Source organism: Streptomyces sp. NPDC055287 (assembly GCF_053646035.1).
Genome location: NZ_JBSHNE010000007.1, coordinates 1 through 57,671, shown reverse-complemented (window position 1 = coordinate 57,671; position 57,671 = coordinate 1). Strand labels below are relative to the sequence as shown.

Sequence of the window (57,671 nt, the reverse complement as noted above, 5' to 3'; positions counted from 1 at the left end):
GGCCGGGGGCGGCGGCCGGCTCGCAGGGCCGCCCCTCGCACCGGCTGGCCGTCAACGACTCCGGCCCCGTGGTCCTCGCCGCCCAGATCCACGCCGACGGCTACCGCGCGGCGCTCGTGGGCCTCGGCGGCCGGACCGTCGCGACAGCACCGGGGCGCAAGACGGTGTCCGCCGACCCGGCGCAGGTGCTCGGGGCAGTGGTCGAGGCGGGCGCGGCGCTGCTGCGCGAGAGCGGTCGCCGCTGCGTGGGCGCGGGCCTCGCCGTGCCGTCCGCCGTGGCGGAGCCGGAAGGCACCGCCCTCAACCCACTGCACCTCGCCTGGCCCGCCGGCTCCCCGGTCCGCGACATCTTCGCCGAGCAGGTAAGCGCCGCAGGGATCGCCGGACCCGCCTTCGCGGGCAACGATGTCAACCTCGCCGCACTCGCCGAGCACCGCCACGGTGCGGGCCGCGGCGCCCAGCACCTCCTCTGTGTCGCCACGGGCCACCGCGGCGTCGGCGGGGCGCTGGTCGTCGACGGCCGCCTGCACACCGGCAGTTCGGGGCTCGCCCTCGAAGTCGGACACCTCACGGTCAACCCCGACGGCCGCCCCTGCTACTGCGGCGGCCGCGGCTGCCTCGACGTCGAGACCGACCCGCTGGCCTTCCTCACCGCGGCCGGGCGCGCCCCGGGCCCCGAGGTCTCCCTGCTCCAGCAGTCCCGCGAGCTGCTGCGGGCCGAGTACGACGATCCGGCGATCAGGGGTGCGGGGGCGGAGCTGATCGACCGCCTGGGCCTCGGCCTCGCCGGACTCGTGAACATCCTCAACCCCGACCGCATCATCCTCGGCGGCCTCCACCGCGAACTGCTCGACGCCGACCCGGAACGGCTGCGCGCCGTAGTGGCCGACCGCAGCCTGTGGGGGCGAAGCGGCGGCGTGCCCATCCTGCCGTGCACGCTGGACCACAACAGCCTCGTCGGAGCGGCCGAGTTGGCATGGCAGCCGGTTCTCGACGACCCGCTCGCCGCCCTCGCCGCGTCGCACGGGACCGCATGACCGAGGCGTACCGCTCCATCGAGCCGTACGACGAGGGAAGGAGCACCCACGGCTGAGCGCCCGGCGACAAGGCTCACCCGGCCGCTGCTCCGGAATCGGGGCCCCCGCCGGAAGCAGCCGAAAGGGCTCTGCCTACTCCCCGCGTGGTACGCACACTGCCGCTGGCTGTACGACGACCAGCACCCCCTCCCGGAGCGACGCTCGTAGCACCTGACCACGAGAGCGCACCGAGGAGCTGACCGAGATGAACACCCTGGCGCACGAAGGACCGGGCCCATGGATTCTCTTCTTCCCGCTGATCTGGGCGGCCGTCGTCGTCGGCGTCGTCACCGTGCTGCGCCGCACGGTGTGGCGCGGTGGACGCGGGCGCCGTGGGCCCTGGCACGAGCGGGCGTCGTACGGCGAGAGCTCACCGATCGCCATGCTCGGCCGCCGCTTCGCCTCCGGTGAGATCGACGAGGAGGAGTACTGGCGCCGTCTGTCCGTACTGGACGAGCAGTTCGGCCGTACCGCGTCGAAGGACGGTGGCGCGTGACCAGCACCCGTACCGGCTACGGCAGCTTGAAGAGCGCCGGCGCCGACACCGTGACCAGCACCGCCGTCACGGCGACCGGCACCGAGACCGCCGCCCGCGTTGTCGACGCCGGGAAGGTCTACGGCCGGGGTGGCACCGACGGCGCCAGGCCGTCGGATCGACCCACGCCGAAGCGAGCGTCGTAGCAGTCGTCGCCTCCGCGGCCGGACTGCTCGTCGGCATCGGCGTCGCGGCCGGCCCCTGCTGGCGGTCGTCGCCTTCGTGGTGCTCGGTCCCGTTGCCTCGGCTTACGCCGTCCGGGTGCTCGGCGGCGGCCCGCTCGGCCGGATGCGTGGTCACCAGCGGTCCGGCCGGGCGCAACGCGCTGCACAGCAGACGGCGGGAAGCGGACCTTCACCGACCGGGCCGTCCTCGCACAGTCGGAACTCGCGGGCGACTGCGTCATTACGCGCGAAGCCTGGGCGCCGCACCGAGGACAGGACTCAGCCCCCCTCGTCGCCGTCAGTTGCAAGGATGGCGTGGGGGACGCCGAAGGCGCGGCAGCCGTCGAGAGGGCCGGGGCGGCGTACGGCGACCCCGAGGTGCGGACCCGCGCGGAGTACGCCCGGTCCGCGGCAGGCGCCATGGACATGATGCTGACGCCGGTCTACGCCCTGCTGGCCCTCGCGGTCGTGATCGCGCTGCTCGGCATCGCCAACACCCTGCCCCTGGCCGTCCACGAACGGACCAGGGAGCTCGGCCTCGCATTCGGTGCCTTCCCCAGCTGGTGCTCGTGAAGGCGTCCGAGGGCGCATGGCCTTCGCCGGCGCGCCTGGACGTACTGCGCGCCATCGCCACGGAGTAGGGCCCCGCGGCCTGCGGCTCGCGCCGCAGGGCGGGCCCTGGTGGCCGGAACCGCCGTCCCGTCAGCCGACTACGGCGGACCGGACGGCGGTGGGCGCGTGCGTCGCCTGGATGGCCTCGTGACCGGCCCCGGTGTCGGAGAACGGTCCGTCGGTCGTCGCTCCGTACACGGGGTACGGCGGCAAAGTCACGGCGGGAGCCGGTGTGGGGAGTGTGAACCACACGACCTTCCCGGCGTCGCCCTGCGGGCGCACGCCCCAGCTCTCGCTGACCGCCTCGATGAGAGCGAGACCGCGCCCGCTCGTCTCGGACGCGCCGGCCGCACGGACGGTGGGCAGACGCGGATCGTGGTCGTGGACGGACACCGTCAGGCGGTCGAGCAGCAGCTCGATCTCCACGGTGCACATCTTGTCCGGCTCTGCGTGCCGGTGGACGTTGGTCAGCAGTTCGGTGACGCCGAGCGCCGCCGGGTCTATCAAGGGATCCATGTGCCAGTAGCGCAATTGCGCCGAGATGATTCTGCGGACCTGACCGATCCGCGACGGCAGGGCCTGGAGCTCCACCGTGCAGTGCCTGCTTGGCTCGCTGATCACGGCTGCGACTCCCCGAATAGGTCCGGAAGAAGACGAAGAACGGATCCAGCAGTGGCTGTCTGCTGTTTGGTCCGGCGGGGCTGGTTCTCAGCGTCACCGCCGTTGCACCCTGAGTGATGTGAGACCAGGGTCACCCAGGTGTTACGGCCGCGCAACTCGCATCTCATCAGTCCCGCGAATCCTGTACGCCCGGAAGGCCGTACGCGTCCTGCGCGGCGCGGACCGCCTCCAGGAACCGGCAGGCCAGCTCCTCGCCGTCCTTGGCCTGCCCTCGCTGCCCCATGGTGAGCCGGTACCGGGTCCCGTTGACCGTCGCCACGGTGCTGTCGTCCCCGGCGAACCAGGGCCTGGCCGCGGTCACGGAGCCCAGCGGCGCGCTGTCGATCTCCCGCCCGTTGCTCGTCAGCAGGATCAGCCTGCCGTCCTTGACCAGCACCTGGCCGGCCTTGGTCAGTGAGCGGGGCCAGCGCCCTATTCGTACGCCCGTGGCGCTGAACTCGGGCTCCGCCATTCCACTTCGCCCCCTTCGCGCAGGTGTCCTCTTCGCGCAGGTTTCTCGTGCGCAGTCTGCACAAGCCGGGGCTTTTGCACCAGAGCCCCTCACGGATCGGCCGGCCCGGCCCGGGACCGCGCCCACGTGCGTACCACCCCGCCCCACAAGCGATCCCTATGGCTCCCCAAAGTCAACGTTTGTGCAGGTGAGAGGCTTAAAGTGGCAGCTGGGGACCGGAGTTTCCGGGGCGAACCAGCCGCCCCGGGAGCGCTACGACGAGGAGTGGCCCGCATGAGCACCACTGACCAGGCACGCACCGGCGGCAACGCCGTGGCGACGATCGACGTGGACCGCAGCGATCCGGAATACCGGGCCTGGCTGAAAGAGGCCGTGCGCAAGGTCCAGGCGGACGCCAACCGCTCCGCGGACACGCACCTGCTGCGCTTCCCGCTGCCCGAGGAGTGGGGGATCGACCTGTATCTCAAGGACGAGTCGACCCACCCGACCGGCAGCCTCAAGCACCGGCTCGCCCGCTCGCTGTTCCTCTACGGCCTGTGCAACGGCTGGATCAGACCCGGCAAGCCCGTCATCGAGGCGTCCAGCGGCTCGACCGCCGTCTCCGAGGCGTACTTCGCGAAGCTGATCGGCGTCCCCTTCATCGCGGTGATGCCCCGCACCACCAGCCCCGAGAAGATCCGGCTGATCCAATTCCACGGCGGGCAGTGCCACTTCGTCGACGACTCCCGGAAGATGTACGAGGAGTCGGCCGCCCTCGCGGCCCGGACCGGCGGCCACTACATGGACCAGTTCACCTATGCGGAACGCGCCACCGACTGGCGCGGCAACAACAACATCGCCGAATCCGTCTACCAGCAGCTCAGGCTGGAGCGGTACCCGGAACCGGCCTGGATCGTCGCCACCGCCGGGACGGGCGGCACGTCCGCGACCATCGCGCGCTACGTCCATTACATGCAGCACGACACGCGCATCTGCGTACCCGACCCGGAGAACTCCTGTTTCTTCGACGGCTGGACCCGGGGTGACGCGGGCGCCACGAGCGACTGCGGCTCACGCATCGAGGGCATCGGCCGGCCCCGCATGGAGCCGAGCTTCGTGCCCGGTGCGGTCGACCGGATGATGAAGGTCCCGGACGCGGCGAGCGTGGCGGCCGTACGGGCGCTGGACCGGGCCATCGGCCGCAAGGCCGGCGGCTCCACGGGGACCGGGCTGTGGAGCGCTCTGAAGATCATCGCGGGGATGGTCGCGGAGGGGGAGAGGGGCAGCGTCGTCACGCTGATCTGCGATCCCGGCGACCGCTACCTCGACAAGTACTACTCGGACGTCTGGCTCGCCGAACAGGGCCTGGACATCACCCCGTACAGCGCCGCGATCGACCAGTTCCTGGAAACCGGGGAATGGTCCTGCTGAGCGCCGGCGGCCGGTGGCCGACCGGTGGCCGACCGGTACGGGCGACCGGCGCCTAGGAAGGCGTCGAAGCCAGTCGCCGGTCGAGACTGCGCACCGCGCCGCGGAAGGCCCGTCCCAGCCCCGGCCGGCCCAGGCGCAGCGCCAGCCCGAGCGGCGCCGGTCCCGCCGCCGCGAACGTCCACCGCACCCGTGTCCCCGGACCGGCGGCCGGAGCGAGCCGCCACTCCTCCAGCAGGGCGCGTATCCCGGGTGCGTTGGTCACATCGACGCGGTACGCGTACCGCTCGCCGGGCTCCCTGGCCAGGATCGTCTCCTGGAACCGGGTGCCGCCCCTCAGGCGTACCTCGCGCCCGGCGCCGTCCGCCGTGGGTCGGCACATCGTCACCGCGCCGAACCAGGCGGGCCAGCCGGTGACGTCCTCGGCGAGCGCCCGGTACACGGCTTCCGGGGGCGCGGCCACCTCGGCCGCGAAGACCAGGCGCGTCGGCGCGGTCTCGGCGAAGTCGAGTTCCACAGGGCGGAGTCGGCGTGCCATGGGACCTGTACCCCCAGCGGGTTCGGTGGTGGACCGGGCCGTCGGACCCGGCCGCTGACCTAGCCCGCACAGATTACCTGACGGGCTGTCAGGCGTCTGCGGGGTCGCTGCTGCCGACGTACCCGGTGCCGTCCGTGCCGACAGTGCTGTCCGTGCCGGCGGTGCCGTGTGTGCCGGCGGCGCCGTCTGCGCCCCCGGCCGAAACCTCGCCGGCGACGACCAGCCCCGGCAGATGCTCGGCCATCTCCTCACGGGCCGCGTCGGACAGCCCGCCGTCCGTCACCAGGGTGTCGACCTCCTCGAGAGTCGCGAACGAACTCAGGCCCACTGTGCCCCACTTGGTGTGATCCGCGACCACGACGACCCGCCGCGCCGACCGCACCAGGCGCCGGTTCGTCTCGGCCTCCGCCAGGTTCGGCGTCGAGAGACCCGCCTCGACCGAGATCCCGTGCACCCCGAGGAACAGCACGTCGAAGTGGAGCGAGCGGATCGCCTGGTCGGCGACCGGCCCCACCAACGAGTCCGAAGGCGTCCGTACGCCGCCGGTCAGCACCACCGTGGCCGCTCCGGGCCGCGGCCCCTTCCCGCCGCCCGCGCGCTGCGCCGTGTGGAACACGTCCGCGACCCGCACCGAGTTGGTCACCACCGTCAGGTCCGGCACCTCCAGCAGGTGCTGGGCGAGCGCGTACGTCGTCGTACCGCCGGACAGAGCGATCGCGCTGCCGGGCACCGCCATCGCCGCGGCCGCCCGCGCGATGTCCTCCTTGGCGCTCAGCTCGAGGCCCGACTTCGCCTCGAAGCCCGGCTCGTGCGTACTCGCCTCGACCACCGGCACGGCGCCGCCGTGCACCTTCTCCACGACACCCTGTCGCGCCAGCGCGTCCAGGTCCCGGCGCACCGTCATGTCGGAGACGTTGAGCTTCCTGGTCAGCTCTTGGACCCGGACACCGCCGCGGCGCCTGACCTCGTCGAGGATCAAGGCACGACGCTGCTCCGCGAGCAGGTTCTGACTGTCGGTCACGGGCGGTCCGGTCCCTTCGTTCCGTGGTACAGGGCGTACAGGCATGGGGGTGGCTCATCCTCGCACGGGTGCTCGGCGGCCGGACCTCGGGGAGATTCCGTGAGATTCGGCCAGAGCCGTGTCACGACCGTCCACGATCCGGGATCCTTGAGCGGCCGCGCCGTGCGCGGAAGACGATCCTCCCACCACGAGAGCGAGCCACAGAAGTGCCCCGTGTCACACCGCCTCGCGACGACGACGCCGGAGCCGCGCTCGAACTCCTGGTCCACGGGGTCGGCGGCACCACCCCCCAGGACATGCTCGGTGATCCGCGTACGGTCCGGATCACCGGCGACGAGACCGCCGCCGTGTACCGCCGCACCGAGGACGCCGAGGAGACCGGAGCGGAACCCCCCGCAGAGCCGGGCGGTGCGCCCCGGGACCGGCGGCCGGTCCCCGAGGCCTACGTCTGGTGCAACCTCACCTCCGGCAACGGCGCCCGCGCCCTGTGGCTGCTCATGCTGCCCTTCATGGTCGCCAACCTCGCCCACTGGATGCAGCCCACCACCCGCGGACTCACCAAGACCGTGCGGATGTACGGCGTGCTGGTGCGGCTCCTCGCCCTCAGCCTCACCGTGCTGCTGATCGCCGCCGCCTGCGAGGTCGCGCTCGACCTCACCGCCTGGCAGTGCGCGGGCTCCGCCCGCTGCTCCGGCGACAAGTCGTGGCTCGGCTTCCTGTCCGCCGCGCGGGACGGCTGGTGGGCCCAGCCGGGCCGGCGCCTCGCCCTGGCCGCCCTCGTACCCGCCGCGCTGACCGGCCTGCTCTGGTACTTGTCCAACCGCACCTGGAGCGCGTACGAGTCCCAGCGTCCGCTGCCCGCCGGCGCCGAGCCCGACCCCGACGAGGCGACCGCCCGCCCCGCCCTCGGCATGCCCGGCTTCTGGTACGGCCGCCGCCTCGTCGCCCGCCTGCGCGCCGCCCACACCGCCGCCGGGTTCCTCACGGTCGCCGCCGCCCTCGCCGTAGCGGGCGCCCGCTACGACCGCCACGCCTCCGGACCGTTCCTCGAAGCGACCGGCCGGCTGCTCGAACTGGCCCTGGTCGCCGGGGCCGCCCTCGTGGTGTGGGTGGTCTGCCGCAGAGGCCGCAGCGAAAGCCGCCTCGACGTGAAGCTCGACAGGGCGGTCACCACCCTGTTGCCCGGCTCCGCGCTCGCCCTGCTGGCCGTGACGATGCTGTACGCCGCCTGGTCCCGCCCCGGCTGGGTCTCCGAAGGCCGCCTCCCCGGCGACCGTACCTTCGGCATCATCGCCCTCACCCAGGGCGGCCTGGTCGTCGCGCTCGCCGTCGTCGCGCTCGCCATGTACCGGCGCGTGCCCGACGCCCGTACGGCGATGCGCGGACTCGGCGGGCCCGCCACCGCCATGCTCGCCTGCGCGCTGGGCGGCGTCATGACCGGCGGCGTCGCCCAGCGCGTCGCCGACTGGCTCGACGGGCCGGGCACGCCGGGGGAGCCCGGCGCCACCATCGACGGGCCCCCGGTCCTGCTCACCTGGCAGGCGTCCGTCATCCCGCCGCTGCTCGTCGTCCTCCTGGCGCTGGGCGCCTTCTTCGCCGTACGCACGTGGCGCGCCCGGCGGGCCATGGCCGACGAGATCGAGGAGGAGTACCCGGACGCCGAGCCCGACCTGGTACGCACCCGCCGTATCGCCCGCATCCGTGCCATGGCAGCGCTCACCGACCGTGCCCCGGCGATCCTCGGGGTCACCTCGTCCGCCACGCTCCTCCTGGGCGCCTCCGCGCTCCTGGGTGCCTGGGTGACCGGGAAGGTGCCGGGCAGGGCCGCCTCGGGCGCCCCCGACTTCGTCGCGTCGGCGGCGCAGGCCGCGCAGGCACTCGGCTCCTGGTTGATCGGCTTCGGCTTCATACTGTTCGTCACGTGGGGACGCCGGGCCTACCGCGATGCCGCGGCCCGCCGCACCATCGGCATCCTCTGGGACGTCGGCACGTTCTGGCCGCGCGCCGCCCACCCCTTCGCGCCGCCCTGTTACGCCGAGCGCGCCGTACCCGACCTGACCTGGCGGATGGCCAGCTGGACCGACCGCACCGGCGGACGGCTCGTCATCTCCGGCCACTCCCAGGGCAGTGTGCTCGCGGCGGCCGCGGTCTGGCAACTGCCGCCGCGCACCCGGCGCCGGGTCGCCCTGCTGACGTACGGATCGCCCCTCGAGCGGCTGTACGGGCGCTGGTTCCCGGCGTTCTTCGGTACGGCCTGTCTCGCCGCGCTGAGTGAGGAAGTGCACTGCTGGCGCAACCTCTGGCGTCGTACCGATCCCATTGGCGGGCCCGTACGCGTCAAGGGCGGGCAGGGGCCCGATGTGGACCTGGAGGCGCTCAAGGACCCGCTCGCTTACGGGCGTACCAGGGAACAGCCGTTGCCCGCTCCCGTGCTCGGCCATTCCGACTACCAGGCGGATCCCGCGTTCGACCGGGAGAGGACCGCGCTGCTCGACCGGCTGCCGCCGTGCGGGGTGCCCCGGCAGCGGCCCGACGCCTCTCTCGGTCAGGGAAGTTCGGGCAGGTCCTCGGGGTAGAGGAGGGTCAGGTCGTCCGTGTTCATCTCGGTGAGCTGGGCGACCCGGCCGGCGTGCCGCTCCACCATCGACTCGAACGTCTGCCGCGCGGTTCGGCCGTTGCCGAACGCGGGTCCCTTGGGAAGCGCCGTGAAGTACTTGAGAAGCGCTTCGGCCGTTCCCGTACCGAGCCGGTACTCGTGGTCCTCGGCCTGCTGCTCCACGATCCGCAACAGCTCTTCGGGGGCGTAGTCGGAGAAGGTGATCGTGCGCGAGAAGCGCGAGGCCACGCCGGGGTTGACGTTCAGGAAGCGCTCCATCTCCGCCGTGTATCCGGCGACGATGACGACGACCGCCTCCCGGTGGTCCTCCATCAGCTTCACCAGCGTGTCGATGGCTTCCTTGCCGAAGTCGCGCCCCGAGTCCTCAGGGGACAGGGCGTACGCCTCGTCGATGAACAGCACACCGCCGCGCGCCCGGTCGAACGCCTCCTGGGTGCGGATGGCCGTCGAGCCGATGTGCTCACCCACGAGGTCCACCCGGGACACCTCGACGAGATGGCCGCGCTCCAGCACCGCGAGCGAGGCCAGGATCTCGCCGTACAGCCGCGCGACGGTCGTCTTGCCCGTGCCGGGGGAGCCGGTGAAAACCAGATGCCGCCGGACGGAGGCGGCCTTGAGGCCGGCCTCCTGGCGGCGGCGGCCGATCTCGATCATGTCGGTGAGAGCCCGCACCTCACGCTTGACGCTCTCCAGGCCCACCAGAGCGTCCAGTTCACCCAGCACGGCCTTCGACGTACGGGCCGGCTCCGCGTCCGGCAGAGGGGCGGTCACGGACTCTGTGGCACGCTGCCCGGGAACCGCGCCGAGCAGCCCGGTGGTCTGCGTCGCGGTCAGCACGGCGGGGATTTCGGGGGCCGGCGTACGTACGCCGCTCTCGTCGCTGGTGCAGTCCTCGACGAGCGGTCCGTCCTCGGCGAACTCGTAACCACCGCGCGCGCAGCGCTCCGTACGGCAGCGGGTCAGTGTCGTACGGCAGCCGTCGATCACGTGGAAGCCGTAACCGCTGCTCCCCGTCACCCGGCAGCCGTGGAAAGTGCCGCGGCCCTCGGCGGACACGTAGAAGCCCGCCTCGGCGGGCGAGGTGACCGTGCAGCGTTCTATGCGCGGGTCGGCCCCCTTGGTGACGATGACGCCGGTCTGCGCCCCGTCGATCGTGCAGCCGGAAAGGGTGCCCCCGCTGCCGTGGTCGCGGAACCACGCACCGGTCGACGCCTCGCGGATCCGGCAGTCGTCGAGCTGAGCGGTCGCGCCGTCGCTCACGGACACCGCCGTGTTGCGGACCTGGGACAGGTCGCTGTCGACGACATCGGCGCGCGAGCCGCGGTCTAGTACGAACAGCGCGTCCGGGACGTCGTGCACCCGGCAGCCCTCGAGAACGGCGGTCGCGCCGTCGCTGATCCAGACGGCCGGATAGTCGCCCGTACTGTCGTGGATCTCGCACTGGTTGGCGTCCACGCGCGTACCGGGGTCCCAGACGGACAGCCCGTTGCGGCCGAAGCGGCGCACCGTGGAACGGGTGAGCGTGAGGACCGCGCGCGAGCGCAGATCGATCGCGTTCTCCGGGATGTCGTGGATGTCGCAGTCGGAGAGTGTCAGCACGGCGTCGGTGTCGAGGGTGACACCGTCGGCCGAAGTGCGGTGCACCGTGCAGTCGGTGAGGTGGGCCGAGGCGCGGGCGGCGACCTGGACGCCCGTGCCCTTGACCTCGTACACCTCGCACCCGAAGGCCTCCAGGCCAGTGCCCTCACCGGTCACGGACAGGCCGGCTCCCGACGTGTGGTGGACGCGGCACCGTTCCAGGCGGGGGTGGGCGCCGCCGCGCACCGAGACGCCCGACTGGCCGGCCGCGACCACCTCGCACTCCTCGAACACCCCGCCCGCCCCCTCCAGTACACCGATGCCGACGCCCGCCGGGTTGTCGACGGTGCAGCGGCGCACCGTCGGCCGGGCCGCGCCGCGCACCTCGATGCCGACGGCGGAACGCGTCACGATGCGCAGGTCGAGCAGTTCGGGAGTGCCGTCCTCGACGAGCAGGGCGGGGGAGGCCGTGTCCTGCCCTTCGACGTAGAGGTCCTGGACCACGGCGGAGGCGCGCACGGTCAGCGCCACACCGTCCACGGGGGCGATCCGGACCGAGCCGACCGTCCCCTCGGGGCCGCGCAGGGTCACGGCGCGCTCGACGACGAGGTTCTCCCGGTAGGTGCCAGGGGCGACGGTGAGCACGTCGCCGTCCCCCGCGGCCTCCAGGGCTGCGGCGAGGGAGGCGTATTCGCCTGTGCGGCGCCGCCACCGCGACGTGCCGGTGTGCGTCACCTGGACCGTGCCCTGTGCCATGGCGTTGCTGTGCCCCCACCTTGTGCTGACGTGCTGACGAACTGGCCGCTCCACCGTAGCGCGCGCCGGGGAGGGGAGTTGACCGGTCAGCCCTGCCGGGGGAGGCTCTGTGAGGACGCCCGGCGGACTCTCAGCTGCCCGCGCCCGTACGTCCCCAGTCCGGACCGGCCTTGGCCCATGCCTGGTCCAGCCGGTCGTACCGACGCAGCATGAGCCGCCATACGATCAGGCGCCTGCCGCTCTCGAAGAGCGCCGCCGTGGCCGCCGCCGCGCCGATGCCCGCGATGGCGGCGTGGGTGGAGGCCGTGGCGTCGTCCATGGGGCGGGTGACGACCTGGCCCTGTTCGTTCGTCCACACCTCGAAGCGGTCGCCGGGACGTGCGATCCGCTGCCCGGTCGTCACCGTCCCGGTGTGCCGGGTGCCGTCGTGCGCGGTCCAGCGGGCCACGACCCGGGCGCGCCCCGCTCGCTCCGACGAGACCTCGGGGTCGGACACCATGGCCGGCTCCGGTGCGGTCCGGACGACGAGGGCCGTCGTCCGGTGGCGCTGCTCGTGCTGGACGCGCGCCGACTCCCGCAGTGCCTCATGGGTGAGCGTGCCGCAGAGCCATCCGGCCGCCGGGGCCACGAGGGCGATCAGCAGTACGACGGCGAAGGCCACATATGCCTCGACGAGGTCGGTCCTACGGCACAAGGGGCTGTGCCTGCGGCGCCACACTCCCACTGCAGTCCGCACGGTCCCGCACCCCCTTCCGCGGCGTCCGCCTCTTCAACGCGTCGGCCGCCCCGGCGGGTTCCCACGGTCAGGGGGCCTATTCGAGGATTCTCACCGGATCGCCGACACGGATGGTCCCGGTTCCCTCCGGTACGAGATTCTGCCCGAAGAGCAGCTTGTCGCCGGAGCGCCGGTGCCTGGCGAGCGTACGCAACGGCTCCTTGCCCCGCTCGGCCGTCCGCTGGTCGGTGGTGGTGACGACACAGCGGGCGCACGGCTCGGTGACACGGAAGGTGACGTCCCCTATCGCGATCCGCTTCCAGTCGTCCTCCGCCCAGGGGGCGGTGCCGTCCAGGACCACGTTCGGCCGGAATCGGCTCATCGGAAGCGGGCCCTCGTCCGCGTGGTCACCCTGCGCGATGAGGGAGTTGAGGGCGTCGAGCGAGGAGAGGGTGGTGACCAGCAGGGGATAGGCGTCGGCGAAACTCACGGTCTCGCCGGGCCTCCCGTACGCCGGAGCGACCGGACGGCGCCGCGCCGGGTCGTCGAGATGGACGAGACGCACCTCGGTGCCCAGGTAGTCGCTGAACCAGGCGTGCGCCCCCGCGTCCGCCTCGACCACGTCCACCTTGTCCTTCCAGAGCTGCACACCCGCTGTGCCCGCCGGCTCGGGCACGGCAACGCTCAGCGGCTCGCGCCCGGGCGCGGACAGCCATATCCCTCCGTCCGGCAGGAGCTCGGCACCTGCCAGCGCGAGACGCGGCTGAGGGCGCTGCGTGACCACCTTGCCCGCAGGGTCGACCAGCATCCATCTGCGGTCCCCGGCAGGACCCCACGGCTCGACCCGCACCTCGTCCGGCGCGTACCCCGCCGCCGACTTGACCGGATAGACATGGACCGCATGGAGCAGGGAATTCGGCATGCGGCCAATCCTGCCAGCCAGGTCCGACAGTCGTACGTCCGGTCAGTACCCCCGGCCCTGGTACTGGTGGTTGTACGGGTCGTCGTAGGGCGAGGCCGCGGGCACCGGACGGGGTGCCGCGGGGCGCATGGACTCGTACCCCGTGGCGGCGGCCTGGCGCGGCTGCTGCTGTTGGTACTGCTGCGGACCCGGGTAACCCCGCGGACCCGATGCCTGCTGCGGGATGTACGGCGCGGGCGCGTGCTGGAGCGGCGCCGGCTGGGGCGCTGCCTGCTGCGGGTAACCGTACGAAGGGTTGGGGGCGTAGTAGGAAGGCGCCGCGGGAAGTGCGGGAAGCGCCGCCGGGAGGGCCGGCAGATAGCTGTTTCCGGTGTCGTACGCGGAGGGCACCCGGATAGGAGCGATCTGGGGCGTGCCCCGTTCTGCGACGAGGGAGTCGTAGATCGGAGTGTCCGGGAAGGACGGGGCGGAGTAGTAACCGCCGCCGTAGGTGGCGCGGGGGGAGGTCATGGCACCTAAGTTAAGCCGAAGATGTTCTGGTTGGGGAGCCCGATAAGAGGGTTGTTTTACGAGTTGGGAGTGACGGTGGATCCCTAATCCGAGCGAACTTGGGAAAAACGGTCGCCGCACCGCGTTGAGATCGTGTAAAGAGTGCGCTGGCCATGGGTTACCCAGGGTCTCCGGGCGATCTTGAGACCGTCTTCGAGGGCTCGGGGAGCGTCGGGGAATAGGTTGGCCGTACAGAAATCCTCAGACACCCGCAGTCGCGATGGGGGCGATCATGTCCATGCTTAAAGGAACCAATGTGCCGGTGCCGGCACAGGCGGTGCGCGTCGAATTGGGATGGCGTTCAGGTGCCGGTGTACCGGACGTCGACGCATCCGGCCTCCTGCTGGTGTCGGGAAAGGTCCGTTCGGACGCGGACTTCGTCTTTTACAACCAGCCGGCGCACGCGTCGGGCGCGGTACGCCACGAGGGCAAGACGCCCGTCGGCGACGGCGTGACGGACACGCTCTCCGTCGACCTCGCTCGAGTGGAGGCCGCCGTCGAGACCGTGGTGGTCGCGGCCTCGGCGGACGGCGGCAACTTCGGGCAGGTGCCGGGACTTTTCGTCCGGGTGCTGGACGCCGCGAACGGCACGGAGATCGCCCGCTTCGACAGCCAGGACGCGAGCGCCGAAACGGCCTTCGTCCTCGGTGAGCTCTACCGGCGGCAGGGTGCGTGGAAGTTCCGCGCCGTGGGCCAGGGGTACGACAGTGGACTCGAAGGGCTGGCCAGGGACTTCGGCATCAGCGTCGACGAGCCCCAGCAGCAGTCGCCCGCCCCGGCCCCGGTCTCGCCTCCGGTCTCGGTTCCGGCCCCCGCGCCGGTCGCGGCCGCCGCCCCGGCCGCGCCCTCCTCCGCTCCCGTACGCCTCACCAAGATCACACTCACCAAGGAAGCCCCCGCCGTATCCCTCGCCAAACAGGGCGGCACCACGGGCATGATGCGCGTGAACCTGAACTGGGAGGTGCGCAAGCAGTTCAAGGGCTGGGCCGCCAAGCTGGGCAGGGCCGTCGCCATGCACGGCGACCTCGACCTCGACCTGTGCGCCCTCTACGAACTCACCGACGGCCGCAAGGGGGTCGTGCAGGCACTCGGCAACGCCTTCGGGTCGCTGCAGCAGCCGCCGTACATCCATCTCGACGGCGACGACCGCACCGGGGCCGTGAGCACCGGCGAGAACCTGACCATCAACCTCGACCACAAGGACAAGCTCCGCCGCCTCCTCATCTTCGTCGCCGTCTATGAAGGGGCCCGGTCCTTCGCCGACCTGCACGCCACGGTCACCCTCACGCCGCAGAACGGCGCCCCCATCGACTTCTCGCTCGACGAGTGCACCGTGCCCTCCACCGTCGCGGCGCTGGCCCTCATCACCAACGAGGGCGGCGATCTGACCGTGCGCCGCGAAGCGCGCTATCTCGTACCGGAGCGCGGTGTCAGCCCGCAGCGCACCATCGACCACGCGTACGGGTGGGGCATGAACTGGTCACCCGGCAGGAAGTGACCGCCGGGCGACCGCTTCAGCTCTCGGGCGCGGCTTCAGGGCGGCTGTACGTACGCCCCTTCCAGGCCGCGCCCCGCCCCCGGTGGTGCTGTACCGCGGAGTCCACTGTCATCAGTAGATAGAGGACAGCGGTGAAGGACAGCAGCGGCGCGAGCCACAGGGGCTGGCCGTAGTAACGCAGAACGGGAAGGTACGTACCGGTCATTACTGCCCACGCCAGGCCGCCCGCCCAAGCCGCCACCGCGTCAACCGACAGCACACCGGCGCAGAGCGTGAGCGGGGGCGCGAGATACACCAGCGCGAGCCCCACGACCGTTCCCGCGAGCAGCAGCGGGCTGTGCCGCAGTTGCGCGTACGCGCTGCGCGAGACCATCCGCCACAGATCGCCGAGCCGCGGATACGGGCGCACACTGTTCACCCGCTCGGCGAGCCCCAGCCAGAGGGTGCCCTCACTGCGCTGTACCGCCCCGGCGAGCGACACATCGTCGATCACCGCCTGGTGGATCGAGTCGGGCACGCGCGCGCGTGCCGCGGCCTCCGTCCGCAGCAGCACACAGCCGCCGGCGGCCGCCGCGGTCCTGGCCCCCGCCCTGTTGACCCACCGGAACGGATAGAGCTGTGCGAAGAAGTACACGAACGCGGGAACGACCAAGCGCTCCCACCCGCTGACGACGCGCAACCGCGCCATCTGGGAGACCATGTCGAGGTGGTTCGTACGGGCCGCGGCCACCAGCTCGCGCAGGCTCCCCGGAGCGTGCGCGATGTCGGCGTCCGTGAGGAGCAGATACTCCGGTTCGCGCTCGCACTCCCGTCCCCGCGCGCGGGCCAGGGCGATGCCGTGCCGCAGGGCCCAGAGCTTGCCGGTCCAGCCCGGCTCCGGTTCGCCGGGCGAGACCACGGTCAGTGGCAGCCCGCCCTGCCGTCCGGCCAGCTCCCGCGCCAGGTCGCCCGTACCGTCCGCGCTGCCGTCGTCGACCAGGATGATCTCCGCCCGCCCCGGGTAGTCCTGCGCGAGGAGCGTCGGCAGGCTCAGGGGAAGCATCTCTGCCTCGTCGCGGGCCGGAACGACCACGGCGACATCGGGCCACGCGTCGGGGTCCTCGCGGCGCGGCAGCCGCTGGTCCGTACGCCAGAAGAATCCCTGGCCCAGCAACAGCCACACCCAGGCGGCCAGCGATACGAGGGCGATCCACGCAACAGCGCTCATCCGCCGCAGTCTGCCCCACCCCGAGGGCCGAGCGAGGGCGGTCGACTATGGTGACCGGGTGAAGATCGCGCTCATGGACTCGGGAATCGGCCTTCTGGCGGCGGCCGCTGCGGTGCACCGGATACGGCCCGACGCCGATCTGGTCCTCTCCTCCGCCCCCGACAGCATGCCCTGGGGCCCGCGTACGCCGGCCGACGTGACCGAGCGCGCACTCGCGGTGGCGCGCGCCGCGGCCGAGCACCGGCCCGACGCGCTGATCGTCGCCTGCAACACCGCGTCGGTGCACGCCCTCGCCGCACTCCGCGCGGAGCTGGAGCCTGGAATCCCGGTCATCGGCACCGTGCCCGCGATCAAGCCGGCCGCCGTCGGCGGAGGGCCCGTCGCCATCTGGGCCACTCCCGCGACCACGGGCAGTCCGTACCAGCGCGGCCTCATTCGTGACTTCGCCGAAGGCGTCGCCGTCACCGAAGTGCCGTGCCCGGGTCTCGCCGACGCCGTGGAGCACGCCGACGAGGACGCCATCGGCCGGGCGATCGCGGCGGCCGCCGTCCTCACCCCGCGGGATGTAAGGGCCGTCGTCCTGGGCTGCACCCATTACGAACTGGTCGCCGAGCGCATCCGCGCCGCCGTACAGCCGCACGGCCTGCCGCCCGTGGTGCTCCACGGATCCGCCGAAGCCGTGGCCGCCCAGGCCCTGCGCCGCATCGGCGCGCAGCCGGCCCCCGCGGCCACACCGGGCACGATCACCGTGCTGCTCGGCGGACGAGGTTCAGCGCTGCCCGCCGCCGCGCTCGCGTACGCCGAAGGCCGCCTGCTGGACACGGTCGACGCCGCGCGCTGAGCACCGTCCGGCCGACAGGGTCCCGGCTCGGCGCTGCCCTTGACGCGGAACGTGAGTACGCTGCTACGCATGAAGGACCACCCCCACAGCGAGGGGCGGGTCACGGAGCCCCTTCCCGTGATCTGGACCGGACGCGCGACCAACCGTGCGCAGTGGCTGCTCGCTGCCGTCGGCGTCGGCTGTCTCGCACTCGGTGTCAAGCTGGCCGTCGATTCGAACTGGACTTCCGGCGTCGCCCCGCTCGTGATGTCGGTCGTGGGCTGCCTCGCGGCCGGGTTGCTCATCCTCTTCGGGACGCTCGCCTTCGTTCATGTGGCCGTCAAGGTCGACAGCGACGCGCTCGAGGTCCGCTGCGGCCACATCGGTCTGCCGCGTCGGCGCATCCTGCTCGCCCATGTGGTGCGGGCGGAGTTCGTGCCGAGAGTCACGCCACGGCATTGGGGCGGCTGGGGCTACCGCTGGCGCCCCGGCAAGGGGATGGGCGTGATCGTCCGCAGAGGCGAAGGGGTCGTCCTGCGGCTGGGTGACGGCCGCATCTTCACGGTGACCGTGGACGACGCGGAAACGGCGGTACGTGTCATCCGCGCCCGCCTGCACGCGGCCGCGACCGGCAAGCTTCGCTAACGGCCGTTGGCCCGCGCGGCCTCCGTCCCGGAGGCGGCCGCGTCGCCGCCCCCGTCGTCCGACAGCCGCCGCGCCGTGGCGAGCCCCGCCAGCACCCCCGCTCCCGCGGTCACCGCCGTGAAGCTGAGCGCGTTGCCGATGCCCGCCAGCGCCGCGACAGCGGTGAGTGCCGTCGCCGCCGTCAGGACCACCGGCGTGTCGCGGGGGGAGCGCCACAGCCCGTACAGCATCCAGCCGAACGCGGCGCCCAGCAGAACGGCCCCCGCGACGCCCTGCTCGGCGGCCAGCTGCAACGGCGCCGAGTGGGGCTTGCCGTCGGAGCGAGGCGTCTGCTGCGCGGTGGGGCTCAGCCTGCCGAACCGTTCGGGGCCCGCGCCGCGCGCCGGGTACTCCTTGGCGAGGCCGAGCGCGTCACGCCACAGCAGCACCCGGTTCGTGGTCAGCTGCCCCTCGAGCGAGACCGTGAGACCACCCGGCAGCGCGTCCTCGGCCACCGCCCACGAACCACCCACCACGAGCCCGGTCGCCAGGGCCAGGCCCGCCAGGCCCACAGCCCTGCGGCGCATCCGTGCCGCGGCGAGCGAACACAGCAGTACACCGAGCGCCCCCATGAAGCCGGCCACAGAACCGAGCATCAGTCCCGTCACGGCGATCCCGAGCGCCAGCACCCGGAGCGCGCAGCGCAGCGGATACGCACGGGCGGCCCATGCCGCACAGCAGGCCGCGCCCGAGGCCAGCGCCAGCAGCGCGGCGGTGGCGCCCGTGCTCCCGAAGCTGTGGCCGCCGGCTACCGCGCCCGGCAGATCACCCGGTAGGCCGTGGTCCGGACGCAGCGAGACGGCCAGGGCGAGTGCGGCGAGCGCGGCGGCCGAGGCGGTGGCGACCGGCAGCAGCGAGCCACAGATCCGGCCGCACGCGTACCCGCCGGCGACCGCGAGCACCGCCAGCAGGACACCTTCGGGCCTGGCCTCCCGCCCCGCGGCGGCGACCAGCGACCAGACGGCGCAGCCGCCCAGGATCACGACGCCGGCGGCATCGGTGAGCTCTCCGCGTTCGCGCGCGCCGGAACCCACGGCCGGTGCAGCCATCCCGTCGACCCCCCGACCTGAGACGGGCCCCGCCCACCACGGCCGGACGGGCCGGGTGCCGGGGACTGGCGCACACGGTAACGGCAGGGGCGGTGATGTGTGTACAAGTTGCGCAGGAACGTTGCTTCGGCCGCCGAGGCCGCGCTCCCCGTCTGCCGCCCGGCCACCGTAGACTCCGCCTCGTGAGCGCCACCCCCACCGCCATAGACCAGCCCGCGCGACAGCCGGCCCCGCCCTCCGACGACACCACTCGCGGGAGAAGCGGAAGAATGCTGACCCGGCTCGTTGCCCCCGCGGCCGCCGTTCTCTCCGGTCTGCTCCTGTACGCGAGCTTCCCGCCCCGTCCGCTGTGGTGGCTGGTGCTGCCCGGGTTCGCCCTGCTCGCGGCGTGCCTGTACGGGCGCCGGGCGCGGGCCGCGTTCGGCCTCGGGTTCCTCGCCGGCCTCGGCTTCCTGCTGCCGCTGCTCAGCTGGACGGGCGAAGAGGTGGGCCCGGTGCCGTGGCTGGCGCTCGCCACCGCCGAGGCGCTGTTCGTCGCGGTGTGCTGCGTCGGTATCGCCATGGTGACCCGGCTGCCGCTGTGGCCTGTGTGGGGCGCGGCCGTGTGGATCCTGAGTGAGGCCGTGCGGGCGCGCGTGCCGTTCGGCGGCTTCCCCTGGGGCAAGATCGCCTTCGGGCAGGCGGACAGCGTTTTCCTTCCCCTGGCCGCGGTCGGCGGTACGCCCGTGCTGGGGTTCGCGGTCGTGCTGTGCGGCTTCGGCCTCTACGAAGCGGTACGCCAGTTCCGCACATACCGCTCGACCCGTGAAGTACCGCGCAGGGGGGCGGCCATCGCCGCCCTGACGGTCCTCGTACCGGTCACGGCGGCGCTGGCCGCCCTGCCGCTCGTCGACGACTCCGCGCAGGACGGCACCGCCACGGCCGCCGCGATCCAGGGCAACGTGCCGCGGCTGGGCCTCGACTTCAACGACCAGCGCCGCGCGGTGCTGGACAACCACGCACGGCGTACGGAGGAGCTCGCCGACGACGTCAGGGCCGGCAAGGTGCCCCAGCCCGACTTCGTCCTGTGGCCGGAGAACTCCTCGGACCTCGACCCCTACCGCAACGACGACGCCCGCACGGTGATCGACCGGGCCGTTCGCGCGATCGGCGCCCCGACGGTCGTCGGAGCGGTACTCACGCCCGACACGGGAAAGCTCCGCAACACGCTCATCGAGTGGGACCCGGAGCGCGGCCCTGTCGCGACGTACGACAAGCGCCATGTCCAGCCGTTCGGCGAGTACATCCCGATGCGTTCCTTCGTACGGCTCTTCAGCTCGGATGTCGACCGCGTACGCAGGGACTTCGGCCCGGGCAGCAAGGTGGGCGTCTTCGACCTCGCCGGCACCAAGGTGGGGCTCGCCACCTGCTACGAGGCGGCCTTCGACTGGGCGGTGCGTGACACCGTCACCGGCGGCGCCCAGCTCATCACCGTACCCAGCAACAACGCCACCTTCGGGCGCAGCGAGATGACGTACCAGCAACTCGCGATGTCCAGGGTGCGGGCCGTCGAGCACAGCCGTGCCGTCGTCGTTCCCGTGACCAGCGGAGTCAGTGCCGTCATCCAGCCGGACGGGAAGGTCGTACAGAAGACACAGATGTTCACTCCGGACGCCCTGGTCGCCGAAGTGCCGCTGCGCTCTTCGCTCACCCCCGCGACGCGCCTCGGCACGATCCCCGAGGGCGTACTGGTGGTGCTCGCCGGGGCCGGTCTCGGGTGGGCCGTGTTCCGCGCCGTACGCGCGCGCCGGGGAACGTCCGCATGAGCTTTTGCGACGCTGCGAGTTCCGTGAGTTCCGCGCCCCGGAGCGCCCGTTAGGGTCGGACCATGGGAACCCCCGATTTCATCCGCGAGCTCCGGGCCACCGCAGGCCACCAGCTTCTCTTCCTGCCGGGCGTCAGCGCCATCGTCCTCGACGACGCGGGCAGAGTGCTGCTCGGGCGCCGGGCCGACACCGGGAACTGGTCGGTCATCTGCGGCATCCCGGAACCGGGGGAACAGCCGGCGGCGGCGGCTGTGCGCGAGGTGTTCGAGGAGACCGCCGTGGAGTGTGTGGCGGAACGCGTCGTGCTCGTACAGGCGACGAAGCAGGTCGAGTACCCGAACGGCGACCGGTGCCAGTACATGGACATCACGTTCCGGTGCCGGGCAGTCGGCGGAGACGCACGGGTCAACGACGACGAGTCGCTGGAGGTGGGCTGGTTCTCGATGGACGCCCTCCCGGACCTCCACGAGTTCTCCCTCCTGAGGATCAAGCAGGCCCTCACCGACGACCCCACATGGTTCACGCCCACCACACAGCCGTGAAGTATGGGTGGTGACCACATCGGTGCCGGGGTGAGCGCTGCCTAGGGTCGTGGGCATGACCGCGCCCACCACACATCCCGCGCCCGCATTCGGCCCCGACCTCGGCGGGCGTACCGCGCTCGTCACCGGAGCGGCGGGAGGCATCGGCCGCGCCTGCGTGCTGCGGCTCGCGGCCGCCGGTGCCAAGGTCAGAGCCGTCGACCGGGACGCGGAGGGGCTCGACGCCCTCGCCGGGCAGGCGCAGGGCCTCGCCGGCGTGGTGGAGCCGCAGACCCTCGACCTCACCGACCTCGACGCGGCGGAACAGGTGGCGGCGGGCACGGACATCCTCGTTAACAACGCCGGACTGCAACTGGTCCGCCCCATCGAGGAATTTCCGCCGGACGTCTTCCACACCGTCCTGACCGTGATGCTCGAAGCGCCGTTCCGGCTGATCCGGGGAGCGCTTCCGCACATGTACGGGCAGGGCTGGGGCCGGATCGTCAACATCTCCTCCGTCCACGGGCTGCGGGCCTCCGCGTACAAGTCGGCGTACGTCGCCGCCAAGCACGGGCTCGAAGGGCTCTCCAAGACCGCGGCGCTCGAGGGCGCCGAGCACGGCGTCACATCGAACTGCGTCAGTCCCGGGTACGTCCGCACACCGCTCGTGGAGCGGCAGATCGCCGACCAGGCGGCCGCGCACGGACTGGCGGAGGAACGCGTGCTCGCCGACGTACTGCTCAAGGACTCCGCTCTCAAGCGCCTCCTCGAACCGGACGAGGTCGCCGAGGCTGTCGCGTACTTGTGCGGCCCCCACGCATCGTTCATCACGGGAACTTCGCTGCCCCTCGACGGCGGCTGGACCGCTCACTAGCTGGTTGAGTGTCTCCATGTCCCACGATCAGGCACCCGGCAGCGAAGTCCCTTACCTGGAACTCCTCGCGCGCGGGGCCGCCGCCGACGCATACGAGCGGCCCGTGCTGGTCGCCCGCGCGGACGGCGCGCCGTCAGAGACGCTCGCCGCCCTCGAAACCGCGAAGGCGCACGCGCTGCGGGTACGCGCGGAACTGGAGGGGCGGCGACGGCGCGAGGCCGAGCTGTCCGCGCTGTACGAGACCGCCCACGACCTCGCCGGGCTGCGCGACCTCGACGCCGTACTGGCGGCGATCGTGCAGCGGGCCCGCTCGCTCCTGGGCACGGAGGTCGCTTACCTGAGCCTCAACGACCCGGTGGCGGGCGACACGTACATGCGGGTCACCGAAGGCTCGGTGTCGGCCCGTTTCCAGCAGCTGCGGCTCGGCATGGGGGAGGGGCTCGGCGGGCTCGTCGCCCAGACCGCCCGCCCCTACGCGACCGAGAGCTACTTCGACGACCCCCGGTTCCAGCACACCTGGACCATCGATTCGGGCGTACGCGACGAAGGGCTCGTCGCCATCCTCGGCGTGCCGCTCACGCTCGGCAGCCAGGTCATCGGCGTGCTCTTCGCCGCCGACCGCCGCGCCCGTGTGTTCGAGCGCGAACAGATCGCCCTGCTCGGCTCGTTCGCCGCCCACGCCGCTGTCGCGATCGACACCGCGAACCTGCTGGCCGAGACGCGCTCCGCGCTCGCCGAGCTGGAGAAGGCCAACGAGATCATCCGCGACCGAAGCGGCGTCATCGAGCGCGCCTCGGACGTGCACGACCGGCTGACCGAACTCGTGCTGCGCGGCGGCGGCGTCCACGACGTGGCGAGCGCGGTCTCCGAGGTGCTTCACGGGAACGTCGAGTTCACAGACGCCGACGGGGAGCCCGCGGGCACGGACGGGCATGCGGTACGGCGCGGCGACGACTGGGAGGTCAGCGTTTCCGCGGGCGGCGAACTCCTCGGCGCGCTCGTCCTGCACGGCCAACCCGACCTGGACCCCGTCGACCAGCGCACACTCGAACGCGCCGCCATGGTGACGTCGCTGCTGCTCCTGGCAAGGCGCTCGGCCGGCGAGGCCGAACAGCGCGTACGGGGTGAACTCCTCGACGACCTCCTCGACGCCCCGGACCGCGACCCCCGCCTGCTGCGCGAACGCGCTGCCCGGTTGCGCGCCGACCTCGACGCCCCCCATGTGGTGCTCGCCGCCCGTATCGAAGCGCCCAGGGAGGCCAGTGTCGAGCGGGAGAGCGCGGACCGCAGACGGCTTTGGTCCGCCGCTTCGCACCTGGCGGCGACCGGCCACGGCCTCGCGGCGGCGCGCGACGGCGGCACCGTACTGCTGCTGCCGCTGGGCAGCGGCGACAGCGCCGCCGCTCTCGCCCGCCAGACGGCGAAACACCTGGGCGGCGCCCTGCGCGAGCCCGTCACGGTCGGCGCCTCGGGGCCGGTGGACGCGCCGGCGGCACGCCCCGGCGAGGTGGCGGGGGCGTACGAGGAAGCGCGCCGGTGCGTCGACGCGCTGCGGCTGCTCGGCCGTTCCGGGGAAGGGGCGGCGGCGGAGGACTTCGGCTTCCTGGGCCTGCTGCTCGCGGACAGCCGGGACGGCCGTTCCGGGGGCGCTGTCGGAGGGTTCGTGCGCCGCACGATCGGCGAGGTGGTCGCCTACGACCGGCGCCGGGGCACGGACTTGGTGCGCACCCTGGACGCTTACTTCGCGTGCGGGATGAGCCCTGCTCGCACGAAGGACGCGCTGCACGTTCATGTGAACACCGTGGCGCAGCGGCTGGAGCGGATCGGCAGGCTGCTGGGCGCCGACTGGCAGTCGCCGGAGCGCGCCTTGGAGGTGCAGTTGGCGCTGCGTCTGCATGGACTGTCGTCGGCGATCACGCCCTGAGAAGAGACCGTGCACGCAAACGTCCGGAGAACGTTCCCGTGCACGGTCTTTTCACAGCGTGCGTGTCCGCGTGCCCGCTCAGACGGTGCGGGCGCCGGCGGCCTCGACGACAGGGCCGTCTTCCTTGCCCGGCTCCGCCCCCACGTTCCCCAGGTCCCGGTGGCGGGTCTCCTTCGCGCATGCGACCGCGACCACCGTGATGAGCGCGGCGGCGATGACGTACAGGGCGATCGGAGTGGAGCTGTCGTACTCCGTGAGGAGCGCGGTGGCGATCAGCGGCGCCGGGGCACCGGCCGCGACCGAGGAGAACTGCGCGCCGATCGAGGCACCGGAGTAGCGCATGCGGGTCGCGAACATCTCGGAGAAGAAGGCCGCCTGCGGTGCGTACATCGCGCCGTGGAAGACCAGTCCGACCGTCACGGCCAGGAGCAGGCTTCCGAAGCTCTTGGTGTCGATCAGCATGAAGAACGGGAACATCCACAGGCCGACGCCGACCGCACCGAGCAGATAGACGGGCCGGCGCCCGACCCGGTCCGACAGGGCGCCCCAGGCGGGGATCACCGCGAAGTGGACGGCGGAGGCGATCAGTACCGCGTTGAGCGCGGTCTGCTTGCTCAACTGCGCCTCCGTCGTCGCGTAGACGAGGATGAAGGCGGTGATGACGTAGTAGCTGATGTTCTCCGCCATGCGGGCGCCCATCGCGATCAGCACATCGCGCCAGTGGTGACGCAGGACGGCGACCAGCGGCATCTTCTCGGCGACCGCGGAGGCGCTCTTGCGGGCCTCGGCCTGGGCCAACGCGGCCTTGAAGACGGGGGATTCATCGACAGAGAGACGAATCCACAGACCGACGATCACGAGCACACCGGACAGCAGGAACGGTATACGCCAGCCCCATGCGAGGAAGGCGGAGTCCGACAGCAGCGCGGTCAGGGCGGACAGCACCGCGGTGGCGAGCAACTGCCCGGCAGGCGCCCCGGTCTGTGGCCAGGAGGCCCAGAATCCACGTCGCTTCGCGTCCCCGTGCTCCGACACCAGCAGCACCGCTCCGCCCCACTCGCCACCGAGCGCGAAGCCCTGGACGAGCCGTAGCACGGTGAGCAGGACGGGCGCGGCGGAGCCGATGGTGGAGTGCGTCGGCAGCAGCCCGATGGCGAAGGTGGCACCGCCCATCAGCAGCAGGCTCAGCACCAGCAGCTTCTTGCGGCCGAGCCGGTCGCCGTAGTGCCCGAAGACGAGCGCCCCGAGCGGCCTGGCGGCGAAGCCGACCGCATAGGTCAGGAAGGCGAGGAGGGTGCCGACGAGAGGGTCGGAACCGGGAAAGAACAGCTCGTTGAAGACGAGCGCGGCGGCGGACCCGTACAGGAAGAAGTCGTACCACTCGATGGTGGTCCCGATGAGGCTGGCGGCGACGATGCGCTTGAGGGTGCTGGGCGCTGGGGGAGCGGCGGGTGGGGCGGCCATGAGTACCACTTCCGGACAGTTGGCGGGGACGTTTGTGTGTTGCCACACCGTAGAAACGCCCAGGTCAACGTCCCATGTGGTGGGACACCATAGTTCTTGGTGCGCCTGTGCGCCCGGCCACCATGACAGGCACGCGGACGCGCTCCGAGCACCGCATGGAGGCAAACAGGTGCCTGTCAGAGCCCCTCCAGCGGCACGCGGATGTGAAACGGCCGCGCATGATCAGCCGCACCACGCTGCTGGTGCCGATGACCTCCAAAGCCAAGTGGGTGCCCATCGCCACCGGTGCCGCTGCCTTTAGGGGCGTCCGGAGCGCAGACCAGCGTGATGCGGGTCAGCAACGCAAGGAGCCGCAACTCCGGATAGCTGTCGCTCGGCGGAGCATCCGGCGGGGCTGTCGCCGAGACGGCGCTGCCGGCGAGGGGGCTGATCGGTGGTGGCGCTCCGAGTGCCGCAGCCGGACAGGACCACGCGGCCGAACACGGCCACCAGCGCACCCGTACTCCCCTTCACCCGGAGCGGACAACTCGCCACGGTTCCGGCATCGGGGTGTGTGCCAGCTGCTGGCATCCGCGGACCTCTCGCGTGTTACTTGTCGGTAAGGAATGATGGCGGACAACCATCCAGGCAACCGGGGCTGAGGTAGCGGTGACGACTTTCGAGGAACGGACCACGGTGCACGCTTTCCGGGACGACGCTCTGGGGGAGCACGACGCCGTCGGGCTCGCCGACGCGATCCGGCGGGGTGAGGTCGGCGCTGCCGAAGTCGCCCGGGATGCGGCGGAGCGGGTACAGGCGGTCGAGGCGCGGCTCAACGCGGTCCAGGTGCACATTGAGGCTCCGGCGCACGCTACCGGGGCGGGCGGTGCCTTCGCCGGGGTGCCGACCTTCGTCAAGGACAACACAGACTACCTGGGGCTGCCCACCGGCCACGGCAGCGCAGCCTTCACTCCGAGGCCCGCGCGGCGGCATGCGCCGTTCGCCCGGCAGTTCCTGAGCAGCGGCGTCACGGTGCTGGGCAAGACCCGGCTGCCCGAGTTCGGGTTCAGTCCGACCACGGAGTGCGAGGGCGGTGAGCCTGTGCACAACCCGTGGAACACGGGCTACTCGGCGGGTGGTTCGTCGGGCGGCAGCGCAGCGCTCGTCGCTGCCGGGGCGGTGCCGATCGCGCATGCCAACGACGGCGGTGGCTCGATCCGGATCCCCGCGGCCTGCTGCGGACTGGTCGGTCTCAAGCCGACCCGTGGCCGGGTCGTGGCGAATGCCCAGGGCCGTCAACTGCCTCTTGACATAGTCTCCGACGGCATCCTGAGCCGTTCCGTGCGGGACACCGCCGCGTTCCTTGCCGCCGCCGAGACGTACTGGCGCAACCCGAAGCTGCCGCCCCTGGGCCTGGTCGAAGGCCCCTCGGCGAAGCGCTTGCGCATCGGCTTCCTGTTGGACTCGCCGAACGGTGTCCACTGCGACACCGCCACCCGGGCGGCCGTCACGGAAACCGTGGCGACGCTCGAACGGCTGGGCCACACCGTGGAGCCGGTGGTGTTGGCCATCGACCCCCGCTTCACCGACGACTTCCTCACGTACTGGGGGCTGCTGTCGTTCCTCCTCGGCGTCACGGGCCGGACCCTCGGCGCGGACTTCGACCGGCGCCGCATGGACGGCCTCAGCCGGGGGTTGCGGGAGGCGTACCTGGAGAACTGGCGGCGCACTCCGGGCGTGCTGCGGAGGCTGAAGCGTACGAGGGAAACATACGCGGCGGCGTTCCGCGGGCTCGACCTCGTCCTTTCCCCCGTGCTCGCCCACACCACGCCACCGATCGGTCACCTCGGCCCGGCCGTTCCCTACCCGGCACTGATCGAACGGATCCTCGCGTACGTCGCGTTCACACCGGTCAACAACGTCGTCGGTACACCGTCGATCTCGGTGCCCGCCGCGAGTGCGACGGGGGACGGGCTGCCCATCGGCGTCATGTTCTCCGGCCGCCCCGGCAGTGAACGGACGCTGCTGGAGGTCGCGTTCGCGCTGGAGGCGGACCGCCCTTTCCGGCGTATTCAGGACGTGTGACATCGCGGCTGCCTGGGGCATGCGCAGCGCCGTCTTCGGGCGGCCGCTCTATCTCCGAACGCCCGTTCCCGCCGGCCCCCGCACCGTGCCGAGCAGCTCCGCTGCGACGAGGCCCTGGCCGCCGCCGCGGGCTTGCCGGCGCCTGTGGGGGAGCCGGACAGCGTGCTCTGCTCCCCGCCAGGGAGTCCGGGTCCGGTTTGGACTTCCGCCTCGTACTCCGTCCGGCATCCCCACCCCCTGAACCGACTCGGCGCCGTCCCCCCTCGCACACGAGCCGACTGGGGACCGAAAGGAACTGGACCTCAGGCGTCCTGCGGCGAGACGTAGAAGCCGGTGGTCGCGGCTACCGGGGCGGCCACCACATCGTCTGGTCCGTCCAGGTGGGCGGCCCATGAGCAAGGGCGACGTCGGTTTCCGCGCGGTGGCGGTCTGGGGACCGTGCTGCGGGGCAGCGGCGGGTGGATCAAGCGCCGTTGGGCTTGGGGTTCATGGACTGCATGGCCTCCTCGGCCCGCTTCTCCATCTCCTCCGCGGGGACGTCCTCAATGTGCGAGGCGATGCTCCAGCGGTGGCCGAAAGGGTCTTCGAGCTGACCGGTGCGGTCGCCGTAGAACTCGTCCTTGACCGGCGACAGTTCCTTGGCCCCCTGGGCGAGGGCCTTGGCGAACACCCTGTCGACGTCCTCCACGTACACATGCAGGGTGATCGGCGTGCCGCCGACCGCCTTCGGGGAGCGGAATCCCATATCCGGGTACTCGTCCGCGAGCATGACGACCGAGTTGCCCAGCCCCAGCTCGGCGTGGCCGATCTTGCCGCCCGGGGCAGGCATCCTCATGCGCTCTTCCGCGCCGAGCACGGACACGTAGAAGTCGATCGCGGCCGCGGCTCCGTCGACACAGAGGTACGGCGTGACCCGCGGATATCCCTCCGGGATGGGTTGGACGGTCACGGTCTCCCGCCTTTCCGAACAGTGACGATCACCGCTGACCGCCGCCTTGGACCACTGGTATCCCGAACCCCGGGCCACGCGCCGACGCCGCGCGGCAGCCGACCACGGGATGCCCCGAAGGGCGGCAGCTTCAGTGCCGGCCCATTCCTTCTGCAACGTGCCGGCCGCCGTTCTGCTGTTGCCGCGCGGGCACGGGCCTGAGCGGGGGGACGGCGACAGCCGTCGAGCTGGTTCGTCACCGGTCGGGTGGGAACCCCGCGACTCGGAGTGGACCGTGTCCTGGCCGGACCGGCGTATGTCTCTTCAGCGTCTCGTCCAAGAGACGCTGACCGATTCACGGCGCGCGCTGCGTTGCGTGACGGTCCTTGGGGCCTGCCATCAGGGCCCGCAGCCGGCGAGAGCGGGCACCTCTTTGCTCCCCGCCCAGCGCGGATTCTCTGGTGCTGGTTCCGGAGAGGTCTCGGACGGGCAATGTACGGCGGTAGCGGCCCCCGTGTCCCAGCCCCTCCTTCTGCCTCGAAGGGTCGATGCACCTCAAATGCAGAGCGCCTGCCGGCTCCAGGGCAGGCTCGGGCGGTTCCGGCACCTCCGGAGGCAGGACGTCCACAGCCACCCCCGTTCCGACCGGCGTGACGTAACTCCCCCCGGTCGGAGATCGACGCCACCGCTACTGATCGGTACCGTCCACGGGAACAGCGGATGCCGATCCCGGCAGACGGAAATGACATCGCCACCGTGAGGGCGCGCGCCCGCAACACGACAGGGGACATTGATGTTCCGCAAGGTATTGGTCGCCAACCGGGGCGAGATCGCGATCCGCGCCTTCCGCGCGGCGTTCGAGCTCGGCATCTCCACCGTGGCCGTTTTCCCCTACGAGGACCGCAATTCACTCCACCGGGCCAAAGCCGACGAGGCCTACCAGATCGGCGAAAAGGGTCACCCGGTGCGGGCCTATCTCTCGGTCGACGAGGTGATCAAGGCCGCGCGCAGGGCGGGTGCCGACGCCATCTACCCCGGATACGGCTTCCTGTCGGAAAATCCCGACCTCGCCGCCGCGTGTGCCCAGGCCGGGATCACCTTTGTCGGGCCCCCCGCTTCCGTACTGCATCTCACCGGGAACAAGTCCCGCGCGGTGGCGGCCGCCCGCGAGGCCGGGGTGCCCGTCCTGAAGTCGTCGGAGCCGTCCACGGACGTGGACACACTGATCGGCGAGGCCGACTCCATCGGGTTCCCGGTGTTCGTCAAGGCGGTCGCCGGCGGCGGCGGGCGAGGAATGCGGCGCGTCGCCGAGCCCGCCGAGCTCCGGGAGTCGATCGACGCGGCGATGCGTGAGGCGGAGTCGGCGTTCGGAGACGCCACCGTCTTTCTGGAGCAGGCCGTAGTCAACCCCCGCCATATCGAAGTACAGATCCTCGCCGACGCCCACGGGAATGTCGTCCACCTCTACGAGCGTGACTGTTCGGTGCAGCGCCGCCACCAGAAGGTCGTCGAGATCGCGCCCGCGCCGAATCTCGACCCGGAGCTGCGCGCGCGCATCTGCGCCGACGCCGTCGCGTTCGCCAGGCACATCGGGTACGTCAACGCGGGGACCGTGGAGTTCCTGGTCGACGAGCGCGGCAACCATGTCTTCATCGAGATGAACCCGCGTATCCAGGTGGAGCACACGGTCACCGAGCAGGTCACCGGACGGGACCTGGTGATCGGGCAGCTGCGGATCGCCGCGGGAAAAACGCTTCCGGAACTGCACCTGACGCAGGACGACATCGTCCTCACCGGCACGGCCCTGCAGTGCCGTATCACCACTGAGGATCCCGCGAACGGTTTCCGTCCCGACACCGGCACCATCTCCGCGTACCGTTCCCCGGGCGGCCCCGGTGTACGGCTCGACGGCGGCACCGTCCACACCGGCGCCGAAGTGTCTGCCCACTTCGACTCGATGCTGGTCAAGCTGACCTGCCACGGCCACGACTTTGCCAACGCCGCCCGCCGAGCACGGCGCGCGATCGCCGAGTTCCGTATCCGCGGAGTCGCCACCAACCTGCCCTTCCTGGGCGCCGTGCTCGACCACCCCGGCTTCCGAGAAGGCCGTGTCACGACGAGTTTCATCGCCGAGCATCCGGAGCTGATCGGGGCCCGCCCCTCGGCCGACCGCGGAAGCCGCATGCTCACGTATCTCGCCGAGACGACCGTCAACCGTCCCCACGGCCCGCGTCCCGTGGTCATCGACCCGGCCGCCAAGCTCCCTCCCGCCTCACTGGGCAGTCCGCCCGCCGAAGGCTCCCGGCAGCGCCTCGCGGCCCTCGGGCCGGAGGCGTTCGCAGCGGAGCTGCGTGCGCAGCGGGCCGTCGCGGTGACGGACACGACCTTCCGCGACGCGCACCAGTCCCTGCTGGCCACCCGGGTGAGGACGCGCGATCTGCTGGCCGTCGCCCCTCATGTCGCCCGCACAGCACCGGAGCTGCTGAGCCTGGAGTGCTGGGGCGGTGCCACCTACGACGTGGCTCTGCGCTTCCTCGCCGAGGATCCTTGGGAGCGGCTCGCGGCGCTGCGAGAGGCGGTGCCCAACATCTGTACGCAGATGCTGCTGCGCGGTCGCAACACCGTCGGCTACACGCCCTACCCCGTCGAGGTGACCGAGGCCTTCGTCGCCGAGGCAGCGGCAACCGGCATGGACATCTTCCGTATCTTCGACGCGCTCAACGACGTCTCACAGATGCGTCCCGCCATCGATGCTGTCCGGTCCACCGGCACCGCGCTGGCCGAGGTCGCCCTGTGCTACACCGCGGACCTGTCGGACCCGGCCGAACAGCTGTACACGCTCGACTACTACCTGCGCCTCGCGGAGCAGATCGTCGAGGCCGGCGCGCACGTACTGGCCATCAAGGACATGGCCGGTCTGCTGCGCCCGCCCGCCGCCCGCACCCTGGTGACCGCACTGCGCGAGCGCTTCGACCTTCCGGTGCATCTGCACACCCATGACACGGCGGGCGGCCAGCTCGCGACGCTGATCGCCGCGATCGACGCGGGCGTCGACGCCGTCGACGCCGCCGTCGCCTCGATGGCGGGCACCACCAGCCAGCCGTCCCTGTCAGCGCTCGTCGCGGCTACCGACCACACCGAACGCGCGACCGGGCTCTCGCTCGGCGCGGTCGGGGGACTTGAGCCGTACTGGGAGGCCATGCGCAAGGTCTACGCGCCCTTCGAGTCGGGGCTCGCCTCGCCCACCGGGCGCGTCTACCACCACGAGATCCCCGGCGGACAGCTGTCCAACTTGCGTCAGCAGGCCATCGCGCTCGGCCTCGGCGACCGCTTCGAGCTGATCGAGGACTGCTACGCGGCCGCCGACCGGATGCTGGGCCGACTGGTCAAGGTGACCCCCTCATCGAAGGTGGTGGGAGACCTCGCCCTGCACCTGGTCGGAGCCGGCGTCCAGGCGGCCGACTTCGAGTCCGACCCCGGCAAGTTCGACGTACCGGACTCGGTGGTCGGATTTTTGCGCGGCGAGCTCGGCGACCCGCCCGGCGGCTGGCCCGAGCCGTTCCGTACCCGCGCACTCCAGGGCCGCCCCGGGCAGGCCGAGGCCCCGACCTTGTCGGACGAGGACCGAGAGGGACTGGGCCGGGAGCGGCGGGCGACGCTGAACCGGTTGCTGTTCCCCGGCCCGACCAAGGAGTTCGAGGCCCACCGCGAGGCCTACGGCGATACGTCCGTACTGCCCACGCAGGACTTCTTCTACGGTCTGGAGCAGGACACCGAGCACACGGTCACCCTGGGGGCCGGTGTCACGCTGCTGATCGAGCTGGAGGCTATCTCCGACGCCGACGAGCGGGGCTTCCGTACGGTGCTGGCCACGCTCAACGGCCAGCTGCGCCCGGTGTCGGTGCGGGACAAGTCCGTCGCCACCGAGGTCAAGGCCGCGGAGAAGGCCGAGCGCGGCAACGACCGGCATGTCCCCGCGCCGTTCGCCGGCGTCGTGACGCTCCAGGCGGAGGAGGGCTCCTTGGTGTCGGTGGGTCAGACGGTGGCCACCATCGAGGCGATGAAGATGGAGGCCTCCATCACTGCCCAGTGCGCGGGCACGGTCGCGCGGCTGGCGATCGGAAAGATCCAGCAGGTCGAGGCGGGCGATCTCCTCATCGAGATCGGCTGACGCCTGATTCGTGCGGGCGTGCGCGGCCGACTCGGGGGAAGTTCTCCTCGGCCGCCCGCCCGCGTACGGAAGACGGCCGGCCGCCCGCCGCCTGTCGCTGGCCCCTCGGGTGCCAGTGCCGGTAGCCGGGGTCTTTGAGTGATCGCCTGGGACGCAGTGCGGGAGTTGCAGGGGTCGGCGCCCGTGACCAGACCCATTCAGACGCCACCAGGCAGAAGTGGACGTGATCGTTCCGGCTGTCCGCCGAAGGGCGCATGCCAGGTCGGTTTGAGGTGGAGGCTCGGCGTCTGGGGGAAGTGACGCCCGCCGGCCCGACGGCGTCGACGATTCAGGTGGCTTTGTGGCGTTGGTAGTACCGGGCCACACGGGCCCGGTTGCCGCAGCGCGAGGCCGAGCACCAGCGGCGGCGCGGATGGGTGGGCAGGAACAGCATCACGCAGCCTTCGCCCTCACAGGCACGGACTTTGCGGACTGCGGGATTGGTCAGCAGGCGGACAGTGTCCTCTGCGAGCAGGGCGGCCAGGCGTGTGCCAGGTGCGCCCGGACGGTGGAGGGCAAGCGTGAATGAGCCGCCGTCCCAGGCCAGTTCCTGTATGGCGGGCGCGGTGTGCAATGCCGCGTTGAGGCCGTCCAAAGCCGTCATGGGTGGCCGCTCGCCGCGCCGGGCGGCGTGCACTGCGGCCGCGATGTGGTCGCGCACGGCCTGTACGGCAGCCAGGTCGGCATCGGTGAGCAACGCCGCGTCCGGTGCCGACTCGGCGAAGCGTTCGGCCTGGAGGCCCACCCATGACCGCAACCGGGTGACGTCGGCGAGCAGGTCGACCGGGCCGTCGACGGTGTTCGGGCGGGTGTTGACCAGGTCGAGGGCCAGGGGCTCGCCTGTCAGCGGATGTGGATCAACCATGTGCCTAATGGTACACGGGCGTGTTGACGCATTAGCTTGAAGTCGTTAGAACTAATGCATCATCTCGACAGAGAGGCATGTGAAATGGCGCCGCTGGTCCTCCCCCGCATCGTCCACCGCCACGTCGAGGTCGACGGAGTGCAGGTCTTCTACCGCGAATCTCTTCCGTCCCGGACGGACGCCCCGGTCTTGTTGCTGCTGCACGGCTTCCCGTCGGCCTCTCACCAGTTCCGGCGTCTCATCGACGCACTCGGCGCTCAATACCGGCTGATCGCACCGGACTACCCGGGCTTCGGACACACCCGGGCCCCCAGTGGCTTCTCCTACACCTTCGATCGGCTCGCGGACATCACCGAGGCATTCGTGGAACAACTCGGTCTGACCAGGTTCGTGATGTACGTCTTCGACTTCGGCGCTCCCGTCGGCTTCCGGCTGGCAACCCGTAACACCGAGAAGATCGCCGGCCTGGTCGTGCAGAACGGCAACGCGTACGAACAGGGTCTGTCAAAGGGCGCCCGCGACTTCATCGAGCTCCGCCCGGACGTGCCTGGCGACGAAGGCATCATTCGCGACCTGCTGACCCTGCCCGCCACGCGCGGCCAGTACGAGGGCGGCACCAGCGACCCCGAACTCGTCGCCCCCGACGGCTGGACCCTCGACCAGCACTTCCTGGACCTTCCCGGACGCAAGGAAGCCCAGATCGCCCTGGCCTTCGATTACCACACCAACCTGAAGCACTACCCGCAGTGGCAGGCATGGCTGCGCAATCACACCCCACCCACCCTCATCACCTGGGGCCGCAACGACCCCTTCTTCCCCGAACCTGGCGCCCACGCCTACCTGGGTGACCTCCCCGACGCGGAACTCCACATCCTCGACACTGGCCACTTCGCACTGGAGGAGAACCTCCCCGAAATCGCCCCTCTCATCGCCGACTTCCTCGACCGCACCTGGACCTGACCGGGCCCCTGACCTCTGAGCACTCGTACCTGGCTGAGCACGTGGAGCAGTACGCAGACGATCGGTGGCACTGGCACTGGCGCCGGTGTGGAGGGCGTCAGCGGTCGACGTGGCTTCGCGGAGGGAGCCGCCCAGGGTGCCCAGCTCAGATGGGTCGGCGTTCGGTGCACGGGCGGGCCGGACCTGCATGCGTCCAGGCACCCGCTGGTAAACTGGGGGCACGCTTCGACACCGCCGGGGCCCGTACCGAGGGGTACGGGCCCCGGCGCGTTCCGGGCGCCAGACCGAGGAAGGTTCCCCATGAACGCGAATTTGCCGGCCCCTGGACTCTCCCGTGCCGGCAAGCCCCAGCGCGCGACAGCGCCGCAGGGTGAACTCTCGACGCCGCAGACGGTGGTCCCGGGCCTGCCGCCCGCCGAGTCGTTCGACGCACTCGGGCTGCCGCCGGAACTGACGCAGACGATGATCGGCCTCGGGGTGAAGGAACCTTTCCCGATCCAGGCGGCGACCCTGCCCAACGCGCTGGCCGGCCGCGATGTCCTCGGCCGCGCGCGGACCGGCTCCGGCAAGACGCTCGCTTTCGGGCTTGCGCTGCTCGTCCGTACGGCCGGTCTGCGAGCGGAGTCGAAGCGGCCGCTCGCACTGGTACTGGTGCCGACCCGGGAACTCGCTCAGCAGGTGAGCGACGCACTGGCGCCGTACGCGCAGGCGTTGAATGTACGACTGGCGACGGTGGTCGGCGGGCTGTCGATCAACCGGCAGCAGTCGCAGCTGCGGACCGGCGCCGACGTGGTCGTCGCGACGCCGGGGCGGCTGGCCGACCTGGTGTCGCGCCGGGACTGCCACCTGAACCAGGTGCGGATCACGGTGCTGGACGAGGCGGACCAGATGTGCGACCTGGGGTTCTTGCCGCAGGTCTCGGAAATCCTGGATCAGGTCCGCCCCGACGGGCAGCGGCTGCTGTTCTCGGCCACGCTCGACCGCAACGTCGACCAGCTGGTGCGGAGCTACCTGCACGACCCGGTCCTCGCCTCGCTCGACCGGGTGGCGGGCTCGGTCACCACGATGGAACACCATGTGCTGAACGTCCACGCCGCCGACAAGTACGGGATCGCGACCGAAATCGCCGCGCGGGACGGCCGGGTACTGATGTTCCTGGACACCAAGGCCGGCGTGGACCAGTTCACCCGTCACCTGCGGGCCAGCGGCGTACGGGCTGCCGCCCTGCACAGCGGGAAGTCGCAGCCGCAGCGCACGCACACGCTCGCCCGGTTCAAGGACGGTGAGATCACCGTACTGGTGGCCACCAATGTCGCGGCGCGGGGTATTCACATCGAAGCGCTCGACCTTGTCGTCAACGTCGACCCGCCGGCCGACGCCAAGGACTACCTGCACCGTGGCGGACGCACGGCACGCGCCGGGGAAGCCGGAAACGTGGTCACGCTGGTCACCCCCAACCAGCGGCGTGATGTGAACCGGATGATGACCGACGCCCGCATCCGGCCGACTGTCACCCAGGTGCGCTCCGGCGAGGAGAAGCTGACCGCCATCACCGGGGCGAAGCGCCCGCCGATCGAGGGGAAGACCAGCGGCGGCAACGCCCCCTTCCGTGGCCTCGGCACCCGTCCGGGCCGCCCCGCGAAGGAGTCCCGCAAAGCCGCCGAGGCCCGCAAGACGGCGGAAGCCCGAGCGGCGGCCCGGGTGCGCAAGGGCCGCTGACGCCGGCCCACCTCCACCGGCCGGACGAGTGGGGTGGCCGCCCCCGCATGCCCTGGGTGATGGGGTCGCGCGCGGCGGGCTCTCTCCTTGCGGGCGAAGCCCGACGCGACCGTCGGGCGGGTTCCGCGATGCCGAACGTCCGTGCTGGGCGCTCAGGGCTGTCTCGGCGTCGGGGCAGGAGGGCATCAGTGTGCTGACGCCGGTGAGGTCGAGCATGCGGGCGAGGCGGTCGGGGACGGCGGTCAGGGCGAGGGATCCGTCGATGGTCTTCGCGCAGCGCAGGATGCCACGTTCCTGAGGCGCGGCTCAGCGCCGGATGCAGACGCCGGTCCACGTTTCGACATCGCCGGCCCCCTGCCTCCTCGTCAGTGTCCTGGCCGCGACGGCCGGTATCTCGGAGGGGGACTCTGTGGCACCGCCGGGGAACGGTCACTGACCAGGGCGCGAGCCCGCGCATCAGCGGGGATGGCGCGAACAGGCTCACCGGACGGGGCGTCGGCCGGTGCGGCGCCACCGCATGGCGGCGTAGAACAGGTCGGCGATCAGCACGGCGATGCCGATGATCAGAAGGTAGAACAACCCCTCGGCGGCGACGCCGATGATGCCGAGCACCAGCGCGACGACGACCAGAAGCAGGATCAGAGTCATGAGCGTGTGCCTTCCGGCGCAGTGTGCTGGGGAGTCAGCGACGGGCGAGACGGCGTTCGCCGCCGGCGCCCGGCTCGTACGGCAGGTCGTAATGGACGAAGATCGCCTCTTCGTCCTCGGCGGGCAGGACATCGTCGGTACCCATGGACGGCGCGCCTTTCACCAGGGCTTTGGCGTAGCAGACCTTGACGTACCCCGGCCCGACGATCGCGTCGGCCAGCGGAACGAAGACCAGTCGGTGACGGGTCGGCAGACCGACCTGGACGGTGGCCACGGCCGGTTCATCGCTACGGGTGTCGACATACACCGCCTCCAGCGTCCCGATCTTCCGCCCTCCGGAGTCCACTACGTCATGGGTACGCCACTCACGGATATCCGCGCTTTTCACCACGTCTGCACCCTCTGCTCTCCACCGCCCCTGTGACGGTGCCGTCCGGTGTGCACTTCGAAGCCCAGCACATATTCGCGCTTCAGGGTCATGTTCCCTCAACTGGGACGGCGACTCGTGTCGCGCCACTCTCTCGTTCGCCAGGCAGGACGACGGACCAATCCGCTCAGCGGCCGGTTCCGAATGAGGGGCGTGAGGACCTCCCGTACGTACCTGGCCCGTGGTGCGCTCGCCGCCCTCGGCGGCCTGCTCTCCGGCTACGCGGCACTCGCCGTCGCCGAGCTCGTCTCGGCTGCCGTCCGCCCCGAGGCGGGGCCCGTCACGGCGGTGGGTGGTGCGGCGATCGACCGCACACCGGCGCCGGTGAAGGACTGGGCCATCCGGAATTTCGGTGAGGACGACAAGCTCGTTCTGCAGCTGGGCATCCTGGCGACCCTCACCGCCCTGGCGCTCGCGCTCGGCGTGGTGGCGCTGCGGTACCGGCGCGCCGGCTCGGCCGGTGTGCTGATCTTCGGTGTGGTGGGCGCGGCAGCGGCGGTGAGCCGCCCGGACTCCACCGGCGCCGCCGACGCCCTGCCGTCGCTTGTCGGTTCCGTGGCGGGCGCCGCTCTCCTCTACGTTCTGGTCGGCAGGCTGAGGAACCAGGATCGCTCGACGGCCCAAGGCGCCCGGGGGCGTGACTGGGACCGGCGGGGATTCCTGATCGCCGCCACGACCGCGGCCGTGGCGTCCACCGCCGCGGGCGCCCTGGGCAGGTCTCTGCACAGCCGCCGAGGGCAGAGCGCGGTGGCTTCCCGCGCCGCGGTCGTGCTTCCCGGGCCTGCTTCGCCGGCCGCGCCCGTTCCGTCCGGTGCCCAGCTGCGGATTCCGGGGATCAGCTCCTTCACCACGCCGAGCAAGACGTTCTACCGCGTGGACACAGCCCTGGTGGTGCCCAAGGTGGACGCCACGACCTGGCGTCTGCGGATCCACGGCAAGGGCGTCAGGCGTCCGCTGACCGTCACCTTCCAAAATTTGCTGGAACGTGAGTTGATCGAGCGGGACATCACGCTGACGTGTGTGTCCAACGAGGTCGGCGGCCCATATGTGGGTAACGCGCGCTGGATCGGCGTACGGCTGGCGGACCTGCTGCGCGAGGCCGGTGTGAAACCGCCCTCCCGGGGCGGGCCCGCGGACCAGCTGGTGGCACGCTCGGTGGACGGGATGACGCTCGGCACACCGGTCGAGGACGTCATGGACGGCCGCGACGCGATGCTCGCGGTCGGAATGAACGGCGAACCGCTCACCTTCGTGCACGGCTTCCCCGTACGGATGCTCGTCCCGGGGCTGTACGGATACGTATCGGCCTGCAAATGGATCCAGGACATCGAGCTGACCACGTTCGACGACTACGACCCGTACTGGGTCAAGCGCGAGTGGGCGCGCAAGGCTCCGATCAAGACCCAGTCCCGTATCGACACACCCAAGCCCTTCGCCCGGCCCAAGGCGGGCACCGTCATGGTCGCCGGCGTGGCATGGGCACAGCACCGCGGAATCGACAAGGTGGAAGTCCGTATCGACGACGGGCCCTGGCGGCCCGCTGACCTCGCCGCCCAGGACACCGTCGACACCTGGCGCCAGTGGTCTTTTCCGTGGAAGGCGACCCCCGGCGGCCACACCCTGACCGTGCGCGCCACCGACCGCACGGGCGAAGTCCAGACCGAGAAGCGAACGCGCACCGTCCCGGACGGGGCGGACGGCCGGCACTCGGTCGTCGTCACCGTCGACTGACCCGGCCTCTGCCCGGCAGCTCCCTGAGGACGGCCTGCGCCCCGACCTCCGCGTCGCCGCCCGGTGGCACTGTCAGTCGGATGCCTTGACTTCCAGTTCGGCCCACACCGTGTGCCCGTGGCCGGAGCGGTCGTCGCCCCAGGACGAGGCCAGTGTGTCGACGACGAACAAGCCGCGTCCGCCGCTCATCAGGGAGCCGGAGGGGTGGCGCCAGCGGGCGCGCAGCAGCTCGGTGTTGATGCCGGCTCCGGCGTCGGCCACCTCCAGCCGCACGTAACGCCGCCCGCCCTCTCGCGACAGCAGCGACATGCTGACGCTCCATGGCGGCTTGCCGTGGCGGACAGCATTGGACAGCAGCTCCGTCATCACCAGCAGCGCGTCGTCAGTGAGGCGGCGCAGCCCCCAGTGCGCCAGATGCCGGCCGATGACGGCTCTGGCTCCGGCACCCGCCGATGAGGCGGCCTCGCCCCGGGTGGCCCGGAAAGGGGGCGTAAGAGGTACGACGACTCTCATGCATGCTAGTCGTCGCCGACAGGCCCGTGGATGGGTCTTCCCTCAGACAACGGCAGCGGAGTCATTTCCGTCCCCCGGGCCGTGACGGTACGGCCCCGCAGCCCGCTTCTGCTCCTTCGGGGCCGTACCGCTTCCCTCACGCACTCCATTCGTCACCGGAGCCGGTACGGATTGGTCGTGCAGCGATCGCTCTCGCCGGGAAACACAACGTCCGGCCGGGCCATGAGCGGCGCCGGGGGAGGGGGCTCACCGGGTGCGGAAGCCGGGGCGATAGCGTCATGTGCCCAGGATTGGAGTGCCATGGCTCGCACGTTCACCGCTTCCGACAGCGTCATCATCGAGACCAGCCCGTCGAGGGTCTACGAACACGTCTGCAATCCCGCTCTCATGGGGCAGTGGAGTCCCGAGAACCTCGGTGCCACACTGGGCGTCGAACAAGGTCCGGCGTACGTCGGCATGGTCTTCGACGGTCACAACAAGCGGGGTGCGTTCCGCTGGACCACGCGATGCACCGTGACCGCGGCCGATCCCGGTGAGCTGTTCCGCTTCCGTGTGCACGCCATCGGCGTGAAGAAGCCACGGCTGCGCGGGCCCATCGCCACCTGGGAGTACCGGTTCGAGCCGGCCGGTGACGGCACCAAGGTGACGGAGACGTGGACGGACGACCGGCGCTCCTGGCCCGACTTCGTGGCCAACGCGTTCGACAAAGCGGCGACGCGCGGACACACCTTCGCCGACTTCCAGCGCGGGAACATCCGGACCACGCTGCGAAACCTCAAGGCGGCGCTCGACGCCCCGTCCACGACGCGGCTCTGACCGGCGTATTCCGGTGAGGACCCGGTGCGAGGCGATCCCCGCTTCGGGGGAACGCGCGTCCGCCTTTCCGCGTCATGGAGAGAGTGATCGAACTTGTCGACTCTTCCAGTCCTGACGGCTCCGAAGAGACAGTGCGGCCTGGTCCGCTGTGGCGCCACGCCGTGTGGGTTGTGGGCATCGCCGTCCTCGGAGTGGCCGTGGGCTGGGCCGGTGCCCTGTTCCGTATCGGCCCCGAGGAGTACGGACTGCCGTCCGCCGCTCCGGGGCCGGCCTGGCCGTACCTCGTCGCCTGGACCGTGACCGGCCTGGTGATTGCGGCCACCCTGCGGGCGGTCGCCGCGAAGGTGCCGCTCTACGCTCCGGGGCGTACCGCGGCCGTACTCACCCTTCTGGGAACGCGGCTCTCGCTGGGCTGGCGGCCCGAGGCGCCGGTGCTGGCGGTGATGGCGGCGGCCGCGCTGACAACAGCGGCCCTGTGGTGCGCCATTGCGCTGCGCCCCCGCTTGAGGTCGTGATCGCTCGTCGGGAGTGGGCGAGCGGGGGCACCCCGAGCGGGTGCGCTTGGCGTGCCGCCGATGAGTTCTCGCGGTCGGCCTCGTCTACTGGAGGAGGAAGAACTCACCGGCGACATCTGTGGAGAGCCAGCATGAGGAAAATCATCGCGCAGCTGTTCATCTCGCTCGACGGCGTAGTGGAGGCGCCCGACCAGTGGCACTTCCCCTACTTCAACGACGAGATGGGGGCAGCCGTCGACGCCACCCTCGGCGGCGTCGACACCATGCTCCTGGGGCGCAAGACCTACGACAGCTTTGCCGGCGCCTGGCCCGACCGGGAGGCCGCCGGAGGTGAGGACGCCCCCTTCGCCAAGGTCCTCGGTGACGCGCGGAAGATCGTCGTCTCGAGCCGGTCGCTCGAGTTCACCTGGCGGAACTCGGAGCGGCTCGAGGGCGATCTCGTCGAGGCGGTCACCGCCCTGAAGAACGAGCCGGGCTCCAGCCCCATCATGATGAGCGGCTCCGTCTCTGTCGTCCGCCAACTGCTTGCCGCAGGGCTGCTGGACCAGCTGCACTTGCTGGTGCACCCCATCGCCGTGCGCGGGGGCATGCGACTGTTCGACGAGGGCGAGGCTCCGATCCCCCTGAAGCTGCTCTCCTCCGAGACGTTCAGCACGGGCGTGCTCAACCTCTTCTACGCCCCCGCTGAATCAGTCGGCGAGGCCACGTACGACGATGCCAAGGCCCACCTCTCCCAGCCCGGGCAGTAGCGCGACCCCGTCGGCGCGGTGCGGACGGCACGGTGACGCGCCAGGAGCAGCAACTGCCTTACCTCCGGGGTAATCGTCTCGGCCGGGCTCTCGCGCTGCCAGGTTTGCGGTGTCCCCGCGTCGGCAGGAAGCGGACCCAGAGGCGGAGTCAAGCCTTGTCCGTAACCGCACGTACGAACACGCGCACCGTGGTCGAGGAGTTGCTGCTCAGGATTGGCGAGGGCGATCCTGAGCGCATCGCCGAGCTGTACGCAGAGCACGGCGACTGGAAGCTGAACTGCGGGCGCCGAACACGGCCGTACCGCCACGCCGTGGATCCGGCCGAACCACCCGGGCCGACGTGGCGGCCCACTACCGCGAACTCGCCGAGCACCACGTGCCGGAGCAGGCGGGCGACCGAGGTCGAACGCATCGTCATCGACGGAAACGACGCGATCGTACTCGGCGAGATCCGCCGGACGGCCCGGTCGACCGGACGTGCGTACCGCGCGCGGTTCGCTCTGCACCTCACCGTCGAGGACGGGCTCGTCACCCGGCATCACGTCTACGAGGACAGCCTCGCCGTCGCGCAGGCCTTCGACGCGGAACGCGAGTGAAGGCGGCGGCCCGTCGGAAGGCCTGGCCGGTCACCGGATCGCAGCCCGCCCCGAGGGCGGGGTGCGTTCAGCGTCGCAGGACCCACCGCTGCGCCGACTCCAGAGGGCCGTACCTGAAGCGCCTCAGCCACAGCGTGGCGCCCACCATCAGCACCGTGCACACGGCGGCCCACAGTCCCATCACCCACCACGGGTGGGCCGGCCCGTCGAACCGGGTCGCCAGGCCCAGTCCGAAGCCGTACGAGACCACCACGCACAGCGCGTTCTGCAGCACGTAGCCGGACAGGGCCGTCCGGCCGACCGAAGTGAGGCCGGTGGTCAACGGGCCGGGACGCCGTACCCGGTCCACCACGGCACCGATCAGGCCGATGTAGCCGACCGCCACCACCGGCGCGGCGCAGTAGCGGCTCAGCAGGAACCAGTCCTGGCCCGCCACGGCGAACACCGCGGTGAGGGGGAGTCCCAGCCCCAGCCCCCAGCGGAGCATCCGGGCGCGGAGCCGTCGCCCCGTCGCGTCCGCGCCGAACGCGCCGGCCCGGAACAGCCGTACCCCGAGCAGGAAGAGGAAGACCAGCAGCCCGAAGGAAAGAACCGGCTCCAGCCGCAGTACAAGAGCGTTCTCCAGCCGGAAGGACACCTGGTCCAGGTAACTGCCGTGCGCGTACAGGTCCACGACTTCGTGTGAGACACCGCTCGCGCTCTCCTCGCCGGGGCCGGCCGCCACCAGCGCGGCAGTGAGGAGACCCATGAAGGCCAGGTGCAGCCCCGCCGCCCACCGCATGGCCCGTAGCCGCGCCCGGTCCGACCGCGTCAGCAGCCACGCCACGAGCAGGGCGGTTACGGCGTACCCCATGAGTACGTCCCAGGCGAAGACGAGTACGAAGTGCAGGGTTCCCTCGGCGAACAGGAACAGCGCCCGCCGGCGGTAGCGGCCCGGCCAGCGCTGGCCGCGCCGTGCCGCGGAGTCGAACTGGATCGCCAGACCCACGCCGAACAGGATCGTCAGCATCGACAGGAACTTCCCGTCCGCCGTCACCCGGAACAGCGTCTCGGCGACGGCCGGTACCGTTCCCCGGTCGCTGCCGCCGGTCCCGCTCTGCAGGATTCCCCACTCGGCGCCGGGAGCGGTGAAGATCCACACGTTGGTCATCAGTGTGCCCAGGATCGCGACTCCGCGCAGCACGTCGAGCAGTGCGAGGCGGCCGCCGCCGGCGCCGGGCGTCGACACAGTGGAGGGCAGGGTTTCGGTCATGTGTCCATGGTCGGGGCCCGGCGGCCGGCCCTCGTCGTGAGCAAGAACGAACCCGGGCTACATCGAAAGATGCACCACGGGGCCGCAGGGGTGAGAGGGCGAAGTACGGCTAGCCGGCTCGCCTGCAGCGCGCCGGTGCCCCGGCCAACTCCTCCATTGGCGTGTGACCTTGACGCATCGGATGCAGAAGTCACCCTCCTCCTGTGTTGGCTGACCTTTCATCACTTTGACACCCGTCGACGCCCGGTGCGCTACGAGGTTCGGTGAGGCTGAGATGGGCATGTCAATCAAGCCGCGTGCCCCACGCCGCGGCCGATCAGGAGGACGCAGTGAAGACGAGCTCGCGGATCCGCAAGGTTTCGCTCATCCTTGGCAGCGCCTTCGCGCTGGTCATCGCCTTTCCCGGCAGCGCACTCGCCGACCCGCCCAAGGCATTGCCCGCCAACGCGGACGGTCTGGAGCAGACGTTCCAGCCGGCCTTCGACTACGACACGGACGGCTGCTACCCCACCCCCGCCATCGGCCCCGACGGGACGGTGAACGGCGGGCTCAACCCGTCCGGCGCCCTCAACGGCCAGTGCCGCGACGCGTGGGACCTCGACAACACCAACGGATACGCGCGGTCCAAGTGCAACAACGGCTGGTGCGCGATCATGTACGGCCTCTACTTCGAGAAGGACCAGGCCGTGGCGGGCAGCGGTCTCGGCGGGCACCGGCACGACTGGGAGCACGTCGTGGTGTGGGTGCAGAACAACGAGGCCCGGTACGTTTCCACCTCCGCCCACGGCAATTTCAACGTCTCCAGCCGTGACCGGATCCGGTGGGACGGGACGCACCCCAAGGTCGTCTATCACAAGGACGGCGCGGGAACGCACTGCTTCCGCCCCGCGAACTCCAACGACGAGCCGCCGGAGAACCACTACCACGGCTGGCAGTTCCCCAGGCTGGTCGGCTGGAACGGCTACCCCGCGGGTGTCCGCGACAAGCTGAGCCAGGCCAATTTCGGCAGTGCCGTCTTCGGTCTCAAGGACGGCAATTTCAACCACCACCTCGAGAAGGCCAAGCCGGCCGGCATCGCGTTCGACCCCAACGCCTGACGAACAGGCCGGGGGTGCGGACCCCGGCGCGAGCCTACCAGATCTGCCCGGTCCGGTAGTCCGAGGGGAGCGTGTACACGAATTCGCGGGGATCGTGGTGCGCGCTCTCCAGCAGGCCGGGAACACTGTGGTAGCCGAGGGCGTACAGATTCCGGCTCGGGTCCCAGGTGTTGTAGGCATAGATCGCCTTGCGTTTGGCCGCCATGTGGGCGGCCGGGATGTTCAGCACGTAGGCCGCCCCGTGTGCGCGCGTCTCCAACGGGTTGTTGTAGGCGTAGACGTGGTTGAAGCGCGCGTCGGTGATCCTGCCGTCGTTCAGGAGCCGGTACGCCACATCACTGCACGCCTTGTGGGTGTGCGTCTTCTCCAGCCACCCGGCGGTGAACTTGTGCGAGGCGCCGGGATACTGCTTGGCGAGTGCCGCGACCTTCCACGCGACCGCGTCCACGAACCTCCCGTACTCCGCCTTCGTGCCGTGCGCGGAATCGGCGAGGCCGAAGTTGATGACCTTGTCGACACCCAGTGCCTTCGCCGACGCCCGGAACTCGGCCGTCCGGGCGGCCACGACCTTGCTCGTGCCGTCCGTCGGCCAGCCCAGACTGTGCGTACGGCCGGGCGCCGCGCACTTCGTGCCGAGGAAACAACGCCCGGCGTTCATGATGTCGGCCAGCCCGCTGTTCCCGCCCTGGCTCACCAGCACCAGGTAGACGGGCCTGCCCGCGGCCTTGTGCTCCAGGATCGACCCGGCCAGCCCGATCGCGTCGTCGTCCTGGTGAGGGGCGTAGAAGATGGCCGGGTTCGCCGCCGCCGAGGCGCCCGATGTCCACACCGCGTTCTGCACGACGGCCGCCGCGGTCAGCGCCCCGGCTGCCAGAATCCGGCGCCTCGACATATCGGCGACGCCGTCAAGTCTGCTGCTCACATCTGCTCCCCTGGGTATCGCCCTGTGACGCGTGCTGAGGTCCCGCGCGGTGGCGCGCAGTGCACGGAGCCGTTCCCGTTGTGGAGTCAGCCTGACGGGGCCCGCCGACGTACCGCTCACGCGCGGCTGATGTCTCGCTGACGCCGCACGTCCGCGCGCGAGCTCACGTACGAGCCATCAGCCGCAGGATGGCCGTGTCGTACCGTGCTCGCAGCCCCACGTCCCCCGATACCCGCAGCAGCGCGCTCAGCGCGCGTACCGCACCCTCGTCGAAACCGAACGACTCCGCCTCGCGCGCCGCGCCCTCCAGACGCCGGATGCCCTCGCCCTCCTCGCCCATCCCCAGCAGCGCTTCCCCGGCCGCCGTGAGCAACAGCACCCGGGAAGCCGCCGATGTGTGCGAGGGGTTGTCGAGTTCCAGGGCGGAGATGGACGTGTCGAGGGCCGACTGCCATTGTCTGATGGCCAGTTGGTGCCGGGCGAGGTGGTACAGGGCCAGCCGCTCGGTGTGGGGGTCGCCGGCTCCGCGCGCCAGGTGCGCCGCGTTCACGCACCCCTCGGCGGCCTCCTCCGGGCTGCCGAGCGCCGCTTGGGCCAGCGAGAGATTGACCAGCGCGGTCGCCTCGCCGCGCCGGTCGTCGGCCCGGGCGGCGAGCGCCGGTGCCGCCTCCAGATGGCCCAGCGCCTCATCGGTGCGGCCCTCTTCGGTCAGGATCCATCCGAGCAGGGCAAGGACCCGCGACTCCGCGCGGGCGTCGGAGTCCGCCCGCACCGCCTCAAGTGCCGTCTGCAACAGGGGAGTCCAGCCGTCGAGCGCCCGCCACACCATCTGCGGCCACAGTCCCAGGACAATCCGCCAGGTCCTGCTGTGCAGTCCGGCGGCGTGCGCCGCCGCCACCGCGAGCGTCAGGTCGTCACGCTCGGCCGCGTACCAGGACATGGCCTCGTCGCGGTCCGCGAACTCCCGTATGGCCGACGGCGGATGGAAGTCGGCGGGCAGCGGGAAGCACGACTCGTCGCCGGGCTCGGCCGCACCGGCCGCGGCCAGGGCGGTGGCCACACTGTGGTCGAGTACCCGCACGAGTGCGTCGGGCCCGGCGTCCAGGCCGCGCGCGTACAGCCGTACGAGATCGTGCAGCGTCCAGCGCCCCGGCGCGGTCCTGGTGACGAGGTGCGCCGCGGTCAGCCTGTCCAGCGCGGCCTCGGCCGCGACCGGGTCCGTGCCGGCCAGCGCCGCCGCCGTATACCGGTCGACGTGCGTGCCCGGGTGGCGGCCGAGATGCGCGAAGTGGTGCGCGACGTCCTCGGGAAGCCGGCGCACCGTGAGCCTCAGCGCTGCCCGTACGCCCGTGTCCTCCACGTCCAGCAGGCTGAGTCGGCGCGACTCGTCGGAGAGTTCGGCGGTCATCGCGCTCAGGGACGAATCCGGCTGGTCCGCCAGCCTGGCGGCGGCGACCCGCAGCGCGAGGGGGAGCCCGCCGCACAACTCGGCGAGGCGCCGGGCGGCAACGGCCTCGGCGAGCACCCGCTCCTTGCCGAGCACCGCGGCGAGCAGGGCCGTGCTGTCCTGCGGTTCGAGTACGTCCACGGGGACCGGACGGGCGGCGTCGGAGGCGATCAGACCGCCCAGCCGGTACCGGCTGGTGACCACGGTGACGCACCGGGCGCCGCCCGGGAGCAGCTCTCTGACCTGCTCTGAACCGCGCGCGTTGTCGAGCACGACAAGGAGCTGACGGTCGGCGGCGAGGGACCGGAACAGCGCGGACGCGCCGTTCGTCGACTCCGGGATACGGCGCGGAGTGACCCCCAGCGCCAGCAGGAACTCGCGCAGCACCTCGAGGTGGGTCGGCTCTCCCGTATCGCTGAAGCCGCGCAGGTCGGCGTAGAGCAGTCCGCCGGGAAAACCGGCGCGGCTCCGGTGCGCCCAGTGCGTCACGAGCGCCGTCTTGCCCACTCCCGCCGGCCCGGTGACCAGGCAGACGGGCGCTTCTCCGGCGGCGGCCCGGGAGAGTGCGGTGAGTTCGGCGCCGCGGCCGTGGAAGCCGCGCGGCATGCGCGGCAGCAGGTCGACGGTGTCCGTGGAGAGGAGGGCAGACGGCGCGAGCGTGGTGGCGGGCACGGGGACGGGGTGCGGGTCCGACGCCGGGACTCCCTCGGCGCCGTCACCCTCGCCGCGCAGCGCCACCGCGTAGGCGTCCGCCAGTTCGCGGCCCGGGTCGACCCCCAGTTCGTCGGCGAGCAGCCGCCGCGTGCGGTGAAACCAGTCGAGCGCCTCGGAGCGGCGGCCCGCTCGCTGAAGGGCCCTCATCAGCGCGGCCGACAGCGATTCGCGCAGCGGGTGGGCGCCTGCCTCCGCGCGCAGCACGGCCGCGGCCCGGGCGTGCTCACCCAGCCGCGCGTAGGCCGCGGCCAGCAGTTCCACGGAGGCCAGCCGGAGTTCCTCCAGCGCGTGCGCGGCGGCCTGCAGCGGCGGACTCGGATACGCGCCGGTCAGCGCGGGCCCCTGCCACAGCGACAGCGCCTCCTGATACATCGCCACGGCGTCGGCCGGCGCGCGCTGGCCGCGAGCCAGTGTCACCAGCTCTTCGAAGCGGTGGGCGTCCAGCAGGGTTTCCGGCATCCGCAGGACGTACGCCGCGCCCTGCGTGACCAGTTCGACGCCGTACATCTCGGCGTCCGCACCGGCGAGCAGGACCCGCAGCCGCGACACATGGCCCTGGATGACACTGCGGGCCCGTGCCGGCGGCTCGTGATCCCACAGCGATTCCGTCAGCCGGTCCACCGGAACTGGGCAGTTGGGTCTCAGCAGCAGAGCGGCGAGGAGGCTGCGCCGCTTGGCGGGACCGAGCGGCAGTTCACCGGCCTCGGTGGCGACGGAAACCGCTCCGAGCAGCCGGAACTCCACTGGCTCAACTCCTCTTGGGGGAAAGAGCCAGATTACCGGTGGGGTGGGAGAGGGCGTCGGGTGACCGAGGGATCACGGGGTGTGCTGTGCCCCACTCTCGCTACGGCGCATCGCTAAGGCGTGCTCTTGCCGGCCGCCGTTCCCCCGGCCCCGGAGCCGCCGACGAGCAGGGCCACCAGTCGCTCCGCCTGCTCCCGGGGATCCGGGGTGGCGGCCCAGCTGGTCATCAGGAGGTGATGAAGGGTTCCGACGAGTGCGAGCGCCACCGCTGCGGTGTCGGTGCCGCCCGCGAGTCGCCCCAGTCGCTGTTCGGCGTTCAGGTACACGGTGATCGCGTCCTGGATCGCGGTGAAGCCCGGGGCGCCGGCCTCCAGAGCCCGGCGGATCCGCAAGGACGCCCCGGGGTGCGTCATGGCCAGGCCGACGACGCCGGGGTGCGGGGAGTCCAGGAGCGTCAGCGTGATCGTGACGAGGTTGTCGGCCACCGTGCCGTGACCCGCTCGTGCGGGGATCTCCTCTGCCCGGCGCGCGGTGCGCGCGAACCGGTCGAGGACCAGTTCGGCGATGAAGGCGTCCAGCCCGTCGAAGTGGGTGTGCAGTACCCCCTTGGCGCACCCGGCCTCGGTGGTGATCGCTCTGCTGGTCAGGGCGGCTGGGCCCTCGCGTGCCAGGACTCGCTCCGCGGCGTCGAAGAGCCGTTCGCGAAGGTCTTGGATCGCTACTCCACGCGGTGACATGAGGGCCTTTCCTGGTACGGGCTGCGACCCCCCACGGTACAAGGGCCTTGCCGGTATGGGCGGGTGCCCATACTGTTTGGGCAAGCGCCCATACTCGGCGCGGTGTCCATTGCGGCAAGTCGGAGGTGCGGTATGTCATCCATCGTCAACACGCAGCAGGCCGAGGCGTGGAACGGATACGAGGGCATTCACTGGGCGCGGAACCAGGACCGTTGGGATGCCGTGAACGCGGGCTTCAACGAGCCGCTGCTCGCCGCTGCCGCGATCGGCGGGGGCGACCGGGTCCTGGACATCGGCTGCGGCGGCGGGATGACCACCCGGCTGGCCGCACGGCAGGCCCGAAGCGGTCGGGCCATGGGCCTAGACCTGTCCGCACCCCTGCTGGAGCGCGCACGGGAGGCCGCCGGGCGTGAGAATCTCGACAACGTCCACTTCCAGCAGGGCGACGCACAGGCCTGTCCCTTCGAGCCCGCCGTGTTCGACGTGGCGATCAGCCGGTTCGGGGTGATGTTCTTCGCCGACCCCGTCGCCGCCTTCGCCAACATCGGGCGTGCCCTGCGCCCCGGCGGCCGCGTGGCGTTCGTCTGCGCGGCGGAGGCCGAGGGCAACGAGTGGCTGCGGACGCTGGCGGAGCTGCGCGACATCCTGCCGATCGGAGGCTTCGGCGCCACGGGCGGTCCGGGGATGTTCTCCATGGCGGACCCGGCCACCGTCCGTGACGTGCTGTCCGCCGCCGGGTACGAGCGGATCGCCACGCCACGCGTCGAGGCGTACGGGACATGGGGCCGGGACGCCGAGGACGCGGCCGCCTTCCTGCTGGACTCCGGCCCCGGACGCCATCTGATCAGCCAGGTCGGACAGGACGTGCGGGACCTCGCCCGTCGGCGCCTCACCGATGCCCTGCGTGCGTACGAGCGGCGGGGTGCGCTCCTGCTGCGCAGTACCGCCTGGCTGGTCACCGCGCACCGGCCGAAGTAACCGCGCGGGCACCGCTGTCGCACCTGTTGTCCCGCGAGCGGCGCAGCCGTCAGCGCGTCGGCGCGGCCAGCTCCCGCTCGATCAGGGCGACTGCGTTCTCCCGCCTGACCTCGAGACCCGAGGCGTACGCCGTCGCGTACTCCTCGGGACCGAGCTGCTCGGTCAGGCGCTGCGCCAGGGACGACACGTCGGGGTTGCTGGCGTCCGGCGCGCCACGCAGCGCGTGGGCGGTACCGAGCGCCCTGGCCGCTTGCCCGGCATCGCCACGGTGGTAGAGGAGCTGGGCCACCCCGACCGCCGCCTCCGCCACCAGCAGCATGTCCGGCGCCTCGATGCCGGCGGTGAGAGCCCTGCCGAGATGCCCCTGCGCCGCGTCCGGCTCGTCGCGCGCGACGGCGAGGCGGCCCATACCGGACCAGTACAGCGCGTGGAACGCGGCGTTGGACGCCTGCGGACCGAACGCCTCCCTCGCCAGGCCGTACTGGCGGGCGGCCTCGTCCAGGTCGCGGGCGTGGCGCGCGAGGTCACCGATGCTGAGCCGTGCCATCCCGAGGTAGCGGGCGGACGAGGTGCTGCGCACCACGTCGAGCAGCTCGGCGCGGGCGGCCTCCGTCTCGCCCGCCCGGATCCGCGCCACCGCCAGCCACACGCGCTGCTGGTCGTGCGCGCCCAGCTCGCGGGCGGGCCCCATCGCCTCCTCCAGCGCCTCGATCGCCTCGGTGAACCTGCCCAGCGAGGTCAGTACGATCGCCGAGTACGTCAACGATGTGGCGAGACCCCAGCACTCGCCCACTGCCCGGAACTCCCGCGCCGCCGCGGCCAGGTCCTGTCCGGCCGCGTGGATGTCGCCGTGGTTGCCGTTGAGGAACGAACGGACCAGCCGCAGCATGCCCCGGGTCCAGCTGTCGGCCGACGGCGTCAGCTCGTCGATCGCGGCCAGACCTTCCTTGGTGTCGCCGGCGATCAACGCCACCAGCGGCGGAATCAGCGGGCCGGCCGGATGCGCGGTGACCGGGGTGGGGACGACCGACCGCAGGTGCGTCAGCTCCTCCCGCGCGTCGACGGAGTGCCCGGAGAGCACTGTGTTCAGCAGATAGCCCGCCGTCGCCGCCGACCGTTTGTCGGGCGGCGCGTCGCCGGGCATCCGGACCACCGCCCGCAGCAGGTGCACGGCCTGGGCGTACTCGCCGTTCAGTGTCCAGAAGAAGGCGAGCGCGGCGGCGAACCGCACGGCGCTGTCCGTGTCCTCGCTCTCGTGCGCGAAGTGCACGGCGGCGATGAGGTTGTCACGGTCCGCGCTCAGCCTGCGCAGCCAGCGAACCTGGCCGGGGCCGCGCAGATTCGGGTCGGCGGTCTCGGCCAGCCGCAGGAAGTGACGCGCGTGCGCGGCCCTGGCCTCCGGGACACCGTCGCGCGCGGCGAGCCGCTCCAGACCGTACGCGCGCAGTGTCTCCAGCATGCGGTATCGGACCTGGGGGCCGTCAACGAGCTGGAGCAGAGACTTGTCGACCAGTCCTGCGACGGTCTCCAGAGTGCCGCCCCCGGAGGGGTCGACGCTCTCGGCGGCCTCCAGGGTGATCGTGGACGGGAAGGCGGCCAGCGCTTCGGCGAGCGACTGCTCGTCCTTCGCCAGAAGGTCCCAGCTCCAGGCCACGACGGCGCGGAGCGTGCGGTGCCGCGGCAGTGCTGTGCGACTGCCGCCGCTCAGCACCTGGAAGCGGTCGTCGAGCCGCGCCGCCAGCTCCTCCACGGACAGCATGCGCAGCCGGGCCGCCGCCAGCTCGATGGCCAGGGGGAGCCCGTCCAGGCGCCGGCAGATCTCGCTGACCGGGCCCGCGTTGTGCGCCGTCACCGCGAAGTCGGGGCGGACCGCCGAGGCGCGGTCGGCGAACAGCCGGACAGCGGGGGCGGCCAGCACCTCGTCCACCGGACAGCCGGGCTGCGGCACGTCCAGCGGAGGCACCGGCAGCAACGACTCGCCCATGATGCCCAGCGGTTCACGGCTGGTGGCCAGGATCCTCAACCGGGGGCACCGGCTGAGAAGTTCGTCCACGAGCCGGGCCACCGCATCGACGATGTGCTCGCAACTGTCCAGCACCAGGAGTACTTCCGACACCGAGAAGGCTTCGACCAACCGCTCCAGCGGTTCCAGGGGCCCGGCGGCCTCGGACAGCTCGGCGTCGCGGACACCCGAAGCGGCGAGCACGGCCTGGAACACGTCCTCGGGGGCGGTGACCGGCGCGAGTTCGACCATGCGTACAGCGGCGGGCAGGTGGGGGGCCGGTCCGGTCACCAGTGTGGTGGCGAGCCGCGTCTTGCCCGAACCGCCGGTGCCCACCAGCGTGACCAGCCGGTGGTCGCCCAACTGTGTCTGCAGCTGCGCCAGTTCCTTCTCCCGGCCGACGAAGCTGGTCAGCGCCGATCGCAGCCCCGGGATGTACCCGTCGGCGCCGCGGCGGGGCGGGGCGGAGGACGGCCCCGGGTCGAGCCGCTGCCCGCGCAGCACGGAGAGATGTACGCGTCGCAGCTCCTCGGAAGGGTCCGTGCCGAGCTCTTCCGCCAGCCGGCCGCGGTACTGCTCGTAGCACGAGAGCGCCTCCGCCGAGCGGCTGTCCGCGTGCAGGGCGCGCATCAGCAGCGCCCGCGGCCGCTCGCGGTGCGGTTGCGCGGCGATCAGCGCCTCCAACTCGGCGATCAGCCTGGGCAGATCTGCCGCCAGGAGCAGGTCGGCCTCCGCGCAGTCCTCCGCGGCACCGAGCCGCAACTCCTCCAGCCGCGCGACGGTGCTCGCCGCGAACCCGGCATCCCCCACATCCGCCAGCGCCTCGCCCCGCCACAGCGCCAGCGCGGAACGCAACTCGGCGGCGGCCGCCTCCGGCCGGCCTGTCGTCAGGGTGCTCCTGCCGCTGCGTACCAGCCGGTCGAAACGCAGGGCGTCCACGGAGTCGGGAGGGACACCGAGGCAGTAGCCTCCGGGCCCCGAGTCCAGCGGGGTGCCGTCCGGCAGGGCCCGGCGGAGCCGGCTCATCAGCGACTGCAGGGCGTGGCCCGGATCGGTCGGGGCATCATCGGGCCAGACCGCCGCCGACAACGTCCCCACCGAGACAGGACGACCCGCGTCCAGTGCGAGCCGGACCATCAGGCGGCGCAGCCGTGCCCCGCCGACCGGGATCAGTCTGCCGCCGTCCCGGACCTCGAGCGGCCCGAGGAGTCCCACATGCATGGACCCATAGTGCCATCAACGACCCGCCCCAGAGCGGCATTCCGGACCGGGTTGCGGGCCGGCCCGCTTCCGCACGCCAGCGATCTGTGAGCGATCTGTGAGCGGTCACCGGCAGGCTGACCGGGCCATCCGCCCGTCGGGGCCCAGCGCAAGAACCGGCGCGAGAAACAGGGGAGTACACAGATCATGGTGACAATCGCACGGTGGTGTCTCAAACACCGCTTGGTGGTCCTCCTGTTGTGGGTGGGCATGCTCTTCGGCTCGGGGGCCGCGAGCGTCGCGGCCGGTGACGACTACTCCAACGCCTTCGACCTCCCCGGCACCGAGTCCGCCCGCGCCACCGACAGGATGACGGAAGCGTTCCCGGAGCTTGCCGGAGACGCCAACACCGTGGTGTGGCAGGTGGAGGACGGTTCTGTACGGGACGCGGAGATCCGCTCCCGGATGACCGCCGCCCTGGAGGACGTCGCGAAGCTGCCGGACGTGGGCACCGTCGCCGGTCCCTACGGCGCCGACGGGGCCGGACGTATCAGCGAGGACGGCCGTACCGCCTACGCCGAAGTCACCTTCACCAAGCAGGCGTTCGACCTTGAGGCCGAGAACACCGAAAAGGTCGTCGAGCGGGCCGAGGAGGCCCGCAGCGACGGTCTGAGGGTCGAACTGGGCGGCCAGGCCATCGAGTACGCACAGGTGCCCCCGGAGGGCCTCGCCGAGCTGGTGGCGATCGTCGCCGCGGCGATCGTCCTCTTCGTGGCCTTCGGCTCCTTGTTCGCTATGCTGCTGCCGCTCGTGACCGGCATCTTCGCCGTCGGAACGGCCGTCTCGCTGCTCGCCGTGTTCAGCAAGGCCGTCACCCTGCCCGACGCGGCCCCGATCCTGGGCTCGCTGGTGGGTCTCGGGGTGGGCATCGACTACGCCCTGTTCGTGGTCACCCGCCACCGCAGGGGGCTGAAGGCCGGCCTGACTCCCGCCGAGGCGGCCGAGCGTGCCCTCAACACGTCGGGACGCGCGGTGCTCTTCGCCGGCGGCACGGTGTGCATCGCGCTGCTGGCGATGTTCGCCCTCGGGATGCAGTTCCTCAACGGCATCGCCGTCGCGACCACGCTGACCGTCGTCCTCAGTGTCCTTGCCGCCGTCACCCTGCTGCCCGCGATGCTCGGCATACTCGGCATGAAGGTGCTCAGCCGCCGTGAGCGCCGTCGTCTGGCCGCCGAAGGGCCCCAGGGGGCGGAGAGCGCGAGCGCCTGGGCCGTGCGCTGGGCAGGGTTCGTCGAGCGCAGCCCCCGGATGGTCGCCGTGGTCGCCCTGGCCGTCATGGTGGCGCTCGCCCTGCCGTCCCTCTCCCTGCGTCTGGGCACCAATGACCAGGGCAATCACGCGGAGTCCCAGACCACCCGCCAGGCCTACGACCTGCTCGCCGACGGCTTCGGCCCGGGCTTCAACGGACCGCTGCTGCTGGTGGTCGACACACCGCGGGCCGGGGACGACCGGGCCGCGGTGGACGGGCTGGCCCAGCAGGTCGAGGACATCTCCGGCGTCGCCCGGGTGGCTGTGCTGCCCCCGTCGAAGGACGGGCGCACCGCTCTGGTCCAGGTCGTACCGTCCACCTCACCGCAGGACGAGAAGACCGACCGGCTCATCGACCGGCTGCGCTCGGACGTGGTGCCGGCCGCCGAGAGGGACACCGGCATCAGCGTGGACGTCGGTGGCGGAACCGCGATCCAGAAGGACTTCGCCGCCGAGATCGGCGACCGACTGCCGCTGTTCATCGCCCTCATCGTCCTGCTGGGCGCGTTGCTGCTGATGCTGGCATTCCGGAGCATCGTGGTGCCGCTGATGTCCGCGTTGATGAATGTGATCGCCGCCGCCGCGTCGTTCGGTCTGATCGTCGCCTTCTTCCAGTGGGGCTGGGGCATCGATCTGCTCGGCATGGGCAAGGAAGGGCCGATCATCGCGTACATGCCGGCCTTCATGCTGCCGATGCTGTTCGGCCTGTCGATGGACTATCAGGTGTTCCTCGTCAGCCGCATGCACGAGGAGTGGGTCCACAGCAAGGACAACGCGCGTGCGGTGCGCGCGGGACTGGTCGACACCAGCCGTGTCATCAACAGTGCGGCCCTCATCATGATCGCCGTCTTCTCCTCCTTCATCCTCAGCCCGGACCGGGCGGCGGTGATGACGGGTGTCGCGCTGGCCGGGGCGGTGGCGCTGGACGCCTTCATCCTGCGGATGATGCTGGTCCCGGCCCTGATGCTGCTGCTGGGGAAGAAGAACTGGTGGCTGCCCGCCGGCCTCGACCGCGTCCTGCCGCACGTGGCGGTGGAGGCTCCTTCCCCCGCCCCGGGTGTACCGGGACAGGCCACCGCCTCGCCGGAACCGGCCGGGCGGATCTGAACGGGGCGGACCGCGGCCGGCCGCGGTCCGCCCGCTCCATGGCACGGGCATGCGACGGTCCGCATGCCCGTGCCGTCGTGCCCGCTGCCGGCACCCAGTGGGGGCGGCCGTCCAGGCGCCTTCAACTTCCCTTAAGAAGTTGCCCAGACGGGCTGGGCCACACTACGAGGGGCGCTGGGGCGGGAGTGCAGAGATGGCCGAGGAGCCCCCGGGAGCCTTGTTCCTTGAGGCACCGCCGCGACGAAGGACGACATCCCTGGGGGCATGGTGCGCGTAGCAACCACGATCACGGTCACACCGGCAGAGGCCGTGACCCCCACCGCTGTGCCTGCGGCCCCGAAAAGGCCCCGGAAGCCGGCAGGCGGCCCGGAGACCCTCGACGGCCTGTTCAGCCGGGCCGTCGCCAGGCGTCCCGGCGCCGTCGTCGTGGCGGACGGACGGCGCACGCTGAGCTATGAGGCGGCGGAGAAACGCTCGGGCCTGCTCGCGTCGGCGCTGCTGCGCTCGGGAGTACAGCTCGGTGATCCCGTCCTCGTTCACTGTACGGACCACGCGCAGGCGCTCGTCGCACATCTGGCGGTGCTCAAGCTGGGAGCCGTGTGTGTGCCGGTACCGTGCGGCGTGGACGACGACGCCCTGCGGCGGATCGTCGTCATCAGCGGGGCCGCACTGGTTCTGTGCAGTGGTGCCACGAGGGAGCGCTGGACGCTCCCGGCGATGGTTCTGGACGATGCCCGGACCTGGGCGAGGATCGGGCCCATGCGTGTCGACGGCTCGCTGCCGAGGTCGGGCCTCACGGACGCCGCCTATCTGCTGGTCGAGCAGGGGGACGGCGACGGTCCGACGGGTCATCTGGTCGACCACCGCGCCCTGTTTTTGGCCGTGTCGGACCGCATCCGCAGGGCGGGCCGGCCCGAACGCGGTGTGGCGGTCGGCCGGCAGCCGGGCGAGGCACGGTCGCTGGCCGCATTGTGGTGGGCGGTCGGAACGGCCGGCAGGCTGTACGGCCCTCCGCCGGAGGCCGCGGTGTCCGAGGCCGGGGGGCTCCCGGAGGCGGGTTCGGTCGCGGTGTTCGGACCCCGCGAGTACGCGGCCGTGCTCGCCGCGACGCGGGCCGCCGCGACAGACGGCGGACGGGTCGCGACCCGTCTGGGTACGGTGCTCCTCACCGGCGAGCCCTGCCCCGCGGAACTGGCGGAACAGCACTTCGACACGCTGCCGTTCACCCGCCTGCTGTCCGAATTCTCGCCGCGCGACGGGCTGATGCCGTGGACCGCGATCGAGTACACCTCCGGTGCGCAGGCGCCGTCCCCACTCGTCGTCGGCGAGACCGTGAGCCGGGTCCGCGTCACGATTCGCGATGCGGAGGGGCATGCGCTGCCGTCCGGGAGCCCGGGGCACATCTGGGCGGCGGGCGCCGCGCTGCCCTTCGACCGTCTCCGCGCGCACAGCCGGGTGCCGGCTTCCAGGAGCCGGGGATCGCTCGCTGATTCCGGCTATATGGGCCGGTGGAACTCCGACGGAGTTCTCGAAGTCACCGGGCGGGCCGTTCGGCCGGTGCGCATGCGCGAAAGAATGCCGGCGGGGATCGATTCGGGACCGACCCGCTCCGGAGAACACCCCTACGGGTAATGGACGGCAAATAGGGGGTTGTTGTTAAGTCCCTGCAAATTGGGCCGGGAAAGGTCAGGGGTTCTTGTCCCTGTGAACGGCGCGTAGCGTAGACAATTGAATTCAGTCGTACTGTACGTCGCCTACCTGCGGAGCGGTCGATGGGAATGGGAATGACGGCCGAGAGTCCGGAACGCGGAACACCTTCCCGGTTCGATCTCCGCGGCCGTGTGGCGGAGTTGCGGGACCTGCGCGAGCAGGCCCGCCGTGGCCCCAGTGAGCGGGCGACCGAGGCCCAGCACGCGAAGGGCAAGCTGACCGCCCGTGAGCGCATCGAGCTGCT

At 71.4% G+C, this 57,671-nt stretch carries 46 protein-coding genes and 1 pseudogene (1 of these 47 running past the window's edge); 26 read left to right on the top strand and 21 right to left on the bottom strand.

Features of this window, described 5'->3' with window-relative positions:
* The 4 genes and pseudogenes from ACWIHY_RS13645 to ACWIHY_RS13630 form a co-directional block, all read left to right on the top strand.
* Positions 1-1,037: the 3' portion of an ROK family protein gene (locus ACWIHY_RS13645; RefSeq protein WP_454375823.1), read on the top strand. The gene continues 196 nt to the left of window position 1, outside the view; the window shows 1,037 of its 1,233 coding nt (coding positions 197-1,233); the start codon falls outside the window, past its left edge; the stop codon is at positions 1,035-1,037.
* A gap of 244 nt (positions 1,038-1,281) precedes the next feature.
* Entirely contained in the window at positions 1,282-1,572 is a 291-nt protein-coding gene (locus tag ACWIHY_RS13640) for an SHOCT domain-containing protein (RefSeq protein ID WP_454375822.1), read from the top strand.
* A complete protein-coding gene (locus ACWIHY_RS13635) occupies positions 1,569-1,757 on the top strand; it encodes a hypothetical protein (RefSeq protein ID WP_454375821.1) in 189 nt (62 codons plus the stop codon). Before ACWIHY_RS13640 ends, ACWIHY_RS13635 begins: the two co-directional genes overlap by 4 nt.
* 174 nt (positions 1,758-1,931) lie before the next feature.
* Positions 1,932-2,348: pseudogene (locus ACWIHY_RS13630) on the top strand (ABC transporter substrate-binding protein); the annotation flags it as partial.
* Between the two features lie 129 nt (positions 2,349-2,477).
* Here the strand turns inward: ACWIHY_RS13630 and ACWIHY_RS13625 are convergent.
* Positions 2,478-3,008 carry an ATP-binding protein gene (locus ACWIHY_RS13625; RefSeq protein ID WP_454375820.1) on the bottom strand — a complete coding sequence of 177 codons (531 nt, stop codon included), beginning with the start codon at positions 3,006-3,008 and terminating at the stop codon, positions 2,478-2,480.
* A 166-nt stretch (positions 3,009-3,174) separates the two neighbouring features.
* Complete coding sequence (locus ACWIHY_RS13620) at positions 3,175-3,519, bottom strand: hypothetical protein (protein WP_454375819.1); 345 nt, start codon at positions 3,517-3,519, stop codon at positions 3,175-3,177.
* Positions 3,520-3,792: 273 nt separating this feature from the next.
* Between ACWIHY_RS13620 and ACWIHY_RS13615 the strand changes: the two genes are divergently transcribed.
* Positions 3,793-4,929: a PLP-dependent cysteine synthase family protein gene (locus ACWIHY_RS13615; RefSeq protein WP_454375818.1), complete on the top strand. Its 1,137-nt coding sequence runs from the start codon at positions 3,793-3,795 to the stop codon at positions 4,927-4,929.
* A gap of 52 nt (positions 4,930-4,981) precedes the next feature.
* Here ACWIHY_RS13615 and ACWIHY_RS13610 read toward each other — a convergent pair whose 3' ends face one another.
* Together ACWIHY_RS13610 and ACWIHY_RS13605 are read right to left on the bottom strand one after the other, a co-directional pair.
* Positions 4,982-5,464: an SRPBCC family protein gene (locus ACWIHY_RS13610; RefSeq protein WP_454375817.1), complete on the bottom strand. Its 483-nt coding sequence runs from the start codon at positions 5,462-5,464 to the stop codon at positions 4,982-4,984.
* 88 nt (positions 5,465-5,552) lie between these two features.
* Positions 5,553-6,485, bottom strand: a complete 933-nt coding sequence (locus tag ACWIHY_RS13605; protein ID WP_454375816.1) for a DeoR/GlpR family DNA-binding transcription regulator — start codon at positions 6,483-6,485, stop codon at positions 5,553-5,555.
* Positions 6,486-6,691: 206 nt separating this feature from the next.
* On the opposite strand from ACWIHY_RS13605, the gene ACWIHY_RS13600 reads away from it, so the two are divergent.
* Positions 6,692-9,061 (top strand): hypothetical protein, encoded by a 2,370-nt coding sequence (locus ACWIHY_RS13600; protein WP_454375815.1) that lies wholly within the window; start codon positions 6,692-6,694, stop codon positions 9,059-9,061.
* Here ACWIHY_RS13600 and ACWIHY_RS13595 read toward each other — a convergent pair.
* From ACWIHY_RS13595 to ACWIHY_RS13580, 4 genes are all read right to left on the bottom strand, one after another.
* Positions 9,031-11,436: a right-handed parallel beta-helix repeat-containing protein gene (locus tag ACWIHY_RS13595; protein ID WP_454375814.1), complete on the bottom strand. Its 2,406-nt coding sequence runs from the start codon at positions 11,434-11,436 to the stop codon at positions 9,031-9,033. The two genes, ACWIHY_RS13600 and ACWIHY_RS13595, sit on opposite strands and share 31 nt — an antisense overlap.
* A 130-nt stretch (positions 11,437-11,566) precedes the next feature.
* Complete coding sequence (locus ACWIHY_RS13590; RefSeq protein ID WP_454375813.1) at positions 11,567-12,172, bottom strand: Rv1733c family protein; 606 nt, start codon at positions 12,170-12,172, stop codon at positions 11,567-11,569.
* Between the two features lie 76 nt (positions 12,173-12,248).
* Entirely contained in the window at positions 12,249-13,073 is an 825-nt protein-coding gene (locus ACWIHY_RS13585; RefSeq protein ID WP_454375812.1) for an MOSC domain-containing protein, read from the bottom strand.
* A gap of 42 nt (positions 13,074-13,115) precedes the next feature.
* Positions 13,116-13,583, bottom strand: coding sequence for a DUF6643 family protein (locus ACWIHY_RS13580; RefSeq protein WP_454375811.1), 468 nt, complete (start codon positions 13,581-13,583; stop codon positions 13,116-13,118).
* Positions 13,584-13,842: 259 nt separating this feature from the next.
* Between ACWIHY_RS13580 and ACWIHY_RS13575 the strand changes: the two genes are divergently transcribed.
* Entirely contained in the window at positions 13,843-15,120 is a 1,278-nt protein-coding gene (locus ACWIHY_RS13575; RefSeq protein ID WP_454375810.1) for a TerD family protein, read from the top strand.
* A gap of 16 nt (positions 15,121-15,136) precedes the next feature.
* Here the strand turns inward: ACWIHY_RS13575 and ACWIHY_RS13570 are convergent, their stop codons facing one another.
* Positions 15,137-16,327 carry a glycosyltransferase gene (locus ACWIHY_RS13570; RefSeq protein ID WP_454375809.1) on the bottom strand — a complete coding sequence of 397 codons (1,191 nt, stop codon included), beginning with the start codon at positions 16,325-16,327 and terminating at the stop codon, positions 15,137-15,139.
* Positions 16,328-16,385: 58 nt separating this feature from the next.
* Between ACWIHY_RS13570 and ACWIHY_RS13565 the strand changes: the two genes are divergently transcribed.
* Together ACWIHY_RS13565 and ACWIHY_RS13560 are read left to right on the top strand one after the other, a co-directional pair.
* Entirely contained in the window at positions 16,386-17,168 is a 783-nt protein-coding gene (locus ACWIHY_RS13565; protein WP_454375808.1) for a glutamate racemase, read from the top strand.
* Positions 17,169-17,237: 69 nt separating this feature from the next.
* The gene (locus ACWIHY_RS13560; RefSeq protein ID WP_454375807.1) at positions 17,238-17,792 is read left to right on the top strand and encodes a hypothetical protein; all 555 of its coding nucleotides are present in this window, start codon (positions 17,238-17,240) and stop codon (positions 17,790-17,792) included.
* Here the strand turns inward: ACWIHY_RS13560 and ACWIHY_RS13555 are convergent.
* Positions 17,789-18,880 (bottom strand): O-antigen ligase family protein, encoded by a 1,092-nt coding sequence (locus ACWIHY_RS13555; RefSeq protein ID WP_454375806.1) that lies wholly within the window; start codon positions 18,878-18,880, stop codon positions 17,789-17,791. The genes ACWIHY_RS13560 and ACWIHY_RS13555 overlap by 4 nt on opposite strands.
* A gap of 182 nt (positions 18,881-19,062) precedes the next feature.
* Here ACWIHY_RS13555 and lnt point away from each other — a divergent pair, with 182 nt between their 5' ends.
* From lnt to ACWIHY_RS13535, 4 genes are all read left to right on the top strand, one after another.
* The gene (gene lnt, locus ACWIHY_RS13550; RefSeq protein WP_454375805.1) at positions 19,063-20,685 is read left to right on the top strand and encodes an apolipoprotein N-acyltransferase; all 1,623 of its coding nucleotides are present in this window, start codon (positions 19,063-19,065) and stop codon (positions 20,683-20,685) included.
* A 62-nt stretch (positions 20,686-20,747) separates the two neighbouring features.
* Complete coding sequence (locus ACWIHY_RS13545) at positions 20,748-21,227, top strand: NUDIX hydrolase (protein ID WP_454375804.1); 480 nt, start codon at positions 20,748-20,750, stop codon at positions 21,225-21,227.
* 55 nt (positions 21,228-21,282) lie between these two features.
* Entirely contained in the window at positions 21,283-22,080 is a 798-nt protein-coding gene (locus ACWIHY_RS13540; protein WP_454375803.1) for a 3-hydroxybutyrate dehydrogenase, read from the top strand.
* Positions 22,081-22,096: 16 nt separating this feature from the next.
* A complete protein-coding gene (locus ACWIHY_RS13535) occupies positions 22,097-24,004 on the top strand; it encodes a helix-turn-helix domain-containing protein (RefSeq protein ID WP_454375802.1) in 1,908 nt (635 codons plus the stop codon).
* Between the two features lie 78 nt (positions 24,005-24,082).
* On the opposite strand, the gene ACWIHY_RS13530 is transcribed toward ACWIHY_RS13535, so the two are convergent.
* Positions 24,083-25,468 (bottom strand): MFS transporter, encoded by a 1,386-nt coding sequence (locus tag ACWIHY_RS13530; protein ID WP_454375801.1) that lies wholly within the window; start codon positions 25,466-25,468, stop codon positions 24,083-24,085.
* Between the two features lie 648 nt (positions 25,469-26,116).
* Here ACWIHY_RS13530 and ACWIHY_RS13525 point away from each other — a divergent pair.
* A complete protein-coding gene (locus ACWIHY_RS13525; RefSeq protein WP_454375800.1) occupies positions 26,117-27,532 on the top strand; it encodes an amidase in 1,416 nt (471 codons plus the stop codon).
* 463 nt (positions 27,533-27,995) lie between these two features.
* Here ACWIHY_RS13525 and ACWIHY_RS13520 read toward each other — a convergent pair whose 3' ends face one another.
* On the bottom strand, positions 27,996-28,481 hold the full coding sequence (locus tag ACWIHY_RS13520; RefSeq protein WP_454375799.1) for a VOC family protein: 486 nt from the start codon (positions 28,479-28,481) through the stop codon (positions 27,996-27,998).
* A gap of 772 nt (positions 28,482-29,253) precedes the next feature.
* On the opposite strand from ACWIHY_RS13520, the gene ACWIHY_RS13515 reads away from it, so the two are divergent.
* Positions 29,254-32,631, top strand: a complete 3,378-nt coding sequence (locus tag ACWIHY_RS13515; protein ID WP_454375798.1) for a pyruvate carboxylase — start codon at positions 29,254-29,256, stop codon at positions 32,629-32,631.
* Between the two features lie 328 nt (positions 32,632-32,959).
* On the opposite strand, the gene ACWIHY_RS13510 is transcribed toward ACWIHY_RS13515, so the two are convergent.
* A complete protein-coding gene (locus tag ACWIHY_RS13510; protein ID WP_454375797.1) occupies positions 32,960-33,535 on the bottom strand; it encodes a CGNR zinc finger domain-containing protein in 576 nt (191 codons plus the stop codon).
* Positions 33,536-33,619: 84 nt separating this feature from the next.
* On the opposite strand from ACWIHY_RS13510, the gene ACWIHY_RS13505 reads away from it, so the two are divergent.
* The gene (locus ACWIHY_RS13505; RefSeq protein ID WP_454375796.1) at positions 33,620-34,495 is read left to right on the top strand and encodes an alpha/beta fold hydrolase; all 876 of its coding nucleotides are present in this window, start codon (positions 33,620-33,622) and stop codon (positions 34,493-34,495) included.
* Between the two features lie 300 nt (positions 34,496-34,795).
* Positions 34,796-36,214 carry a DEAD/DEAH box helicase gene (locus ACWIHY_RS13500; RefSeq protein ID WP_454375795.1) on the top strand — a complete coding sequence of 473 codons (1,419 nt, stop codon included), beginning with the start codon at positions 34,796-34,798 and terminating at the stop codon, positions 36,212-36,214.
* A 480-nt stretch (positions 36,215-36,694) separates the two neighbouring features.
* On the opposite strand, the gene ACWIHY_RS13495 is transcribed toward ACWIHY_RS13500, so the two are convergent.
* The gene (locus ACWIHY_RS13495; RefSeq protein WP_454375794.1) at positions 36,695-36,862 is read right to left on the bottom strand and encodes a hypothetical protein; all 168 of its coding nucleotides are present in this window, start codon (positions 36,860-36,862) and stop codon (positions 36,695-36,697) included.
* 34 nt (positions 36,863-36,896) lie between these two features.
* Entirely contained in the window at positions 36,897-37,253 is a 357-nt protein-coding gene (locus ACWIHY_RS13490) for a PRC-barrel domain-containing protein (protein WP_454375793.1), read from the bottom strand.
* A gap of 180 nt (positions 37,254-37,433) precedes the next feature.
* On the opposite strand from ACWIHY_RS13490, the gene ACWIHY_RS13485 reads away from it, so the two are divergent.
* Positions 37,434-39,020 (top strand): molybdopterin-dependent oxidoreductase, encoded by a 1,587-nt coding sequence (locus tag ACWIHY_RS13485; RefSeq protein ID WP_454375792.1) that lies wholly within the window; start codon positions 37,434-37,436, stop codon positions 39,018-39,020.
* A 72-nt stretch (positions 39,021-39,092) separates the two neighbouring features.
* Here ACWIHY_RS13485 and ACWIHY_RS13480 read toward each other — a convergent pair whose 3' ends face one another.
* Positions 39,093-39,533, bottom strand: coding sequence for an ATP-binding protein (locus tag ACWIHY_RS13480; RefSeq protein WP_454375791.1), 441 nt, complete (start codon positions 39,531-39,533; stop codon positions 39,093-39,095).
* Positions 39,534-39,833: 300 nt separating this feature from the next.
* Between ACWIHY_RS13480 and ACWIHY_RS13475 the strand changes: the two genes are divergently transcribed.
* From ACWIHY_RS13475 to ACWIHY_RS13460, 4 genes are all read left to right on the top strand, one after another.
* Positions 39,834-40,349, top strand: a complete 516-nt coding sequence (locus tag ACWIHY_RS13475; RefSeq protein ID WP_454375790.1) for an SRPBCC family protein — start codon at positions 39,834-39,836, stop codon at positions 40,347-40,349.
* Between the two features lie 170 nt (positions 40,350-40,519).
* Entirely contained in the window at positions 40,520-40,864 is a 345-nt protein-coding gene (locus ACWIHY_RS13470) for a hypothetical protein (protein WP_454375789.1), read from the top strand.
* Between the two features lie 131 nt (positions 40,865-40,995).
* The gene (locus tag ACWIHY_RS13465) at positions 40,996-41,613 is read left to right on the top strand and encodes a dihydrofolate reductase family protein (protein WP_454375788.1); all 618 of its coding nucleotides are present in this window, start codon (positions 40,996-40,998) and stop codon (positions 41,611-41,613) included.
* 155 nt (positions 41,614-41,768) lie between these two features.
* Positions 41,769-42,209, top strand: a complete 441-nt coding sequence (locus ACWIHY_RS13460; protein WP_454375787.1) for a nuclear transport factor 2 family protein — start codon at positions 41,769-41,771, stop codon at positions 42,207-42,209.
* Between the two features lie 67 nt (positions 42,210-42,276).
* Here the strand turns inward: ACWIHY_RS13460 and ACWIHY_RS13455 are convergent, their stop codons facing one another.
* A complete protein-coding gene (locus tag ACWIHY_RS13455; RefSeq protein WP_454375786.1) occupies positions 42,277-43,461 on the bottom strand; it encodes a DUF418 domain-containing protein in 1,185 nt (394 codons plus the stop codon).
* Positions 43,462-43,790: 329 nt separating this feature from the next.
* Here ACWIHY_RS13455 and ACWIHY_RS13450 point away from each other — a divergent pair, with 329 nt between their 5' ends.
* Positions 43,791-44,558 (top strand): NPP1 family protein, encoded by a 768-nt coding sequence (locus tag ACWIHY_RS13450; RefSeq protein ID WP_454375785.1) that lies wholly within the window; start codon positions 43,791-43,793, stop codon positions 44,556-44,558.
* Positions 44,559-44,592: 34 nt separating this feature from the next.
* On the opposite strand, the gene ACWIHY_RS13445 is transcribed toward ACWIHY_RS13450, so the two are convergent.
* The 3 genes from ACWIHY_RS13445 to ACWIHY_RS13435 form a co-directional block, all read right to left on the bottom strand.
* The gene (locus tag ACWIHY_RS13445; protein ID WP_454375784.1) at positions 44,593-45,480 is read right to left on the bottom strand and encodes a PIG-L deacetylase family protein; all 888 of its coding nucleotides are present in this window, start codon (positions 45,478-45,480) and stop codon (positions 44,593-44,595) included.
* Between the two features lie 163 nt (positions 45,481-45,643).
* Positions 45,644-48,385: a BTAD domain-containing putative transcriptional regulator gene (locus ACWIHY_RS13440; RefSeq protein ID WP_454375783.1), complete on the bottom strand. Its 2,742-nt coding sequence runs from the start codon at positions 48,383-48,385 to the stop codon at positions 45,644-45,646.
* A 113-nt stretch (positions 48,386-48,498) separates the two neighbouring features.
* The gene (locus ACWIHY_RS13435; protein ID WP_454375782.1) at positions 48,499-49,122 is read right to left on the bottom strand and encodes a TetR/AcrR family transcriptional regulator; all 624 of its coding nucleotides are present in this window, start codon (positions 49,120-49,122) and stop codon (positions 48,499-48,501) included.
* A gap of 132 nt (positions 49,123-49,254) precedes the next feature.
* Between ACWIHY_RS13435 and ACWIHY_RS13430 the strand changes: the two genes are divergently transcribed.
* Positions 49,255-50,100, top strand: a complete 846-nt coding sequence (locus ACWIHY_RS13430) for a class I SAM-dependent methyltransferase (RefSeq protein WP_454375781.1) — start codon at positions 49,255-49,257, stop codon at positions 50,098-50,100.
* A gap of 49 nt (positions 50,101-50,149) precedes the next feature.
* Here ACWIHY_RS13430 and ACWIHY_RS13425 read toward each other — a convergent pair whose 3' ends face one another.
* Positions 50,150-53,323, bottom strand: coding sequence for a BTAD domain-containing putative transcriptional regulator (locus ACWIHY_RS13425; RefSeq protein ID WP_454375780.1), 3,174 nt, complete (start codon positions 53,321-53,323; stop codon positions 50,150-50,152).
* Positions 53,324-53,509: 186 nt separating this feature from the next.
* Between ACWIHY_RS13425 and ACWIHY_RS13420 the strand changes: the two genes are divergently transcribed.
* Both ACWIHY_RS13420 and ACWIHY_RS13415 read left to right on the top strand, forming a co-directional pair.
* Positions 53,510-55,717 carry an MMPL family transporter gene (locus tag ACWIHY_RS13420; RefSeq protein ID WP_454375779.1) on the top strand — a complete coding sequence of 736 codons (2,208 nt, stop codon included), beginning with the start codon at positions 53,510-53,512 and terminating at the stop codon, positions 55,715-55,717.
* A gap of 264 nt (positions 55,718-55,981) precedes the next feature.
* The gene (locus ACWIHY_RS13415; protein WP_454375778.1) at positions 55,982-57,349 is read left to right on the top strand and encodes an AMP-binding protein; all 1,368 of its coding nucleotides are present in this window, start codon (positions 55,982-55,984) and stop codon (positions 57,347-57,349) included.
* Positions 57,350-57,671: the final 322 nt, after the last annotated feature.

Bases quoted from the DNA above. Each gene is read 5' to 3' on its own strand.
- ACWIHY_RS13640 (WP_454375822.1), top strand. From the start codon at position 1,282: ATGAACACCCTGGCGCACGAAGGACCGGGCCCATGGATTCTCTTCTTC.
- ACWIHY_RS13620 (WP_454375819.1), bottom strand. From the start codon at position 3,519: ATGGCGGAGCCCGAGTTCAGCGCCACGGGCGTACGAATAGGGCGCTGG.
- ACWIHY_RS13615 (WP_454375818.1), top strand. From the start codon at position 3,793: ATGAGCACCACTGACCAGGCACGCACCGGCGGCAACGCCGTGGCGACG.
- ACWIHY_RS13610 (WP_454375817.1), bottom strand. From the start codon at position 5,464: ATGGCACGCCGACTCCGCCCTGTGGAACTCGACTTCGCCGAGACCGCG.
- ACWIHY_RS13595 (WP_454375814.1), bottom strand. From the start codon at position 11,436: ATGGCACAGGGCACGGTCCAGGTGACGCACACCGGCACGTCGCGGTGG.
- ACWIHY_RS13585 (WP_454375812.1), bottom strand. From the start codon at position 13,073: ATGCCGAATTCCCTGCTCCATGCGGTCCATGTCTATCCGGTCAAGTCG.
- ACWIHY_RS13580 (WP_454375811.1), bottom strand. From the start codon at position 13,583: ATGACCTCCCCCCGCGCCACCTACGGCGGCGGTTACTACTCCGCCCCG.
- ACWIHY_RS13575 (WP_454375810.1), top strand. From the start codon at position 13,843: ATGGGGGCGATCATGTCCATGCTTAAAGGAACCAATGTGCCGGTGCCG.
- ACWIHY_RS13570 (WP_454375809.1), bottom strand. From the start codon at position 16,327: ATGAGCGCTGTTGCGTGGATCGCCCTCGTATCGCTGGCCGCCTGGGTG.
- ACWIHY_RS13560 (WP_454375807.1), top strand. From the start codon at position 17,238: ATGAAGGACCACCCCCACAGCGAGGGGCGGGTCACGGAGCCCCTTCCC.
- ACWIHY_RS13555 (WP_454375806.1), bottom strand. From the start codon at position 18,880: ATGGCTGCACCGGCCGTGGGTTCCGGCGCGCGCGAACGCGGAGAGCTC.
- ACWIHY_RS13545 (WP_454375804.1), top strand. From the start codon at position 20,748: ATGGGAACCCCCGATTTCATCCGCGAGCTCCGGGCCACCGCAGGCCAC.
- ACWIHY_RS13540 (WP_454375803.1), top strand. From the start codon at position 21,283: ATGACCGCGCCCACCACACATCCCGCGCCCGCATTCGGCCCCGACCTC.
- ACWIHY_RS13535 (WP_454375802.1), top strand. From the start codon at position 22,097: ATGTCCCACGATCAGGCACCCGGCAGCGAAGTCCCTTACCTGGAACTC.
- ACWIHY_RS13530 (WP_454375801.1), bottom strand. From the start codon at position 25,468: ATGGCCGCCCCACCCGCCGCTCCCCCAGCGCCCAGCACCCTCAAGCGC.
- ACWIHY_RS13515 (WP_454375798.1), top strand. From the start codon at position 29,254: ATGTTCCGCAAGGTATTGGTCGCCAACCGGGGCGAGATCGCGATCCGC.
- ACWIHY_RS13510 (WP_454375797.1), bottom strand. From the start codon at position 33,535: ATGGTTGATCCACATCCGCTGACAGGCGAGCCCCTGGCCCTCGACCTG.
- ACWIHY_RS13505 (WP_454375796.1), top strand. From the start codon at position 33,620: ATGGCGCCGCTGGTCCTCCCCCGCATCGTCCACCGCCACGTCGAGGTC.
- ACWIHY_RS13500 (WP_454375795.1), top strand. From the start codon at position 34,796: ATGAACGCGAATTTGCCGGCCCCTGGACTCTCCCGTGCCGGCAAGCCC.
- ACWIHY_RS13495 (WP_454375794.1), bottom strand. From the start codon at position 36,862: ATGACTCTGATCCTGCTTCTGGTCGTCGTCGCGCTGGTGCTCGGCATC.
- ACWIHY_RS13485 (WP_454375792.1), top strand. From the start codon at position 37,434: ATGAGGGGCGTGAGGACCTCCCGTACGTACCTGGCCCGTGGTGCGCTC.
- ACWIHY_RS13480 (WP_454375791.1), bottom strand. From the start codon at position 39,533: ATGAGAGTCGTCGTACCTCTTACGCCCCCTTTCCGGGCCACCCGGGGC.
- ACWIHY_RS13475 (WP_454375790.1), top strand. From the start codon at position 39,834: ATGGCTCGCACGTTCACCGCTTCCGACAGCGTCATCATCGAGACCAGC.
- ACWIHY_RS13465 (WP_454375788.1), top strand. From the start codon at position 40,996: ATGAGGAAAATCATCGCGCAGCTGTTCATCTCGCTCGACGGCGTAGTG.
- ACWIHY_RS13455 (WP_454375786.1), bottom strand. From the start codon at position 43,461: ATGACCGAAACCCTGCCCTCCACTGTGTCGACGCCCGGCGCCGGCGGC.
- ACWIHY_RS13435 (WP_454375782.1), bottom strand. From the start codon at position 49,122: ATGTCACCGCGTGGAGTAGCGATCCAAGACCTTCGCGAACGGCTCTTC.
- ACWIHY_RS13430 (WP_454375781.1), top strand. From the start codon at position 49,255: ATGTCATCCATCGTCAACACGCAGCAGGCCGAGGCGTGGAACGGATAC.
- ACWIHY_RS13425 (WP_454375780.1), bottom strand. From the start codon at position 53,323: ATGCATGTGGGACTCCTCGGGCCGCTCGAGGTCCGGGACGGCGGCAGA.
- ACWIHY_RS13420 (WP_454375779.1), top strand. From the start codon at position 53,510: ATGGTGACAATCGCACGGTGGTGTCTCAAACACCGCTTGGTGGTCCTC.
- ACWIHY_RS13415 (WP_454375778.1), top strand. From the start codon at position 55,982: ATGGTGCGCGTAGCAACCACGATCACGGTCACACCGGCAGAGGCCGTG.